Below are 57,671 nucleotides of genomic sequence, written 5' to 3'. Positions count from 1 at the left end.
TCGAGCCGATGCTGTTGCATCGGCTTTGTTCGATTATCATGTGCCTTCGTGAACTCGAGGGCCGCAAGGTATTAACATGCAAAACAACGAACTAAAAACGCCGTATTTCATGATCAACGAAGATAAGTTGATTGCGAACTTAGAGAAAGCCAAGCAACTGAAGGAGATTTCAGGTGTAAAACTGGTATTGGCACTGAAGTGTTTCTCGACATGGGGTGTGTTTGACATCATCAAGCCTTACCTGGATGGCACGACAAGCTCTGGCCCATACGAGGTGAAACTTGGCTACGAAACCTTTGGCGGTGAAACGCATGCTTACAGTGTGGGTTACAGCGAAGACGACGTGAGAGAAGTGGCTGACATCTGCGACAAGATGATCTTCAATTCGCAAAGCCAATTCGAAGCGTACCGTCATATTGTTGAAGGTAAAGCGTCACTAGGTTTACGTTTAAATCCGGGTGTGAGCTATGCAGGGCAAGACTTGGCAAACCCAGCGCGTCAATTCTCGCGTTTAGGTGTTCAAGCTGACCATATCAAGCCTGAAATCTTTGATGAGATTAATGGCGTGATGTTCCACATGAACTGTGAGAACAAAGATGTCGATGCCTTTATTGGATTGCTTGATTCAATCTCAGAACAGTTTGGCGTGCACCTAGATAAGCTAGATTGGGTGAGCATGGGCGGCGGTGTGTTCTTTACATGGCCGGGTTATGACATCGAGAAACTGGGGCTTGCGCTGAAAGCCTTCTCTGAAAAGCACGGTGTGCAGATGTACCTTGAGCCGGGTGAAGCGATCATCACGAAAACAACAGACTTGGTTGTGACAGTGGTGGATATTGTTGAGAACGTGAAGAAAACGGCTATTGTGGATTCAGCAACTGAAGCCCACCGTCTTGATACGCTTATTTACAATGAACCAGCATCGGTATTAGAAGCGTCTGAAAACGGCAGCCATGACTACGTGATTGGTTCGTGTTCATGCCTTGCGGGCGATCAGTTCTGCGAAACAAGCTTTGATGAGCCACTGCAGATTGGTCAAAAACTTCACTTGTTGGATAGCGCAGGTTACACCATGGTGAAGCTCAACTGGTTCAACGGACTGAAGATGCCATCAATCTATTGTGAGCGCAGCAATGGCGAAGTACAAAAGCTGAATGAGTTTGGCTATCAAGACTTTAAACGCTCATTGTCTCAATGGTCAATTAACTAACTAACTGACTGACAAGTCGAGCGTAATAAAAAGAGCAGCTAGTGAGCTGCTCTTTTTGATTACTTGTACCGTAGAAGCTAGTTAAATGTTTTCACTAATCGAACAAGAGGGTGTGGAATATCATCTGGGTCGGTAATGACTTCTAAAGCTTCTTCAAAATCAATAATTAAACCATCATAATTGCTGTTTATCTTATGAGCGTCAGGTGTGTTAGTCCAATATGGTTCATTGGTTGTGGTTGGGAAGTACGTCAGGTTTATTGCTGGTCTAGTACAGCTATAGTCAACGATTGAACTTAACTCTTTGATGTTAGGTAACCGAAAACCAGCCTGGCCTGCAATAGTGGTCAAATCTGCATCTTTGGTTGCGATGAGCGCATCCTGCCAATTCTGATATTTAATCGCGGTACCATCACATGTGTCATTGGATTGATTGTAGGTTTCACCTAGGTTGCATTTTGACCAAAGCAAATTAGTCGTTACGTCGAGTAATGTACCATCTTTACGATCAATAAATTGCCCGTCTTGGTGAGAGGGCGTTTGAGTTTGCACGCAGGTTTGTGCGATGGTATTTACACTTAGCAAAGAGGCAGTTACACCTAAGAATAGTTTTAGTCTCATTATTCAATACCCCCACTTACCGCCACAATACCTGTCGAACCTGCAATGTTTTTGTTACATAGCTCAAGTTCACCACTTTGAGAGTCGATACATCTAGCACTACCATCTTGCTTAACAGAACTTGAATGTGTGAAGAGTCGCTCTCCTAGGTTAGGAAAGAAATCAATGGCGCCAGCAGGAACGCTGCCGACATTGAAGTTAATAAATGAGCGGGCTTCAACAGGGGATGGTAATCGCCAATCTGTAATACCGCAAATTGAGCGACTGTTTAGGCTATCAATATAGCTAGCTGTATTACAGTAGTTGCTCCCTGAACCATCATTAATGTAAGCGCATTGAGAAGATATCGGGCCTGCGCTATACAAGAGATCATTGGGTGCGCCAGCGTAGCCACCATTTGTTGTATTGTCAGAGTCGTACCAAGTATATGTGTATGATGCGCTTCTCCAAGAGCTTGACTGGCTATCCCACGGGTAAGGGTTGGCGTCAGGGGCGTCTTTGTGGTTCTTGACCCAGGTATCTACCTCTGATTGACTGGGTAGTGCTATCGGAGCTTGTTTCGCTTCAATATATAATCCGGTATGTTCGTCTCTAACGCAGCGCCAATCAGTAGCGCTAGGTGTTAGACGGTTTCCGTGAGCATCTAACTTGGTGTAGCGGAAGCCATACTCTCCATCCGAATGTTCGTCTCCATTTGTTACATCTAAACCAAAATCTGCATCTTGATTTGGGTGTGACGCTGGAGGAGTAACGCTGTCGTAGTCTGTACCATCAAAATAAGTGACATACCCAGTATCATTGAAGTTTTTCTGCCCAGGAATATAAAATGCGAGAGTGTTTTTATTTGAATTGATAGTCGCGTTACCAACGGAAGCTATCGTGTAGATTACTGACTCACCACCTTCATCGAAGCTATCATCACGAGCAGTAAATGTGATATTCGTTGATAGAGTTTCTGCTGGCAGTTTAAGAGCTAAACCTGATATATCTACAATGAAGTCCTCGGGTGCGGCAATACCATTTTGAGTTAGGGTAAGGGTTACATCTTGAGATGTATAATGACTCAAAACTGCTTGTTGAACAATACTGTCGCCCTCTACAACGGTTCTTAAGTCGTTACTAAAACTAACCGTTGGCTGTGTATCGCTATCATCAATGGTTACTACTGTTCGCTCGTTTGACAGTGTGTAATTTGTATTGTTGTCAACACTAATAGAGTAATGAAGTGTTTTGTTACCCTCGTACAAATTATTGTTTACCAGATTTAGCGGCAGATCAGCGCTGGTTGCACCTGCCGAAATTTTGACGTTTTGACTGGAGATAGCATCGTAGTTTTTAAAGGTACCATCAGAGCGAGTTGTTACATCGCTTGTCGAGATTGTTAAGGTCAGATCTTCAGGTAAGGCTTCGGAAAGAGAAACAGTAATTGATTGTGTACTAGAGCCAGATGATGGCTCTGAAAATGAAATCGAGTTAGGTACGCTGATTTCAACTACTGATGGTGTAGAACCTGGGTCGGTTGTATTTTCATCATTATTTTCATGACCACTTTTGCATCCGCTAAACAGTGTCGCAAGAAGGACTACTGAGATGGCATTAAATTGCCAACTCGACCTTTTTCTTTCCATGTATAAACCTAAGTGACTAAATTATAAAAGATAATCTATGGTAACAAAAATATGAGAACAATGCTTGGTTTCATATGTCTTGCTTATGTATTTTTTAGGTTTTATACGTTTTTTTTGTAAGCCATGTAAGGAGGGAGGAAGTACCCTCCCAACGATAGGGTATCGTTAGGAGGTTAGTTCAACTAGCTCTCGACCATCACTCGAGTATCTTCACTGAGAGTTTCTAGTTCATTGATAACATCATCGATTTGAACTTCGATTGGTAGCTTAACCGCGATTTTAGAAGTGAATAGGCTTGAACTGACACCGCCACCACCGGCAATAAATACGCGCTGGCAATCCATGTCGAGAATATTGATACCTTGTCTATCGAGTACATGTGTCACTTCATTGACGATACCGGCGCGATCGTTAGAATCGAGTCTCAGATGGTGAATGGTATCTTGAACATTATGTGCATGGTCTGAATCAACGAACTGGACAATCAGGTCCGGGTTAGCGCTGAATGCCTCTTTAACAATCGATTCATTGATGGCTGGAAGTTGAACCTTAAGTACGCCTGCAACTTGGTCTTCAATAAAGTTCACTTTACTGATGAGCCATTTGCCGTCGTTCTCATGAGTCACTGCAGCGAGTTGTTTAATGGTCGCAGGCGACGCTTTTCCGATAAAGTTTACGATAAATGTACTGTTCATATCAGCCCCCAAAGTTTCAATTAATCATTGCTAATTAAATGTTTGATATTAAGCGATAAAGTTCGTTAATTTCAGTGTAGAAGTTTATATCGAACAATGTTTGACCTGTGTCAATTTTTGAAACTAAGCTGTGATGCAAAAAAAGAGAATGAAGAGTAGGGCACAAAAAAAGCGGCTTAAGAGCCGCTTTTTAGAAAAGTTTTGGTTATTACCGAAAGTAATCAGGTCGCTGTATTAGAAGGTTACTTTAAAGTTCATACCAACAAACTGAGAATCGTATGGCGCGCCAGCATCGTAAGCGAATCGAGCTGCGTCTTGATTATCCCACCAAGGGTTAGTATTCAGGTTAACTTCTGCGTCACCACCCCAAGCATCACTTACCCAATAGTGGATATGACCGACAGGGTTTAGGAAAAATAGAGACACGTCACCCATGGTTTGAGAACCCATCACTTCACCGCCTGAAGCAATGATGTCTTGCTCGGTTTCTAGCATTATTTCACCCACAACCGCACCGAAGAAAGGTGTGATGAAAAGGTCTTGCCATGAAGGTACTTCAGCAAATGCTTCTACGCCGTATTCCCAGAAGAAGGTGGACATCGTCCAAGAGTACATAAACGATTCAAACTCGTTGTAACCCGCGTGACGTGCAGCTGTGTAGTAAACACCACCAAAATACGGGTGCATCACATAGTTTAGGAAGTGTTCGTCACGGTCCCACACTGGGCCTTCAGAAACGTTATCTTTCCACTTTTGACCTAACTTACTTAAGTCGCGTTGGTCGTCGTCCCATTTAGTGATACTTTCTGGTAAGAAGGTCATTAAACCAACGGTTGCAACACTTAAGCCAAGAATCGTGTAAGTTTGACCCATTAGGTAATCCCAATCTTTCTCTTCGCTAACCAAAAGGTGCTTTGGTTGTTGGATTGAGAAATCGTACTCTTCGCTTGATTCGCTCAGTGCGTAATTGGTACTAGGCTTGTAGGTGTACAAGCTATCATTAACACAGTAATCTTGAGCACATTCATCCGAATAAGAAAGGTTGATTGGCTGGTCGAAGTCGTATTGGCTTGCAACCGAGTTAACTGACATTAGCATTGTAAATGCAGCAGTAACCTTTGCTAGTAACGGTGATTTGGCCACAAGGGTCTCCATGAGAAAGTTTAGAATTGATCAGGGTCACAATTATCCATTAAATGCCTGATTTAGGGAACTAATAATTTATCGCTTTTCCTAAGAAAACCTTAGATTTAACATTATTAATATTTGTTAAAAAGCCAAATAGCTCAAACTCAAACATAGACCAGTTTGTAGATAATGCAGCGTCTTTTTATGACTACAAGGGATAGAAACATGACGAAAATCGCAATGTTAAGTACAGGTGAAGAAGTTCTTCACGGAGACATTGTAGACACGAACGCGGCTTGGATGTCTGCTGAGTTTTACCAGCACGGTTTTGCTTTGGCTAAACGCTCCACAGTCGGTGACCAAATGAATGCCTTGGTTGAAGAGTTGCTGATGCTAAGCTTTAACTATGATGTGGTTATCGTTAATGGTGGCTTAGGCCCGACAACCGATGATATGAGTGCTGCGGCAGCTGCGACTGCGTCAGAACAGAAATTAGTCATGTTCCCTGAGTGGCTAGCGCGTATGGAAGAGATGTTTTCTGGACGCGGCATGCCGATGCCAGACAGCAACCTAAAACAAGCCTTATTGCCAGCAAGTTCAGAAATCGTCGATAACCCTGTCGGAACAGCATGTGGCTTCAAACTTAAGATTAACGATGCGACTTTCTATTTCACTCCGGGCGTACCGAGTGAGTTTAAGCGCATGGTGAGCTTTGAAATTATCCCTGATCTTGCTCGCACTTATCCTCAAGTAGTCGCTTCTGAATGCAGCAGGTTATTTACCTTTGGTTTGTCTGAATCCGGCATTTCTGATGTGTTAGACCAACTGAAACTACCGGAAGGTTATGAGCTGGGTTACCGCTCTTATCTGCCGTTCATTGAAGTGAAACTGTTTGGGCCTAAGTCGGATTTAGAAACTCGCGTTAAGCTACTGCAAATGGTGTACAAACTGTTAGAGAGCAATGTTGTCAGTGTTGATGAGCCGATGATCGACCATATCGGTCATATTATGGCGGAAAGAAAGAAGACCTTGTCGGTATCGGAAGTATCAACCAAAGGTGCGCTTTCGGCTTGGCTACAATCGAATGAACAGGTTGAAGATTGCTTCGGTCACTCTTGGGTCATGGCGGAGCCAAAAGAGAGTGAACTTGAAAAGAACGACCCACTAGCAGCAACGTTTGCTCTGGCTGGCGCGACAAGAGAAAAGTGCGGCACCGAGTTAGCCCTAGTCACGGGCAAGTTAGAGGGCAATACCTTTAGTGTTGCTTTATCGAGCGAAGCGGGTGAGTGGGGGCAAGTGCTGGAGTTTTATCGTCAATACAAGCGCGAAGATGCACGTACTATCATCAAAACGGTCGCTGCAGACATGCTAAGAAGGCATCTAGACAATAAACCTATGTTTGGTGACTACTCTTCAGTAAAACGCGTGAAGGATATGTTTATCCCTTCAGCGATCATCAAATAAGACGCTCTTGTCGTAAACCAAGATCTCTTAAATCAAGATTAGACAGAACCAATAAAAAGGCCCAACATCTAAATAGGTGTTGGGCCTTGAGTTTATCTAGCCTTCTAGATAACCAAATAAGGAGCCTGTGATTACAAACCGCTTGTCATATGTAGGCTGTAGAACAAGCCACGGCCGATTAGTTCTGACGCTAGGAATAGTACTAATGCTAGGCCTAGATTGACTGGGTTCACTTTTGCTTTATTAAGCATAGGTAGAATCCAAATCAGTAAGCTTGCCATTAGCAATGCAACTTGAAGGATCACATAGCTGCCTAAACCATCAACCAACTCTGAAGCTTTTGCGACTGAAGTTTGGGTGTCACCGATTAGATTTAGTTTACCGACTGTCACAAGCAAACTGATCGCAACGGCAATCACAGCCAGCATGGTGATGTTACGGTCAACCGTAAAGCGACTGTCGTTAGCAAATACAATCACGAACTGAGACAGCAGCAAGCCACCTACAACCATAGTCATGACGAAGCTCAGTGGTGTGTAGATGTTGTCCCATGTTGGTACTGTGTTGATCATGTATACGTTGATCATCGCGTACATGAAGATGACACCCAGCACCATAGCGCCAACCATCAGTGCTTTCTGGATAGCCATGCCACCTTTCTTAACCACAGACAGTAGCCACTGTAGACCGCCAACTGCGAAGAATGCCGCACCGAAGAACACTTCGTTAGACAACCAAGCTGAACCTAGTTGGTTAAAGGCATTAAACGCGCGCAGTGGGGAGCCAAGGTGCGTTGTCGAGAACATGAAGCCAAGGCCCATTAATGCCCATAGGATGAACATTGGAACCTTGTAGCTGTTCAGTTTCTCTTCGTCATGACCAAGTACCAGAGCACGTGCACCAATCAGTAAGTAACCACCAACCGCAGTTTGCGCTAGCACCGTAAAGAAGATTAAAGACCACTCATGAAAAATCATCTTACACCTCCTTAGGGTTTGCTAGGTGACCACTGGTATCGCCAGTTGGCTTCGCGTTTTTGTTCAGCTTGATCACGATGTTTGGCAGTGTTTCGGTTGAAGATGGCAGTGGCGCCACATCTGCACCAGAGCCGTACTTCTCACGAAGCGTATTGATTTCGCCAAACTCCAATGCACGAAGTGGACAAGACTCAACACAGATAGGTTGTTTGCCTTCAGAAACACGTTGGTAACAACCATCGCATTTGGTCATATGACCTTTCTTAGCATTGTATTGTGGTGCGCCGTAAGGGCATGCATTGCTACAGTGCTGACAACCGATACACACACTTTCATCAACCACAACCAAGCCGTCTTCATCACGTTTGTGCATTGCGCCCGAAGGACACACTTTCACACACGCAGGGTTAGTACAGTGGTTACAAGCGACAGACAGGTAGTAAGAAAAAACATCTTTCTGAACCCAGGTATCGCCATCTTGAGTGAAGCCACCACCTGCGTATTCGTACACGCGACGGTAGTTCGTTTTGATGTCTAGATCGTTATAATCTTTACAAGCAAGCTGACAGGTTTTACAACCCGTGCATTTACTTGAATCAATGTAAAAGCCGTATTGTTTCATTCCAACCTACCTTATGCTTTCTTTAGCGCTTTGATTTGAACTAGGTTTGTATGCTGAGGGTTACCCTTAGCAAGTGGGCTCGGGCGCTGAGTGGTCAGCACGTTGATAGAGCCTGCATGGTCAATCTTCTGACCATCGGGTGCGTACCATGCACCTTCGCCTAGCGCGACAACTCGAGGAAGAATCCTAGGTGTCACTTTCGCTGGAATGTGTACTTCGCCACGGTCGTTGAAAATACTGACCATGTCGCCGTTTTCAATACCGCGCTCTTTCGCATCGATTGGGTTGATCCACAACTCTTGCGGTGCTGCTGCTTTGATTTCTGCAACGTTGCCGTAAGTTGAGTGAGTACGAGCTTTGTAGTGGAAACCGGTTAGCTGAAGTGGGTACTTCTCTGCTAGTGGATCGTTATGACCTTCAAAAGAGTCCGCGTAAATCGGAAGTGGGTGAATCACTTCGTCTTCTTTCAGCTTCCAAGTCTTAGCAATCTCAGCCAGTTGCTCTGAGTAGATCTCGATCTTGCCACTTGGTGTGGTTAGTGGGTTCGCTTCAGGATCTTTACGGAAATCTTCGTAAGCGATGTAGTGGTGGTCGTAGCTACGCTTGTAGATACCCAGCTCTTTCATCTCTTCGAAGGTTGGCAGTGTTGGATCGTTCTTACGGGTTTCTGCGTAAAGGTGTTCAATCCATTGCTCTTGAGTTCGACCTTCAGTGAACTCTTTTTCAACGCCCATGCGTTTAGCAAGCTCAGTACACATCTCGTAGATCGATTTCGCTTCGAACTGAGGTTCAATCGCTTTCTGTGCGTAGATGAAGTAAGGCATGTTCGATGCTTTACCATCCATACACCAGTCGTCTTGCTCTGATGTGGTTAAGTCAGGCAGGATGATGTCGGCGTATTTCGCTGAAGACGTCATATGGTTATCAACCACAACAATCATTTCACATGCGCTTTCATCTTGAAGAATCGCGTGCGTTTTGTTGATGTCTGAGTGTTGGTTGATGATGCAGTTACCTGCGTAGTTCCAGATCATCTTGATTGGGTTCTTAAGGCGCTCAGCTCCGCGAACACCGTCAGTGATGTCTGTCATCTCGTGGTGACGGTGAATCGCGTCTGTCCACATGAACATTGAAATTGATGTTTCAACTGGGTTTGGCACCGTCGGGAAGCGAACAAACGGAATGTTGATGTCACTTTCACGTGCACCTGTTGAACCGCCAGACACACCGACAGAACCTGTGAGTAGCGACAGCATTGCGATTGCACGACAAGCTAGCTCACCGTTCGCAGTACGTTGTAGCCCCCAACCTTGGTGGATAGCACACGGTTTCGCTGTGCCCATTTCACGGCCAAGCTTAACGATTGTATCAACTGGAATGCCTGTGATCTTCGAAGCCCACTCTGGTGTCTTCTCTACGCCATCTTCGCCTAAACCTAGGATGTAAGATTTGTAGTCACTGTTTTTAGGCGCTGAGGCAGGAAGGGTCTTCTCATCGTAACCGACACAGTATTTGTCTAGGAACGGTTGGTCGACAAGGTCTTCAGTGATCATCACGTGTGCAAGACCCGCTACCAATGCAGCATCCGTAGAAGGACGAATTGGGATCCACTGATCTTCACGACCGCCGGCAGTATCGGTGTAGCGTGGATCGATGATGATCGTTCTAGCGTTTGATTTGTTTTTGCTTTCTACGTAGTGGTGGATCAGACCGCCGCCAGACATACGAGTCTCGGCAGGGTTGTTACCAAATTGGATGTTAAGCTTGGTGTTCTCTAAGTCAGAGAAAGAGTTGTTGTTTGCCCAACCACCGTAGGTGTAGCTCAAGCCTTTCGCGATTTGCGCTGTTGAGTAGTCACCGTAATGGTTTAGGTAACCACCACTTAGGTTCATTAGACGCGCAATCAGCGTTTGTGCTGGTGGCCAAGACTTAGTGACCGTACCACCAAGCGTACCTGTACCGTAGTTTAGGTAGATAGTGTCGTTACCGTAATCTTTGATAAGGCGTTGCATTGTGCCAGCGACTTCATCATAAGCCTCTTCCCAGCTAATACGCTTAAACTTACCTTCACCACGTTTGCCCACACGTTTCATTGGGTATTTCAGGCGATCTGGGTTGTAAACACGGCGACGCATAGAGCGACCACGTAGACACGCACGAACTTGGTGATGACCGTATTCGTCAGTACCCGTGTTGTCGGTTTCTACGTATTTGATTTCACCGTTTTGCACATGCATACGTAATGGGCAGCGAGAGCCACAGTTTACCGTACACGCACTCCATACGATTTTCTCATCCACATTCTCAGCAACTGCAGCCGCTACTGGTTTGGATTTGAAAGGTAAAGCGATACCGCCCGCAAGCGCGGCTGCACTACCTACCGCAGAAGAAGCTTTCATGAAGCCTCTTCGAGTAAGATTCATTACCCCAGATTCTTTCTTATTCGTCATTCTAAGATGCCTATTGTTATTGATGACTAGCACTTTATAGGTAGTTTTATTTTTGTCTTTTAATATATAAATGTTGATTGATTAACATCAAATAAGATCGAAATTTAGATTATTTAAATCGAATGTATAAAATAAATCAAAGAATGAAATGCATTAATTAATATAATTATCTTTAAACCTATAACGGTATAAATAATAATGATTATCGATACGCATAAATTATTGGGTTCGCTATTTTATCAAGCGACAAGTAAAGAACAGTTAATCACCATTGTCGAAGCTTTGGTTGAGAGCGAAGTGCTCTCTGAAGAATGCTTGCAGGCATTGAGAAGTGAAGACGAAGATGCACTTGCAGCAGAGTTCAGCCGCCTGTTTGAAGGCGTGGGAGACATGCCGGCGCCACCTTGGGGTTCAGTGTACCTAGATAAAGACCGCGTTGTGTTCGGCGCTTCTACTGTAGAGTATCGCCAGTTTTTAGAATTGAATCAGATTGAATTAGACACTGGGTTAAGAGAGCCGGAAGATCAATTTGGTTTAATGTTATTCGCTCATGCATATTTGTTAGAAAATAATAAAACCAATTCGGCTGGTGAATTACTTGAGGGTCACTTATTAACTTGGTCTTCTGTTTATTTAGAAAAACTAAATAAAGCATCAGAGCTATCTTTTTATAAAAAGCTATCGGTTGATGTAATAGATTGGTTTAAGTACTTAACATCTGAATATAATTTAAACGTTGCTACTAAAAAGTTATATATCGACTAATGTCTGAACAAATAAATTCAAATAGACGCGGTTTCTTAACTCGACTCTCTAAGCCGGTTAAAGCTGCGGTAAGTTATGAAGAGAAATCACAGCGCTTGCACGCTAGGCCGCCACGAGCTGTCGATGAGGTGCTGTTTGAGCGCCTCTGCGACGGTTGTGGCTTGTGTGAGCAAGCATGCCCAAATAGTGTCATTGAGATACAAGAGGGCAGTGCGCTGCTCAATTTGGATTACAACAGCTGCTCTATGTGCAACAAGTGCAGTGAAGTGTGTCCGACTGGTGCGCTTCACCCAACGGTCACGCCTTACATTGATTTAAAACCTAACTTTGCTGATAGCTGCAATAACTATATGCAAATGGATTGTCATGCCTGCCAATCTGCGTGTTCAGTGGGCGCAATACAGATTGAAGCCGGGGAGTTACCTACGGTTACTCAAGATAAGTGCAATGGCTGTGGAGAGTGTCGAAGCGCTTGTTACATCGGTTCGGTGACATTGAACCTGACTCAACAGTAAACATCTGGTTTGATGCTTGAGAACTAAAGACACGAATAGAAAAAGGGTCCGCATTCCAAGAGGAGGCGGACCCTTTTTAGTCTGTATTGCTTTGAAGTCTCTAATCTTCGCTTAACTCATTCTCTTCGGAACATAGCGTACTTAAGCCGATTGGATTAAGCGCGCTTTTGCTTGTTTCGATGAATCACGTTACTCAGCGATAGATCGGATTTCGCTTTGCAGATACAAGGCAAAATCTCGTTGCCTTGCGTGTAAGCCATAGCAAAACCAACGTACTCAACCTCACCAGAATCCAACGTACAGCGGCATGCGCCACAGTGACCGTCTCGGCAGTTGTATTCTGGTTCTAACCCAGCTTGTTCCATTGTTTCCAATAGCGTATTAGAAGGGTTAGATTCAATTGAAGTTAGCTTGTTGATTTTGATTGTTGGCATTACAGCTCAAATCCTTCAAAGTCGTCAGCTTTCACTTCGTTGTCGATCTGACCAACTAGGTAAGAACTGATTTCTGCTTCTTGCGGAGCAACTTGTACGTTATCAGAAGACAACCAAGCGTTGATCCATGGAATTGGGTTTGATGTTGCTTCTGGGTAAGCGGTACCTAGACCAACGGCCTGCATACGGATGTTGGTGATGTACTCAACGTATTGGCAAAGAATGTCTTTGTTCAGGCCAATCATAGAGCCGTCTTTGAATAGGTATTCTGCCCACTCTTTTTCTTGCTCAGCTGCTTGCTTGAATAGGTCGAAACACTCTTGCTTACACTCTTCAGCGATTTGCATGAATGCGAAGTCGTCTTGACCGTTACGTAGCAAGTTGATCATGTGCTGAGTACCAGTCAGGTGAAGCGCTTCATCACGAGCGATCAGCTTGATGATTTTTGCGTTACCTTCCATTAGCTCACGCTCAGCGAATGCAAATGAACATGCGAAACTCACGTAGAAACGGATTGCTTCTAGTGCGTTTACCGACATTAGACATAGGTAAAGTTTCTTCTTCAGGTCGTGAAGAGAAACCTTAACGTCTTCGCCGTTGATGTTGTGGTTGCCTTCGCCGTAACGATGGTAATCAGCGGTTAGCTTAATTAGGTCGTCGTAGTAGAACGCGATGTCTTTAGCACGCTTTAGGATCTCTTCGTTTTCAACGATGTCGTCAAATACTAGACCTGGATCGTTAACGATGTTACGAATGATGTGCGTGTAAGAACGAGAGTGAATCGTTTCAGAGAAAGACCAAGTCTCAATCCAAGTTTCAACTTCTGGTAGTGATACTAGCGGAAGTAGGGCAACGTTCGGGCTACGGCCTTGGATAGAATCCAGCAGTGTTTGGTACTTCAGGTTAGAGATGAAGATGTGCTTTTCATGCTCAGGAAGTTTGTTGTAGTCGATACGGTCGCTAGACACGTCTACTTCTTCTGGACGCCAGAAGAAAGAAAGTTGCTTCTCGATAAGCTTTTCGAAGATTTCGAATTTTTGTTGGTCGTAACGTGCAACGTTAACCGACTGACCTAGGAACATTGGTTCTTTTAGCTGGTCATTTTTTTTCTGAGAAAAAGTACTGTAAGCCATAAATGCCTCAAATCCTTTAAAGACTCGTTATAAAACGAACCCTGTTAATGCTTTAAACCCAGAGAAGATAACTTCTCTGGGGTCTTAATGTTTTACTGCGGTTTAGATCTTACAACCGCCGCCTTCACAATCTTCTTCCGGCACTGTTACTGCGTCGCCTTGGTCGTCTTTTGCACCATCACGAGTGTTATGGTAGTAAAGCGTCTTAACACCAAACTTGTATGCAGTTAGTAGGTCTTGAAGCAGCTTCTTCATTGGTACTTTACCGCTGTCGTAAACACTTGGATCATAGTTAGTGTTTGCAGAGATAGCTTGGTCAACGAATTTTTGCATGATACCCACTAGGTGTAGGTAACCGTCGTTAGAACCAATGTTCCAAAGTAGCTCGTAGTTCTCTTTAAGATTTAGGAAATCTGGAACCACTTGCTTCAGGATGCCGTCTTTCGATGCTTTCACTGATACGTAACCACGTGGTGGCTCGATACCGTTAGTCGCGTTCGAGATTTGAGACGAAGTCTCAGAAGGCATAAGCGCAGTTAGCGTAGAGTTACGCAGACCGTGCTCCATGATCTCTTCACGTAGCGCATCCCAATCGTAGTGCAGAGGCTCATCACATACTAAGTCGATATCTTTCTTGTAAGTATCGATTGGCAGTAGGCCTTTCGCGTAGTTAGTCTCGTGGAAAGATGGGCAACGACCTTGCTCTTTCGCTAGTTCAACAGACGCTTTTAGTAGGTGGTATTGAATCGCTTCAAAAGTACGGTGAGTCAGGCCATTTGCGCTGCCGTCAGAGTACTTCACACCATTCTTCGCTAGGTAGTATGCGTAGTTGATAACACCTACACCTAGAGTACGACGGTTCATTGTCGATTTGTATGCTGCTGGAAGCGGGTAGTCTTGGTAATCAAGAAGTGCGTCTAGAGCACGAACAACCAGTTCAGAAAGCTCTGCTAGGTCATCCAGTTCGTTGATTGCGCCAAGGTTAAATGCTGAAAGCGTACATAGTGCAATTTCGCCTTCGTCATCTTCTACGTTAGAAAGCGGCTTAGTTGGCAGCGCAATTTCTAGACATAGGTTTGACTGGCGAACAGGAGCAACTTCAGAGTCGAACGGGCTGTGTGTATTACAGTGGTCAACGTTCTGAATGTAGATGCGACCAGTAGAAGCACGCTCTTGCATTAGTAGAGAGAATAGCTCTACTGCTTTTACTGTTTCACGCTTGATTGACGGATCGTTTTCGTACTTAACGTACAGCTCTTCAAAGCGTTCTTGGTTTTCGAAGAACGCGTCGTATAGGCCAGGTACGTCAGAAGGTGAGAACAGGCTGATGTTGCCACCTTGAACTAGACGAGAGTACATAAGCTTGTTCAGCTGTACGCCGTAATCCATGTGACGAACACGGTTCTCTTCAACACCACGGTTGTTTTTCAGTACTAGTAGAGACTGAACTTCGCCGTGCCATAGTGGGTAGAATACCGTTGCCGCACCACCACGAACACCACCTTGAGAACAACATTTTACTGCTGTTTGGAAGTATTTGTAGAAAGGGATACAGCCAGTGTGGAACGCTTCACCATTACGGATTTCAGAACCAAGCGCACGGATACGACCTGCGTTGATACCAATACCAGCACGTTGAGATACGTAACGAACAATTGAGCTTGCTGTTGCGTTGATAGAATCAAGGCTGTCACCACACTCGATCAGTACACAAGAACTGAATTGACGAGTAGGAGTACGTACACCAGACATGATCGGTGTAGGTAGAGAAATCTTAAACGTAGACGATGCGTCGTAGAAACGTTTGATGTAGTCAAGACGAGTCGATTTCGGGTATTTAGCGAATAGACATGCAGCAACTAGAATGTAAAGGAACTGAGCACTCTCGTAGATTTCTTTCGTTACACGGTTTTGTACGAAGTATTTACCTTCAAGCTGTTTAACCGCTGCGTAAGAAAAATCTAAGTCACGCTTATGGTCGATGTACGAGTCAAGTTCGTCGAACTCAGCCTTCGTGTAGTCTTCCATTAGGTGGCTATCGTATTTACCCATATCAACCAGTTTTGCAACGTGGTCGTAAAGTGCAGGTGGCTCGTATTCGCCGTACGCTTTCTTACGTAGGTGGAATACTGACAGACGTGCAGCAAGATATTGGTAATCTGGAGTCTCTTCAGAGATTAGATCCGCTGCTGACTTGATGATTGTCTCATGGATATCAGTAGTGGTAATGCCATCGTAAAACTGAATGTGAGCTTTCAATTCTACTTGTGATACTGAAACATTGTGCAAGCCTTCTGCTGCCCATGTAATCACGCGATGGATTTTTTCTAAATCGATCGTTTCTTTGCGCCCGTTACGCTTAGTAACAGTAAGTTGTTGGTTCATTCTGCTTAATTTCCCTAACAAAACTGAACAAGGCCGTGTTTTTGTCTATTTCTGTGTAATTTTTGTAAATTACGTTTCGGCTTTGTGATCTTGGTCTACCCATATATTGTAGTTCAAACACAACATATAGGGGTCATTTGTTTGTTGGGTTACAAGATAGTGCTACAACTGACATTTTTCAAGGTAAAGAAATTGGGTTGCTTGTGGATAAGTGGTGGATTGAAAAAAAACTGTAAGTGACCACTAACTGATGAGGTTAGATGTCACTTGATTGTATAAAACTCGCCTTTTAAGGATGCTTTATTTTTGCACGCTGATAAAAAAAAATACCTTGATCTTTGGGCAAAATGAGCGATGGATTTTCGGCGATTAAATTTAAATCGAGGTGGTTAAAATGGAAGCTGGCGCACGAAATTTAGACTGAAAAAAGTCGCAAACTTATGTTAATTGCAACTCTTTTCATTAGTCTTTTTTTATAAAAGATTTTACGGTTGGCTTTTTGATATTGGTTAGGCGAAATTTTGCGTATGAACTATGTAGTTAACATCTACATTTTGCCCTAAACGGTAACTGTCTGTTAACGGATTATAGTGCAGTCCAGTGATGCCTAATTCTTGAAGTGGGGTGTTATCGATCATCTTGATTAGCTCAGCTGGGCGAATGAACTTGTCATGCTCATGTGTGCCTTCAGGAACAATTCTAAGCAGTTTTTCTGCGCCAACAATCGCGAACAGGTAAGATTTGAAATTACGGTTCAACGTAGAGAAGAACACATGTCCGCCTGGTTTCACCAATTTTGAACACGCGGTAATCACGGATTGTGGGTCTGGTACATGCTCAAGCATTTCCATACAAGTCACCACATCGTAAGTTTGCGGGTTTTGCTCTGCATGATCTTCAATCGTGCTTTGGATGTAATCTAGCTTGGTGCCGGTTTCTAGTGCATGAAGACGTGCCACTTCGAGCGGCTCTTTGCCCATGTCTAAGCCAGTGACTACCGCACCTTCAACAGCCATGCTCTCCGCTAAAATACCGCCGCCGCAGCCAACGTCGAGTACTTTCTTACCAAACAAGCCTTCGGTTTTTTCTAGCACGTAATTTAGGCGAAGTGGGTTGATTTGGTGTAGCGGCTTAAACTCGCCTTCGAGATCCCACCAGCGTGACGCCATGTCTTCGAATTTTTTAATTTCTGCTGGGTCTACGTTTTGTGATTTAGTCATAATCGGCATTTCCAAGTTAAATAATGCATCCATGAAATTGCAGGCATTATAACTTGCCTTTTCTCGCTGACCAGAAGATCTACAATTTTGCGAATTTATTGGATGTAAAGTGACCATGTTTCAGCGAGATATGATGCTGAGGTGCAATTTCTCATCAATTGATTGGCTACAAGGGTCACAAGATGGTAAAAGGATAGGGAAAGTGATGCCTCCGTAGGTAAATTTGTGTTATATTTTTCGGTCTTATACGTATTCAAATATACGATCTGACTATAGAGGGAAAATGGCTCTATGAGCGATCTAGCGAAAGAGATCACGCCCGTAAATATTGAAGATGAGCTTAGAGGTTCATACCTAGACTATGCGATGTCCGTCATCGTTGGTCGTGCCCTTCCAGATGTGCGTGATGGCCTAAAACCAGTACACCGCCGCGTTTTGTTCGCGATGAATGTACTAGGTAATGATTGGAACAAACCATATAAAAAGTCTGCTCGTGTAGTAGGTGATGTAATCGGTAAATACCACCCGCATGGTGATAGTGCTGTATACGACACAATTGTTCGTATGGCTCAACCGTTCTCACTGCGTTACATGCTAGTTGATGGCCAAGGTAACTTTGGTTCTATCGATGGCGACTCCGCGGCTGCAATGCGTTATACCGAAGTTCGTATGGCGAAAATTGCTCACGAGCTTTTGGCTGACCTTGATAAGGAAACTGTGGATTACGTACCGAACTACGATGGTACTGAACAAATCCCAGCAGTTCTTCCGACAAAAATTCCTAACCTATTGGTGAACGGTGCTTCTGGTATCGCAGTAGGTATGGCTACCAACATCCCACCTCATAACCTAGGTGAAGTTGTTGATGGCTGTTTAGCACTTATCAATAATGAAGAGATCACTATTGATGAGCTAATGGACTACATTCCTGGTCCTGACTTCCCGACAGCAGCACTTATCAGTGGTCGTAAAGGCATCGTAGATGCATACAAGACTGGCCGCGGTAAGGTTTACATGCGTTCAAAAGCGGATATCGAAGCTGACAAGAATGGTAAAGAAACCATTATCGTTACTGAGATCCCTTACCAAGTAAACAAAGCTCGTTTGATCGAGAAAATTGCTGAACTGGTTAAAGATAAGAAAGTAGAAGGCATCAGTGCTCTACGTGACGAATCTGATAAAGATGGTATGCGTATTGTTATTGAATGTAAGCGTGACGCTGTGGGTGAAGTTGTTCTGAACAACCTATACGCACAAACTCAGCTGCAAACGACTTTCGGTATCAACATGGTTGCTCTAAACAATGGCCAACCACAGTTGTTTAACCTAAAAGACATGCTTAAGTGCTTCGTTGACCACCGTCGCGAAGTGGTGACACGTCGTACTATCTTCGAACTGAAGAAAGCGCGCGACCGTGCACACATTCTTGAAGCTCTGTCTCTAGCATTGGCTAACATTGACGAAATCATTGAACTTATCCGTAACGCTCCAACACCAGCTGACGCAAAAGCAGGCTTAGTTGCTCGCGGCTGGGACCTTGGTAACGTAGCTTCAATGCTTGAGCGTGCAGGTACTGACGCAGCTCGTCCTGATTGGTTGGAAGACCAATACGGCATCCGCGATGGTCAATACTTCCTAACGGAAACACAAGCACAAGCAATTCTAGAACTTCGTCTTCACCGCCTAACTGGCCTTGAGCACGAGAAGATTCTAGACGAGTACAAAGCACTTCTAGAAGAAATCGCTGAGCTAATGCATATTCTTGCAAGCACTGAGCGTTTGATGGAAGTTATCCGTGAAGAACTTGAAGCGGTACGTGAAATCTATGGCGACGAGCGTCGTACAGAAATCACAGCGGCAGTTCATGACATCGACATGGAAGAGCTGATTGCTCAAGAAGACGTTGTAGTAACGCTTTCTAACGCAGGTTACGTTAAGTACCAAATCCTAAGCGACTACGAAGCTCAGCGTCGTGGTGGTAAAGGTAAGAGTGCAACTAAGATGAAAGATGAGGATTACATTGAGCGTCTGCTTGTTGCTAATACTCACGATAACATCCTATGTTTCTCTACTCGTGGTAAGACATACCGTCTGAAAGTTTACCAACTGCCATTAGCAAGTCGTACTGCTCGTGGTAAGCCTATCGTTAACATTCTTCCTCTAGAAGAAGGTGAGCGTATCACGGCTATCCTGCCTGTTTCTGAGTTCTCTAATGAGAAATTCATCTTCATGGCAACGGGTGACGGTACTGTTAAGAAGACATCACTGGATCAGTTCGCAAACGTACGTGCTAACGGCCTAATTGCAGTTAACCTACGTGACGATGATTCACTGATTGGCGTTGACATCACTAACGGTGATAGCGACATCATGCTGTTCTCTAAATCGGGCAAAGTTGTTCGCTTTAACGAGGACAAAGTACGTGCAATGGGCCGTACTGCCTCTGGTGTTCGTGGTATGAAGCTTCCAGAAGACGATCAAGTAGTATCGTTGATTGTTCCTTCTAACGAAGGCGATATCCTAACTGTGACTCAAAACGGTTACGGTAAGCGTACTGAACTAGCTGAATACCCAACGAAAGGCCGTGCAACGCAGGGTGTGGTTTCTATCAAAGTCTCTGAACGTAATGGCCCAGTTGTTGGCGCTGTTCAAGTTGAAGAAGGCGACGAAATGATGATGATCACCGACGCAGGTACGCTAGTACGTACTCGCGTTGCGGAAGTGAGCCAAGTTGGTCGTAACACTCAAGGTGTAACACTGATTCGTACTTCTGACGACGAGAATGTTGTAGGTCTACAACGTATCGACGAAGTAGAAGAAGCTGAGGTTGTTGAAGGCGAAGCTGAAGTAGCAAACGCTGAAGCAGCAGTCGTTTCTGAATCAAGTGAAGAGCAAGCATCAGACGCTTCTGATAGCGAGCAAGACACTGAGTAATCTTTCACTTCTATAAATAGAAGTTGAGACAAAAAGCCGAGCCATTGTGCTCGGTTTTTTATTACCTAGAATTTGGCTGTGACTTGTTTAAAAGCCAATAGCTAAACCTCGATCAATATTGTTTTAGTGAGAAAAAGGTACAGTAAAGCGTCAATGAAAGGAGAGTGGAATGGATATCTGGTTACTGATTGCTTTGCTGCTAATGAGCCTATTTCTAGTGGCAGTCGTGATCGCATCAAACAGAAAAACCAGTCATCTTAAAGGCAACCTCCTTATTTCATGTGTGGCGATATTAGCCAGCATTCTGGTTTGGTCTCAGATGAAACAAGAAGCCCCTCAACTTGCTTCAAGTGACGACAGCAGCTATACAGCAACAGATTTCCAAAATGAACTTCAGCAGAGCTTGGAGCAAGACCCTAATCAATCAGACCTTTGGTTTAAGCTTGGTGGTGTTTATATGCAGAAAGGGGAGTTTGATGCTGCATTTACCTGTTACGACTATGCGATTCGTTTAGACCCACAGGCGCCTTCAGGGCTTTATGCAGCTAAAGCGAGCGCCTTGTATTACCTAAGTTCACAGGCGATGAGTGATGATGTGAAAGTGCTCTTAAATCAATCCATGGAGCTTGATCCCAACGATCGTACGGCATTGATGTTGATAGCGACCGATCACTTCATCAGTATGCGCTATCAACAAGCGATCGATGCTTGGACTCAAATTCTCGATTCTAACCAGAAAGGCATTGATCGTGTCTCTATCATCCATTCGATTAACCAAGCTAAGCAAATGATCCGTTAAACGGGCACTATCTTTAATTTCTAGATTATTTGCTTTCTTGCATCTCAATTAAGCCGCCAGCGTTGTGGATCTGTGTAAACCCTTGAGCTTTCAAATGTTGGTAAGCTTGTCCTGAGCGGTTACCACTGCGGCAATACAAAACGATAGGTTGAGCTTTGTCTATTCTGGCAAAGTGCGTAGCGACTTCAGAAAGAGGGTAGTTAAGCGCATTGTCCAGATGACCTTGCTTGAACTCTCCTGGTGTCCTGACATCAACCACAAGCGCACCTTCCTCAATCATTTCCCACCCTGTTTCTGCTCGTTCTGAGGCGTGAAGTCCTGAACTTATTAATGCGATGCATAATGCCGAAAGCGAAAGTAAGTGCTTCATTCTTTGTTCCTTGAATTAGCTAAAGGGTAATGTGAAATTGGGACGGTTGAGTGCGCCCAAATCTAAAAAACCAGCCACACACTTTACAGTGTGACTGGTTTTCTCTTATTGGTCTATTTGAAGGAACTAGTATTCGTAGTTAGCTTCACGCTTTTCAGCTTGCTCTTCCCACTTAGGTACCACGGTGTCTAAGAAGTGTTGTTTCTCAGCATTCATCTTATCCATGTCCATTCCTAACGCTTTCTGAGCGGCTTCTTTGGTTGAGATATCTGGAATCTCGATTGGATCGGTAATGCCTTTCTTCGCAAGTAGACGAACAATCTTAGTTCGCGCGTCTGCTGCGCGGTCAACCGCCGTTCCAAGAACCTCTAGGGCTACTTCAGGTGCGTGCATGTGAACACCATGAGATGCGATAGCGTAGTCCCAGCGCCATTGAGCGTGACGGATATCTTGTAGGATGGGCTCCATCTCTTGTTCTGTTGCGCCTGCTTCCCATGCTGCGCCTGCTTCAAAGTGAGCGGCTACGATTTGTTTCTCAGCTGTCAGCTTCATGTTTAGTACTTGAGCTTTGCGGCTTGAAACGATGTTACGCATGGTCTCTTTAGATTGAGTATGGCAGTTAGCACAAGTGTCTTCGAAGCGGTCAAACGGGTTACCTACTTTATGGTCGGTGTAAACGGTACCGTCTTCTTTCGTCACTTTAGGCATGTGGCAGTCAACACAAGCAACGTTGTTCTTACCGTGAATACCTTCACGCCAAGTTTCGTAACCTGGGTGCTGAGCCTTTAACATAGGTGCTTTAGAGACTTTATGTGTCCAATCTTTAAAACCAATCTCATCGTAGTACTCTTCCATCTGTTCAACACGCGTCCCTTTATCCCAAGGGAACTTCACACCTTTTGTTGGACCTGTGAAGTAGTATTCCACGTGACACTGAGCACACACAGAGGCTTGCTGATCAAAGCGACCTTGCTCTTCGAAGTTCTTCCCAATCGCATCGAACGCACGTTCAACATAAGGACGAGTGATCTTTAGTGCAGGTTCGCCATTTTTAAAGCCTTCACTTTGAGTATCGTGACAGTCGGCGCAACCAATTGGATTGACTATCTCACTGCCAAGACGAGCCCATTTACCTTCAAAGTAGCCGTCTTCACCACGCTCTTCAATAACGCGTGCTACGTCTGGGCTTTTACAGCTCCAGCACGCCATTGGCATTGGGCCTGAGTTTTCGTCGGTTGGTCCACCAGTACGCAGGGTTTGTCTTACATCATCAACCGCATAAAAGTGGCCGCGGGCTTTGTTGTAGTCTTTCGCGAAACCGTAGCCCGCCCATAGAATAACCATGTTTGGATCTTCTTTTAGTGCGTCTTCAATGGCTTCGCTCTCTGACGTTTGTCTCCATGAATGGTATTGATCTGGGTGGTTTTGCTCGAACTGGTCGTTACGAGGATCACCAATTTCTTTTTGTTCAGACGCAGCAAAGCTGGTCGCGCTTACTAGTGATGCGCTAACCATTAATAATGCTGTGACGGAATTACGTATCCAATGCTTTTTCACAGTGATATCTCCAATATACTGATTTTTATACCAAGCGTTGTGAGTTTGCTATTCAAATTAAGAACTGGAGAATTGCTGTTTATATTAATTCATAAATAAACACATTTTGTTACGTGTCGGATGTTTGCTTGTTTTAGATCAATTAATGACAGTGACTTCAATCACGTTGAAGTTTATATAACCCTAAAGGGGTATATGGACATCAAGTTAGACTGGCCTTATTGAGAATTATTATCATATATAACAAATAATTACCCGACATGCCCTCACTATAAATAGGGTGATTGTGTTCACATATTACCCTTTGTATATTTCGCTTTACCTAATTAGGGGTATATTCTAAATATAGAAAGCGTTGTGGCTTATCCAAAATAAGAATTGATATCATTTAAGCGGTAATAATATCGTTTAAGGGTACTTTTGTTTAACCGGAATATTATTTAGTTGAGAGTTAAATAATGCCGGTATAAGGAAAGGATAAAATGGGCAATATTAAATTGGCCATAGTCATAATGCTTAAATCCCTTCTAGCATTCTGCCTCTATGGTTATTCCATTCATGCTGTTGCAGAGCCTGCTGTTACGCCAGTAGGAGAGTCAACAAGACATGAAGTCGAATTAATACGTGACAAAGATTACAAGTGTGTCCAATGCCATAAAGATTCTAAAGAAACGGTATTTGGTTCACATGGTGAGAGTGCGCACGCTTTGCTTGGCCGTGAAGTGAATTGCACAGATTGTCATAGTTCTATTGGCCCCGATCACCGTGATGGTGCACCTGAGGTGGTGAAGTATCGCGCGGCTCAATCACAACCCGGAACCGAAAAGGTTTTCCTCGATCCTAGCTTAATCCTAGACGCCAACAGCCAATGTATAGATTGTCATAAGCCTGATGATCTGCGCGAAGCGAGTTGGACTCATGACGTACACGCACAAAACTTAACGTGTTCAAACTGTCACGATGTGCATGCGAGTGAAGCGAAGGTGCTTGGCTTAGATAAAAAGCAAACCATCAAGCTGTGTGTGGATTGCCATTCAGACTTCAACCAGAAGAAAGAAGGGGAGTAATCTATGAGCTGCTCAAGAAGAAACTTTTTAGCTGGCGCGGGTGCCGTTATTTTCACAACTGGTGTTGCAGGTACTGCAGCGGTTACAAGCCGCAAAACGCTGGCTAACGTTCAGGAAGATGGCACCAAGCGTTACGGAATGGTTCATGACGAAACTGCTTGTATTGGCTGTACTGCTTGTACTGAGGCGTGTCGTGAAGTAAACAAAGTGCCTGAAGGCGTATCGCGCTTAGAAATCGTAAAGAGTGAACCTCAAGGTGAATATCCAAATGTTGATTACCGTTTCACTCGTAACTCTTGTCAACATTGTGATAATGCACCTTGTGTGATGGTTTGCCCAACAGGCGCCGCCTATAAAGATGAGAAGACAGGAATTGTCGATGTACATAAAGAGAAGTGTGTCGGCTGTGGTTATTGCCTGCTAGCTTGTCCATATCAAGTGCGCTTCTTCCATCCTGAGAATAAGTCGGCCGACAAATGTAACTTCTGCCGCGATACCAATCTTGCACAAGGTAAATTACCTGCTTGTGTTGAATCTTGCCCTACCAATGCGCTGATATTTGGCGACTTGAATGACCCTAAGAGCGAGATAAACCAGGTACTTAAATCTGAAGTGGTTTACAGAGATAAGGCTTATCTAGGTACTCAGCCAAAACTCTATAAAGTGCCACACCAAAAAGGGGAGATTTGATTATGAGTGCATGGGATACAGCGTTTCAATCAGGTACCGTGGTTTGGGACTGGATCATTGCTATCTATCTGTTTTTGGCGGGTATGTCAGCGGGTGCAGTGATGATCTCGATCTATCTCAAGAGAAAGGTTATTGATGGGGATCCAGCGAATAATGGTGTATTAAAGGCAACGGCTTTTCTAGCACCATTCGGGATCATCTCAGGTTTATTGATCTTGGTTTTCCACCTGACGAAACCACTATCATTTTGGAAGATCATGATCTTCTATAATCCGACGTCAGTGATGTCGATGGGTGTGATCTTATTCCAAGTGTATATGGTGATCCTATTTGTTTGGATCGGCATTATATTCCGAAATCAGATTGCCGTATTCTTGAGTGATCAAGAATGGTTAAAAGGGCGACTCGATTTTGTCAGTAACTGGATTGGCAAATTAGAATCTTTTGAGAATGTTTTTGAAATATTCTTGGCTGTGCTTGCGCTATTACTTGCGGCTTACACTGGCTTCTTACTCTCTGCGCTAAATACCTTCCCAATGCTGAATAACCCAGTGTTGCCGATATTGTTCTTATTCTCGAGTTTATCCTCGGGAGCGGCGGCATGTATTTTATTTGGTGTGTTGGTCTTTAAGGAGTCTCCGCATAGTGCGAGTATTTCTTGGATCCACGGCTTCGAACGTCCTGTTGTTATGTTTGAACTGTTTGTCCTTGTTACTTTCTTCACTGGGTTGATATTTGCTGGTGGTCAAAGTGAGCAGGCAGTATGGAACGCCATTGGCGGTGGTTTCTGGGCAAGTTGGTTCTGGTATGGCGTAATTGGTGTGGGTATGGTTTTACCCTTGTTGCTTAACGCCGTGACACCAGCATCGGTTCGCCATAGTACTGTGTATATTTTCTCTGTTACTTCATTGAGCCTGATGGGCGTATTAATGCTAAGAACCTTTGTCCTTTATGCAGGGCAATTAACGTTAGCTTAATTTCGCTCAAGATTATAAGTGAGTGGATGTTGGATACTAAACATCTGCTCACTAAATTTCTTTTCGCTGAGTAACAATAGTTAGTTGAGTAATAATAGCTAGTTGAGTTACATCAGCTAGTTGAGCAATCAATGCCAATAATGGTTTAACTTGGTTCTGCTTAGGTAGATCCTGATTGAGGTGATATGGTCGGTTCTTTGGGGCTGTTTAGTTTAATTTTAGTCGCTGTTCTCAGCAGCATTATTGCTGTGCATTCGATGTATCAAATGCTAACTAAACAAGCACAAAATGTGGCTTTAATTCGCAGTTTCTCCCTCTCTAGCGCTTTGTTTTCCATTGGCGCTATCGTTTTACTTGGCTATGCCTTTGTCGGTGACGACTTTTCCATCCTCTATGTTGCAGAACACTCCAATACTCAACTGCCCACCTTCTTCAAAATGGCAGCTGTGTGGGCTGGACATGAAGGCTCATTGCTATTTTGGGTCTTAACCATTAGCTGTTGGTCGGGTGTGATTGCCCTACAAAAGCAATATTCTTCTGAGTATCAGAGCCGCGTATTGTGGGTGATGAATGTGTTACTCGCGATATTTGCATGGTTTACCTTATTTGCTTCGAACCCATTTGAATTGAATTCGACCTTGCCACTTGAAGGGCGTGACCTTAACCCAATGCTGCAAGACGTTGGTTTGATATTCCATCCGCCTCTGTTGTATTTGGGTTATGTTGGTTTCTCTGTGGTCTTGGCATTTGCTGTGGCCGCTTTGCTAGTGGATCCGATTGAGTTCGATTGGGTCGCTCATTGTCGCAGTTGGTGTTTGGTCGCTTGGATCTTTTTAACCGCGGGGATCATTCTTGGTTCTTGGTGGGCATACTACGAGTTAGGGTGGGGTGGTTGGTGGTTCTGGGACCCGGTAGAAAATGCCAGCCTATTACCTTGGCTAACATCAACCGCTCTATTGCACAGTTTGGGTGTTGCTAAAGGCAAGCAACAGTTGCTGAAGTGGTCACTTAGCCTTGCTTTCATTACGTTTTGTTTAAGTATCCTCGGTACCTTTATTGTTCGATCTGGCGTCCTCACTTCCGTTCATGCTTTTGCTGTTGACCCAACCAAAGGTATCGCGCTGTTGCTGATACTGGTTTTGGTGTTAGTGAGTTCGTTTTCTCTTCTTATTGTTCGTGGTGAATCTTTCGAGTCGAATCCAATCACTAGCTTTGCGAGTAAAAGTTTTTTGAGTTTAGTGGCGGTACTTATATTTGTACTGGCTACGGCGGTGGTGGTGTTTGGTACCTTCTACCCAATGGTTTTTGAATTACTTGGCCTTGGAAATATCTCTGTGGGCGCACCTTACTTTAATCTTCTTATTGCGCCATTGGCTCTGCTTGCGATGGGAGTGATAGGGTTAGCGCCATTGCTCAGTATCAAACCTCAAGCGTCGAAAGGTGTGATTGGAATTATTGCCTTATTGTCTCTCTGTATTGGCTTTGTAACTTATGCTTCGCAAGTTGAAGCGATTCAAGTGATGGTTCTACTGACATGGGCACTTGCGTTTTGGGTAGCTCTGACTCATGTTTACGGCTTGGCGGTAACGCGCAACTCTAAGTTTCAACGCAAAGTATGGGTGATGACGTTGGCGCATGTGGGTGTCGCAGTATTAGCGATAGGCGCCGCGATGAACAGTTACCATTCATTTGAGCGAAGTTACAAATTGAGCCCAGGTGAAGAGGTTGAGTTTATGGACTGGACGCTCTCTCATCGCGATACAGAGCTCTATGTCGCTTCGAATTTTACGGCAGAAAGAGCCTTGCTCAACCTCCATGCCGACGAACAAGCATTTTCTATCGCACCAGAGAGAAGACATTACCAAGTCAGAGTAATGAACATGAGTGAGCCAGCAATGAAGTGGTTCTGGCATGGCGACGTGTATATCACCATGGGTGAAAAAGTGGATTCAACCGCTTATGCATTCCGTGTTCAATACAAAGCGTATGCGCGCTGGATTTGGTTCGGTGGTTTGATATCCATACTGGGGGCACTGCTTTCGTTAACTCATCGTAAAAAGAAAACCGTTAAGGCGTCACAGTATGCATACCAGCGTTCGTAACAAACTTATTACGCTTATTGTATTGGCACTGGTGTTGGTGTTGGTATTTTTGTTTGCTCTTGATAACAAACAGCAAACCACCACCGTATCGATACAACAAAGAGCGTTTCCTGAATTTACTTCTATGGCTTTAACGGATAGAGAAGGCATCAGCAGTAAACAAAAACTGACGTTAAAAGACATTACTGAGCACCCTTACCAGTTAGTGAATGTATGGGCTTCATGGTGTGGTATCTGCAAATCGGAACATACCTATTTGTTAGCACTTCGCGATAAAGGGATTCCTATTGTTGGGCTTAACTATAGAGATAACCCCGCGGCTGCAATGAATGTGTTATCAAGCGATGGCAACCCCTATACAAAAGTGATTAGCGATCCTCATGGTAAGTTGGCTTTAGAATTAGGTGTAATAGGGACCCCAGAGACATATTTGGTTGATGCCAAAGGAAATATTGTGAAGAAGTTAATGGGCGCTATTAATGAATCTGCATGGCAAGATGAGCTCGCCTTATATTTTGATGGTGTGGATGGATGATGAGATCTTTAGCCCAAATAATATTATTTGCCTCTATGATTATCGTGACGAGTTTGCCTGCGGTGGCGGAAGACTTGTTTACACCCAGCGATAAGAGCACCAGCATTCAAGTAGAACTTTTTGAATTTGAAAGTCCTGACCAACAACAGCGTGCCATTGCTTTAGCAAAGACACTGCGCTGCCCTCAATGTCAAAACCAAAACCTGATTGAATCAAACTCTCCAATTGCAAAGGACTTACGTCTAGTTGTATTTAATATGGTGAAAGCAGGGAAGAGTAATCATGAAATTACTCAATATATGACGGAGAGGTTTGGAGAATTTGTGCTTTATAAACCGTCATTGAGCACGGCAAACTTATTACTTTGGTTGATACCGAGCCTATTATTTCTGTTATTTATATATTTATCAGTAAAAAGTGTTAGAAAGCGCTCATAAAAATTGTGTATTACTGTTTACCAATTGACCTGTATTTTGTAACATTAACGGATTATAAAGGCTAAGCACTGTATATAAGGATGTGTCTGTGGATAACGTTATCTCAAATTTAAAAAAAGAGTTCCATACCCATGTTCGTTCCGACAAATGGGCAGAAAGATACAGTGCGAAGTCGAGCATCTCTACGCTGACGCAAGAAGAGCTAGCTGAATTGGAGAACGCTTGGGTACAACTTGTGATTTGGAAACAGACCCAAGTAAGTTGAGTGTTCGGTAAAAATAGCAGGTTCCGCTGCAACTGATTCATTTATAACCCCATGTTGGTCAAACCAATGTGGGGTTTTTTGTTACCTGAAGATTAATTGTTATATTATAACAATTTGTGCTCTATCGACCTTGAAAAAAATTGTTAAGAGCCTCATAGTGTCTATCATTAGATAGTTAGCTACAAAATATTGCCTAGACATATAATGTAGTGTTGTTAAATACATCGAATTTTCAAGTGAGTATAGCTATGGCGGAAGTGCGTGCCAGAATAGATTTCAAAGTAGGAGTAACAAGCAGTATTGATGCTGAATTGCTCTCTTTTCATGGATTGAAAACAGATAAAGAGCATGTTGCTGTGATATTCAAATCAGCAGATAAGACGCAAGATGTACCTCTTGTTCGTATGCACTCTGAGTGCCTTACTGGTGATGTTTTCCACTCTTCTCGTTGTGATTGCGGTGAGCAGCTAGATGAAACCATCAGAATTATGGGTGAAACTGGCGGCGTGATTCTTTATTTACGTCAAGAAGGTCGTGGTATTGGCTTATATAACAAGATCGATGCGTACCGCCTTCAAAGCGAAGGCATGAACACCTATGAAGCCAACAACCACCTAGGTTTTGGCGATGACCTACGCGATTTTACTGAAGCTGCTGAAATGCTACGCGCTTTAGGTACCACAAAAATCCGCTTAGTCACCAACAACCCTAAGAAGATCAATGAGCTAAAATCCTTTGGTATTGAGATTGAAGAAGTGGTGAATACCTCTGCTCATATCAAATCAGGTAATGAAAGCTACCTAAAAGCGAAAGTTTCACACGGCAAGCATAACTTGGATATCTAATCCGCAGCTTGTTGCGCTTAACACAGAAACGTTTAAAGACCTCACATATGTGAGGTTTTTTTGTATTTATCTTGCAATAAAATTGTAAGTTTGTATTATTCCAATCCGTAGTGCAAATGATAATGGTTTGCACTATTACTACGAATAATAATTTAAAGCTCAACAAGGATGCTTCATGACTATCAAATCTTTAGTGACAAAAGCCGTAACTTCGTCACTCATTTTTGCCTCTGCTTCTTCTTTCGCTGCAGTAACTCAAGATCAAGTAGTAGAACATTACGCAGATATTGCACACGCGGTATTTGCTGATTCAGTAATCACAGCAAAAGCGTTGAACTCTTCTATCGATACCTTCTTAGCTTCTCCTTCTGCTGGCAACTTCGAAAAAGTAAAACTAGCTTGGCTTGAATCTCGCGTACCATACCAGCAGTCTGAAGTATTCCGCTTCGGTAACGTGGTTGTTGATGATTGGGAAGGTCAACTAAACGCATGGCCACTAGATGAAGGTCTGATCGATTACGTTTCTTCTGATTACCAATACGAACTAGGTAACGAAGGCGCAAGCGCTAACATCGTTGCAAACAAAACGTTCCAAATTGGTCAGACGACAGTAGATGCGACGAACATTACTCCTGAGTTAATCGCAGAGCTAAACGAGATCGGTGGTTCTGAAGCAAACGTAGCATCGGGTTACCACGCGATTGAATTCCTACTTTGGGGTCAAGATCTGAATGGCACAAACTCAGGTGCAGGTGAGCGTGCTTACACTGACTTCGTTGTTGGTGCTGAGTGTACAAATGGCAACTGTGACCGTCGTGGCGCATACCTAAAAGCATCAGCTGAGCTACTAATTCAAGACCTAGAGTGGATGGAAAAGCAATGGGCTGAAGGCGAGAAAGGTAACTACCGTCAAGAGCTTCTTTCTGAATCAAGTGAAAACGGCCTACGTAAAATGCTATTCGGCATGGGTTCACTGTCTCTTGGTGAGCTTGCTGGTGAGCGTATGAAGGTAGCATTAGAAGCGAACTCTACCGAAGATGAGCACGATTGCTTCTCTGATAACACGCATAACTCTCATTACTACAACGAGCAAGGTATCTACAACGTTTACACGGGTCTATACAAGCGTGAAGACGGTACTCTACTTTCAGGTCCAAGCCTGTTTGACCTAGTTGAGCAAAAAGATGAGCAAGCTGCGAAAGAGATTCAAAAGCAGTTTGACCTAGCACGTGCACAAGTAGGCCAACTGGTAATGTCTGCTGAGAAAAACAACCAGCACTTTGACCAGCTAATTGCTGCTGACAACGCTGCAGGTAACGCACTAGTAAATAAAACAATTGTTGCTCTAGTATCTCAAACAGCTGCAATTGAGCGTGCTGCTGGTGTGATTGGCATTGATAGCCTAAACCCAGACACGGCTGATCACGAGTTCTAAGAACCTGAGTCAAACACCAATGTAAGGGCTCTGATTGAGCCCTTAATTGTTTGCTAAGAAAAAAGCCACTTCCTTATAAAAACTAAAATCAAAAATTCAGCAAGGCACTGTATGAAGTCGTATCTATCAGCCTCACTCTTAACTGCACTGTTTTTCTTATCTCCATTACACGCCCATGAAACCTACTCCGGTGGTAAAACGACCGTAAAGAAAGAGGGAGCAAATGCTTTTTCTCTTCCTGCTGCTAATTTACCAATGAGCAAGCGCTTAGATTTCAGCGTTGGTAATAGCTTCTTTAGAAACCCATGGGTACCCGCGCCATCATCAACTGACGCTCGTGATGGTTTAGGTCCGTTGTTTAACACGAACGGTTGTCAAAACTGTCACATCAAAGATGGGCGAGGCCACGCGCCAGAAAAAGGCGATGAGAACGCAGTATCTATGCTAGTTCGCTTAAGCATTCCGGCCGAAACACCAGAGCAAAGACAAGCCTTTATCCGAGATGGCGGCATACCAGAGCCAACTTACGGTGGTCAGCTACAAGACTTTGCGCTTCAAGGGGTAAAACCAGAGGGTAAAGTAAACATTAGCTACACGGATGTACCTGTTACCTTCAAAGACGGCACGGTCGTTACTCTGCGTAAACCGATTTTAAAAATTACTGAGCTTGCGTTCGGTGAGATGCATCCTAAAACTGAATTCTCAGCTCGTGTTGCGCCACCAATGATCGGCCTAGGTTTGCTCGAGAGCATTCCACAAGAAACGATTCTTGGCTTCGCGAAGCAGCAAGCTGCGGACAACCAAGGTGTAACAGGCAAAGCCAATTACGTTCTTGACGTTCAAACTAACGAGATGGCGTTGGGTCGATTTGGTTGGAAAGCAGGGCAACCAAACCTAATGCAGCAAAACGCAGCGGCATTTAATGGTGATTTAGGTTTAACAAGTAGTTTGTTCCCGAATGAAAACTGCACATCAGCACAGTCAACCTGTGTTGATTTCCCTAATGGTGGTGAGCCGGAAGTCAGCAATAATATTCTCGACTTTGTTGAGTTCTACTCTCAGCACTTAGCGGTTCCAATTCGTCGAAATGTTGATGATCCTGCTGTTGTTCAAGGCAAGAAACTGTTCAAAGAGGTTGGGTGCCAAAGCTGTCACCAAGCTGAGATTCGTACAGCCAAGCGCGACGGTTTACCTGCACTCTCTAACCAGTTAATCAGCCCTTATACCGATATGCTGCTGCATGATATGGGTGAAGGCCTAGCGGATAATCGTCCAGAGTATCTAGCGAATGGACGTGAGTGGCGAACCACACCATTGTGGGGTTTAGGTTATACAAAAGAAGTGAATGGCCACACCTTCTTGCTGCATGATGGTCGAGCAAGAAACGTGATGGAAGCTGTGCTATGGCACGGTGGTGAAGCTGAGATGGCGAAACAGAAAGTGTTGTCACTAAGTCGTAGCGAACGTGAAGCACTGCTGGCGTTCTTAGATTCACTTTAAGCTAACTTGAACTCATTTGGGCCAGAGGCTTGATGAGCGAAACAAGTAGCAAATAAATGACTGACTGCCGCTGAACTTGTAGAAATACGAGCTCAGCGGTCGTTTTCATATTTGATGAACTCATATAATTAAAAGAAAAATTAGGAAGTAAGGTAACAGCATGGCTCAAAAATTATTGTTAATGCCTTTGTCGGTTTTAGCCATGGCAGGCTGTCAATCATCAGGGGAGCAAGTTGCTTCGTCTGAGGTTAACGGTGTGTCTTATCAAGCCGACACGACAAGTCATATTAGTCGTAGTGTGTATCAACAGGAGTTTGATTCAGCAGTACTATTCGCTAAGCAATCGAGCGAATTAGAAGCCTTGATGCAAGGTTACTGTGAAACAAATAACGTTGAGTTAGATGCAGTTAAAAATCAGTGGCAGATCACCATGAACAGTTGGATGGCGCTGCAAGGGCAAGAACGTGGTCCAACGGCGGCACTAGAAGAGAGCTGGAATGTTCAGTTCTGGCCAGACAAGAAGAACACGACGGGTCTTAAGATGCGTCAATTGACTCAACAGACCAAAGCCTGGACACAAGACGAAATCGCGCAACAAAGCGTGACAGTTCAAGGTTTAGGCGCGTTGGAATGGTCACTTTATGACGAGCAATCGCCACTGATTAAAGATAAAGCATCGGGCTGTTTGTCTTCACAAGCAATCGCACAAAACTTGGCAATGAAATCAGCTTCAATTGCTGAAGCTTGGCAAGTTAACCCATGGCTAGCCTTGGACGAGATGCGTTGGGAGTCGGAATACATCGCACTACTGACCAACCAACTTGATTACAGCATGAAAAAGCTGAGCCGCCCAATGGCAAAAATTGGTCACCCGCGCCCTTATTTCTCAGAATCATGGCGTGCACAAACCTCGATGACTCAACTAAAAGCCAATGTAGCGGCACTTCAGAATCTGTACCTTGCTGATGGCAATGGCCTAGACGGATTATTGAGAGAGAAGGGCTTAAACGACCTTGCAGATCGTGTTGCTGGCCAGTTCACATTGACGCTAGATACTTGGCCTACTGATTCAAGCTTGTTTGAGTTATTGCAGAGTAAAGAGGGTTACCGCGAGGTGCTGACTCAGTACAACAAACTTGAGCGTTTGAAGTACCTGATTCATGAAGAAGTGGCGATAGAACTTGGCGTGGTAATAGGATTTAATGCTACCGATGGTGACTGATACTACACGAAGAACCTTACTGAAAGCAGCACTGGGTTGTGCTGCTGTGCCAGTGCTGCCGTTCGGATGTGCTAGCCGTTCAGGTGAAAACGCATCGAGCAAGCCTCAGTTGATTGGCTGTGCACTTAATGGTCGAGGTCAGTATTCCGCGGTTGTTGCAGATGAGTATGGCATGCCACTGAACCAGCTACCTATCCCTGAGCGCGGTCATGGTGTCGCCATTTGTCCAACGTCATCCCATGCGGTGGTGTTTGCCCGTCGCCCTGGTGACTACTTTATGGTGTTTGACTACAAACGTGGTGAGCAGATAAAAATGGTAGTGAAGGGTAACAACCGTCACTTCTATGGTCACGGCGTTTACTCGTTAGACGGTACTCTACTGTATGCGACCGAAGGGAAAACGGACACAAGCCAGGGCGTGATTGGCGTCTATGATGTTGCGCAAGGATACCGTAAGGTCGAAGAATTCACCGGTTTTGGTATTGGCCCTCACGAAGTGATTATCATGCCTGATGGTAATCTTGCTATCGGCGTTGGCGGTGTACACACTGATGGTCGAACACCGAAAAACTTGGATTCCATGCAGCCTAGTTTGAGCTATGTTTCATCGCAAGGTGAGCTGCTTGAACAGGTTGAATTGCTGGATAAGAAGTTAAGCATTCGACACTTAGCGCATGATGGGGCAGAGACAGTACTTTGTGGCCAGCAATATCGCGGCGAACCTGATGAATATCCTTCACTTTTAGCGATGCATACGAAAGGCGGTGAGTTCGAATCCTTGAACGCAGAGCCAGAGCAATGGGCGCGATTTAATCACTACATTGCAAGTATTGCCGCATCCGATGATTGGATTATCGCCACCTCGCCACGAGGCAATTGCTACGGTATTTGGTCTAAACAAACCAAAGAGTTAGTGGAATTATCGGCATTATCTGATGCTTCTGGTGCTGTGCTACTTGATGGTGAATTTAGGTTGAGTTCTGGGGCGGGCAGTGTGGTTAGCCAACGCAAGCCTTATGAGAAATCAAGCCAGCAATCATCCGTCCAGTGGGATAATCACTGGTCGTCAATTTGATGCATATACTGTCTTAAAAATTAACATGCTTACTCCAATTTCTTTGCCATACTTATGGGATTAGTGGTGATGGAGTAAGGCATGTTAGCGAGATACTTCTGTGGTTTATTAGTACTAGTTTCCGTGAGTACATGGAGCTATACGAGTTCTGAAGAGCGTCGGTTTATTCCGGCAGATTCAGAGCTCTCTTTCATGCTGATATACCCTGAACTTACCCAGAGCATTTACCAAGATACCTCATTTCCATTCTTGTGGGACTCTCCCGAGCTGGTCAAGGCGTTTGAATTCCAGTTATCGCTGATTGAACAAGCGAAGATGGCCCCGCTTTTTGAGCGACAGCTTAAACAGATTCGCCAATACCAATCTCGACAGCAGTGGCAAGAGTTGGACATACTACTGACTGACACCTTCATCTATTATCTGAGCTACGTTGAGAATGCGCCAATCATAGGTAAGGAGTGGTATTTCTCCGGTCAGCTGCATTCTAAATTACCCGCGCCTTCACCTCATATTGTTATGAGACTTAAAAGCAGCGTCGCCAATGATTACTTGTTGGAGATGGTGCTGTCTTACGCGCCACCGGTTGGCGATTTTGACCAATTCAAAGCAACCTATTCTGTTTTAAACACGGCATCAGAGCTTGGTGTTGAACGTTACGGACAAAAAGGTTTGAAACGCTTGGGGGATCAACTTTCAGACAAAGCGACGCTGGTTGAGCGCATTGCATTGGTTGGCGTAGACACTTCAATGATCGCTATCGATTCCCCTCGATTTGATCGAGACTTACAAATCGCGACCAAAGCTTTTCAAAGTATGCATGGGATTACCGCGGATGGGATTATCGGACCAGACACGATTAAGTGGATCAACATGGGCTTTGATGATCGACTCACTGCTCTAGCATTGAACGCCGAGCGTGCACGTTTATGGCCAAGAAATAGAGACTCACTGATAGTGGTGAATGTACCTAGTTTTGATATGAAGTATTGGGAAGGAGGAGAAGAGGTTTTTGAATCTAAAGTCGTGGTCGGGAGAAAATCGAGAAAAACACCACTCTTAGAGATAAAACTTGATTCGGTGATCTTAAACCCGACTTGGAACGTGCCATGGAAAATCATGGTTAAAGATATCTTGCCTAAAGTAAAAGCCGACGAAAGTTATCTTGAAACACACAATTTTCAAGTGATTGATGGATGGCGTTCGATGGAAACTGTCGATACTACCGAGATTGATTGGCAGACGATCAACTTCAACTCTTTTCCTTATCGAATGCGCCAGCAAGCAGGCTCTAGTAACGCATTGGGTTTGTATAAGTTCAATACGCCCAACAAGCGAGCTATCTATCTCCATGACACCCCAAGTAAAAGCTTGTTTAACGATGACTTCCGCGCCTATAGCTCTGGTTGTATTCGTGTTGAGCATGCCGAGGAACTCGCGGAGTTGTTATTTGCGACTAAGGTAAAGAAAGTGCCGAATCAGAGTGATGACCTAGCACCTAATACTAAAGTTCGACTCAAGAAAAGAATCCCTGTACATATCATTTATCAAACCGTGTTATTTGAGGAAGAGGGGATTCAATATCGTGGCGACATCTATCAATACGATAAACAGGGTGGTTAATGGCAGATATGCATAGAATGGTGATCTTGACCAAAAAATGACAACTCGCCTTCTATTGATAAAATTATAATGAGTATCAATAACTAACCGTGCAAAGGTTACAAATACTAACGTTTTGCGCGGTTTTTGTACGTTGACGCAGCAAATTCCATTATGTATCGTGCGTTTTTTGTTCGATCTAATTGGTTTTCTTGCTGTATGTCTCAAAGTTTATTTTCACGCCGTCAGTTTCTGACTTACGCTGGTGGTACTGCTGTTGTTGCCTCACTTACTCCTTCTATTGCTTTTGCTTCATACCCTGATCAACCAAGAACGATTAGCATGAACAACCTTCATACTGGTGAAAGATTAGAGACCTGTTATTTCGATGGGACTAACTATATTGGTGATGAAATGGCTCGCCTTAGTAAGTTATGTCGAGACTTCCGCCGCAATGAAATCCACCCAATGGATAAGAACCTCTTTGATCAGATCACTCAGATCCAAAATATCTTGGGTATTCAAAAAGAAGTTCAGATCATCTCTGGTTACCGTTCACCGGCGACAAACGAAGCATTACGATCTAAGTCGAGTGGGGTTGCGAAAAAGAGCTACCACATGCTTGGAAAAGCGATCGATTTTCGTATCGATGGTGTTGATTTAAAGGAGCTGAGAGACGTAGCTAAAAGTCTGCAAGCAGGTGGTGTTGGTTATTACGCTCGTAGTAACTTCATCCACATTGATACTGGTCCAGTACGAAGCTGGTAGCTCTAGGCTCTGTGGTGAACTGAAGCGGTAGGCACTTGTCAAAGTAGACATCCAATGTCATAGTTTGCCCAAATTTTAGTTTGCCCTTTAAGGTTTGTATATGTCTCTTAAGTATCAAGTTGTACCTGTTACCTCTTTCGCTCAAAACTGCTCGATTGTGTGGTGTGATGAAACCATGGAAGGCATCGTTGTTGATCCAGGTGGCGACATCCAACAGCTAGCTGCAATCATCGAAGAGCTAGGTGTGAAGGTAGTGAACTTGGTGCTGACTCATGGTCACTTAGATCATGTTGGTGGTACGGTGCCACTTTCAGAGATGTTGAACGTGGAAATTGTTGGCCCACATAAGGCAGACAACTTCTGGCTACAAGGCCTTGAGAATCAAAGCCAAATGTTTGGTTTCCCTCTGTGTAAAGCGTTTGAACCAAATACTTGGTTAGAAGAGGGTGATAAAGTGAGGTTTGGTAACCAAGTTATCGATGTGATTCATACTCCGGGCCACACACCAGGCCACGTGGTACTGTTTAGCGAGCAAGCTCGTTTAGCGTTTGTTGGTGATGTGTTGTTTAACGGTGCAATTGGTCGTACTGACTTCCCGCAAGGCGATTTCAACACGCTTATCACATCAATCAAGACCAAGCTTTGGCCACTAGGCAGCGATGTAACTTTCGTTCCGGGTCACGGACCTGAATCGACATTCGGTCGTGAGCGCGCTTCAAACCCGTTCGTAGCAGATGAGATGCCTCTGTACTAAGTCAGTTATTGAATACCAAAACGATTGAAAATGAAGCTTAGCTTTTCTTCTGAAAGCTAAGCTTTTTTTATTGTTCATCGCGGGTTAGCGTGAACATTCACTTCTATAGCTTTGAATGTTAATTAGAAATACGTTCGGCAGCGGCTAGGTAGCGCCTAGCAAGGCCCACAAACTCTTCCCCACTAATATTTAGGTCATTGGTTGATATAAAAATATCGTAGCCGTGAAAACCTCTTTGATATTTCATTCTGTTAGCGAGCATCGCCTGTAGTCCAGAGTAATCTTTGATGACGGCTTTCTCGTCATTTGACGTTTTAGAGGATTCAGATGCAGCTTGTGTTTGGCTGTTACTAAAATAGCTCTCTTCAGTGTTTTCTGATTCTTTAAATTTACTTAGCTCTACACAGCCAGCTTCAGTACAGCGAGTGTGATAATGCGAAGAGTCGAGAACCATGTCTTCAAACTTCGATTCTTTCCCTGCTTGTTTGGCACCTAAATACAAAAGTGCACGCTGGCTGAGCAGTAGTTCGCAGGTGATTTTAGGGCAGATGGAATCCAAGTAGGGTGAATAATCTTTGACCTTAATACCGATCCAAGGGAGAGGTTGATGCCAGCCATCTTGTTCATAGGTACACAGGCCTATTTTTTGGATATTACTCCATTTTAAAACCCACCCGCCCTTATAAAAATGCTGCTGAAAATGTGTTGGTGTGAGTGTGAACATCACTCTGCTACGCAGCATTAAATAATAACCAGTGGCGAGTAAAGTAATAATGCAAAATGCGCCTACGATCAGTAACTTTGGGGTGTTGCTATAGAGTGCAATGATGAAGCAAATAAAGCCTAAAATAACAGCTAGAATACGGTATGAGCGAGTAAACGAAGGCAAAGAGAAATTTGTTAAATGACGAGTGTCCATAGGCAACACCAAGTTTTCATATTTTTGTCTGGATGGATAACCAGTGTATATGACCCTGAATTGATAAGTCGATGTTTAAATAATAGACGCTAGTAGACAATATCGGTATTTTTCGTCGACTTTCGACGCTTCACTCTACAAATAGCTCCTGTTTTTTGGTATAAATCGCGCTTCAAATTTTCACCACTGCGAAAAGAGCAGTGAACTGGAGAAATATTCAATGAGACTTGCTCATAAGCGTAAGGTGCAGGCTAAACTGCAGAAACGCACTAAAGCGGCTGTAGTTAAAGCAGTGGCAACGCCGAAAAAAGCGAAGCCTGTCGCAGAGAAAGTTGTAGCAGAAAAAACTGTAGCAGCAAAACCAGCGGTAGAGAAAACAGTAGCAGCAACTAAAGAAGTTGCAGTAGCACTGACTCCTAAGCAACAACAAGTTCTAGACATCGTTGTTAGCAATGCTGAAGGCATTAACCCTAAAGGTATCGGCCTAGCAGCTGGTCAAGAAGACGCGAAAGCAGCTTCATGGGCAACAGGCGCATTGAAAAAACTTCTTGAAGAAAACCTAGTAGCGAAAGAGCAGCTAGCAGGTAACAAGGTTATCTACAAAGCTATCTAATCCCACGGGATGATATTCGCTTCGTTAAGTTTTTAAGCCTCGATTATCGAGGCTTTTTTGTATCTGAAAGGTGCTGAATAACTCCTTTACTTTTCCCATTCTAAATATCCTCTTAACTTATTCACGATAACTTCCAATTTTGTTTCTTATCAGCGAGCACTAAAGTAGGGCGGATCAACCGATAAATGCGGATGACTCTCCCTAAAATGCAGCAACGACTAGAGCTTCATCACGAAATGGGAATCAATTGTTAATACGGGTTCATTGTAACTACTTAGGTATTTATCAATACGGATTTTCGGGGTGAATTCTTCAAGTCCTTTAAAATCGTTATCATTCTTTTATCTCCTACGTAGTTCTACTTAATCCTTTGGTCTAATACGTACCTTTACACAAGCTCAGGGTGCGTGCTCTCCCTGATATCTTGTTGCTTCATCGCGGTGCACTCTTAGGTTGAATCATAAAAAATGCTCAAAGAAAGAGTGTTAACCCAACAAAGGACGTGAACATGAGTCTCATTTCTAACTCCCTTACACGAGTTTTTAAAAACGTAGCGGTAACTGCTGCGGCTTGTTTAGCTTTGGTCGCAACCGGTGCAACAGCTGCGGATAAGGTTTATCGTTTGAAACTTGCTGAAACATGGGGACCTAATTTCCCTGTTTTCGGTGATGCAACGAAAAACATGGCAGCGATGGCTGAAAAGATGTCGAATGGTCGACTGCAAATCAGAATCGATTCAGCGAACAAACACAAAGCCCCTCTAGGCGTTTTTGACATGGTTAAGTCTGGTCAATACGACATGGGTCACTCTGGCTCTTACTACTGGAAAGGTAAAGTTCCAAACACTCTTTACTTCACTTCTATGCCTTTCGGTATGACGCCTGCAGAACAATACGCATGGTTCTATCACGGTGGTGGTATGGAGTTGATGGAGCAGGTTTATTCTCCACACAACTTGATGTCATTCCCAGGTGGTAACACCGATATCCAGATGGGTGGTTGGTTTCAGAAAGAGATCAACAGCGTTGAAGATCTACAAGGTCTGAAAATGCGAATCCCAGGCTTTGCAGGCGAGATTCTTGCTGAGCTAGGTGCTAAACCGACCAACATTGCCCCAGGTGAGCTTTACACGTCTCTAGAGCGTCGCACGATTGATGCGCTAGAGTGGGTAGGTCCATCACTGGATTTACGTATGGGTTTCCACAAAATCGCGCCTTACTACTACACAGGTTGGCACGAGCCGGGTTCAGAGCTTCAGTTCCTAGTGAACAAGCGTACATGGAACAAGCTTCCCGAAGATCTACAAGAAATCCTGCGTGTTGCAATGCGTACAGCGGCTTATGACATGTACACACAAGCAACGCACGAAAGTGGTAAGAACTGGGTTTCAATGAAGACTGAGTACCCAGATGTACAAGTAAAAGATTTCCCGCCAGAGGTTATGTCTGCACTGAAAGAAGCGAACGATCGCCTACTTGCTGAGCACGCTGAGAAAGATGCATTGGCAAAAGAGATTCAAGCTTCACAAGCAGCTTACCTAGAGCAAGTACGTTCATGGACAGATATTTCACATAGAGCTTATCTAAATAGCCAAGCGAAATAATCGACGGTTGTTGAACTGAAGTTAAATGAACCCAAAGCTTTTCTTATTGAGTATTTAAGAGTGAATAAGCTGAGGGTTCATTTTAAACATAATAATTAAATGCCCAAGAACCCTTTCTACATCGAACAGCTTGTTACCCCGCTGCACGATGTCTTTTCAAATTCCATGGAGTCGGGAATGCGAAGTCTAATTTATATTGAACGCCTGTTTAATCGTATTGGTGACGCACTGGGATGGCTTTCCAGTATGTTGTTTATTTTACTTATCGCCAACGTCGTCTATGACGTTGTCATGAGATATGCGTTCAACGATGTCTCAATCGCCTTTCAAGAGATGGAATGGCACCTTTTCTCTGCCGTATTCCTATTAGGTGTCCCTTATGCCATTAAAGCAGGTGGCCACGTTCGAGTAGACGTATTCTACGAGCAACTGAGCTTTAAAGCGCAAGCCATCATTGACCTGCTAGGCACGCTGATCTTTCTACTTCCGTTTTGCCTGCTGGTGGCTTGGTTTGGTATCGATGTAGCCAAAGAGAGCTATGAACTGGGTGAGACCTCAGGCGATCCCGGTGGCTTGCCATATCGATGGATCATCAAAGCCATGATCCCGCTGTCATTCTTCTTGATGGCACTGAGTGGCGTAGGTTTGATCCTGCACTCACTCAACAAGATTTTTAATCCGCACCTTATCCATGCAAATCATAAGTAGAGGCTAAACATGATTGGAATAGTAATGTTTTTTGTAGCCTTGTTTGCACTGTTACTTGGCTTCCCAGTTGCGTTTACTTTTGGTGGTATCGCGTTAATCTTTGGTGTTTGGGCTGAAGGCATCGAAATGTTTGCTTTTATGCCATATCGAATTCAATCGATCATGGAAAATACGGTGTTAATGGCCGTTCCATTATTCGTTTTCATGGGGCTTGTTCTGCAAAAGACCAAGCTGGCTGAACAGCTACTTGAGTCTATGGGTCGCTTATTTGGTGGTGTGCGTGGTGGTATCGCGATTTCTACTGTATTAGTAGGTTCGTTACTTGCTGCTTCAACAGGTGTGGTTGGTGCTTCTGTTGTTGCGATGGGGCTGATCTCATTGCCAGTAATGCTTAAGTACAATTACGACAAAGGCCTAGCGTGCGGCACCATTTGTGCTTCTGGTACCTTAGGTCAAATCATCCCACCATCTATTGTTTTGATTCTACTCGGTGATGTACTTGGTGTACCGGTTGGTGACTTGTTTCAAGCGGCTATCTGGCCGGGTGTGATGCTGGTGGGGGCGTACATTGTTTACATTTTAATATACGCAAAACTGCACCCTGAAGCCGCTCAACCAATTGAGCGTGACGATTCAATCAGCCGTAAACAAGAAGTGATTGATGCGCTTAAAGCGATTCTTCCGCCGCTCGCGTTAATCATAGTGGTACTGGGTTCTATCTTTGCGGGCGTGGCGACGCCAACAGAGTCTGCCGCATTAGGTGGCGCGGGTGCGATGATACTTGCACTACTGTACGGGCAGTTTAGCTGGTCGATGGTGTATGACGCTTCTAAAGAAACCGTAAAAGTAACGGCAATGGTGTTTGCAATCTTGCTGGGTGCGACCGCTTTCTCGATGGCGTTTACTTATACTGGCGGTGACTATCTGGTTGAAGAGTGGATGCTACAGCTTCCTGGTGAGAAGTGGGGCTTCCTGATTATTACTATGTTGGTGATTTTGATTCTGGGTTTCTTCATCGATTTCGTAGAGATCTGTTTCATCATCGTGCCAATCTTAGCGCCGGTTGCTGAGTTAATGGGCATCAACATGACGTGGTTCGCTATCTTGATTGCAATGAACCTACAAACCTCCTTCTTGACGCCACCGTTTGGTTTTAGCTTGTTCTACCTAAAAGGTGTGGCACCAAAAGGCGTAACGACCAAAGACATCTACCGAGGTGTGATGCCTTTCATTGTGATTCAGATACTCGTACTTGGGTCACTTCTCGCGTTCCCCGCGTTTTATGGAATGTGAGTGACGCCAAGAATGTGAACGATATGTTTCAACGGCTATCTATAAATTGCTAAAATAAAACGGCTTATTGATGTTCAATAAGCCGTTTTTAGTGAGGAAAAGGAATGCCTCTAAAAGCCAAGCTGATTCTGCTGACGCTACTCCCGTTGCTGCTGGTTACGGCGAGCATTAGTTGGATCTCGTTACACCAGACTAAAACTTTGGGTGATAAAGAGGTCGAGATCTTCAGAGACAGCCTGATCAAGTCCCGTGAAAATGCACTCAAGGACACTGTCGATCTTGCTTTCGACGCCATTGAACACATCTACAACGATCCCGATATTCAAGAAGCCCAAGCTAAAACGGAAGTTCGAGCCATATTGTCTAAACTTAGATATGGCGCAGATGGCTATTTTTTCGCTTATGATCGCCACGGAACCAATCTCGTGCATCCAATACAGCCGGAATTGATCGGCCAGAATTTACTGCAACTTCAAGATGAAGATGGTGATTTCCTGATTGAAGCCTTGTTACGAGAAGCACAAACCGGAGGAGGCTTTCATCAGTACTTGTGGCAAAAGCCTTCGACAGGGGAAGTGGTATCCAAGCTGAGTTATGCCGCTTGGTTGGAACGCTGGGACTGGATGATTGGCACGGGTTTGTACATTGAAGATGTACATCAAGAAGTCGCTTCAATGCAGGCTGCGATCAACAAGAATATTGAAACCACTTTTTTCTCTATCGTGGTGATTTTGAGCGTGACGGTAGCAGTGATCATCGTGCTGACTTTAGCCATCAATATGCACGAACATCGCATTGCGGATAACAACTTGAAAGAGCTGGCTCACAAGACTGTGATGTTTCAAGAGGATGAGAAAAAGCACCTCGCGCGCGAGCTGCATGATGGTATTAACCAATTATTAGTGTCGAGTCGTTGCCATTTGGAGCTGCTTGGTAATAAGTTACAGAGTGAAGAGCTTAAGGCTCACCTCAATAAATCGCAGCACTCACTGATGCGCGCCATTGAGGAAGTGAGGCATATCTCGCACCAGCTGCGTCCAAGTTCATTAGATGATATTGGTCTAGAAGCCGCTTTGTCATCACTGCTTTTAGACTTTAAAGCGCACTCGGGCATTGAGGTTGAAACCCTGTTCGCCACTCAACCGGGGAAGTTAAAGTCAGAGGCGGCGACCACCTTGTATCGAGTGGTTCAGGAGTCGTTAACCAACATAGAGAAACATGCACAAGCGACCAAAGTAACGGTTATCGCGCAGCAAATTGGCAATGTGTTACAACTGCTTATTCAGGATAACGGTGTCGGTTTTAATACTTACAAAGCGATGGAAAAACGAGGGATTGGTCTGCGAAATATGCGAGAGCGGGTGGAGTTTATCGGTGGCGATTTTGAACTGATGAGCGAGATTGGCTTCGGAACGGAAATTACAGTGTTACTGACACTAGAGGGATTAATGAATGAGTGAAGTTATTCGAGTTGTGATTGCTGACGATCACCAAGTGGTACTGGATGGCTTTATGGCGAGATTGGAACTCGAGCCTGATATTAGCGTGATAGGTACCGCAAGCAATGGCTTAGAGGCAGTCGAGATTGTCAAAGACTTACGCCCGGATGTGGTGTTGATGGATATCAGTATGCCGATTATGAATGGGATTGATGCCACACACCTGATCAAAGAAGAAGACCCGGACGCTAAGGTACTGATGCTGACCATGCATAACAACCGTGAATATATTATGAAGGTGATGCAGTCGGGTGCAGTGGGCTATATGTTGAAGGAGATTTCCGCTGAAAAAATGGTTCAAGCAATCAAAACGGTCAATCAAGGTTCGACGTATTTCTGCGAAAAAGTGACTCAAAACTTGTTCACCCAGCCAATTAATCCGACGCCATCGGTGAAGAATCCACTGAGTCGACGTGAGGAAGCTGTACTGAAATTAGTGGCGAAAGGCGAGAGCAGTAAAGAGGTGGCGAAGGCGCTGAATATTAGCTATCGAACTGTCGAAACCCATCGACAAAACATTAAGCATAAGCTCGACATTCACTCTACTGCAGAGCTTGCCAAGTACGCTGTCAATTGTGGGCTTGTGGATTGATCTTACGCTAAATTACAGTAAATGTGTAATTTAATTACTAAATGTGTAATTAAGGCCTCCATTATGGAGGTTTTTTTAGTATTTTTGCGACAGATTGATATTCTTCCTTTCGAAATTTAAGTGCCGAATGCAATGTTGCAAACCGAGCACTGCAAAGTTAGAGAGGAAACATGGAGTCTGTTAAGGATAGGTATAGTATTGATAATACTGATTATACCGTAGGACAAGATAACGTTCAGAAATGGGGTTTTGATGTACATAACCCTGTATTTGGTATTAGTGCTGGGTCGATCATCATCTTCCTGTTGGCACTTTTGGTGGCAGAGCCAGAGACCGCCAAATCTGCTCTTGATGGTATAAAATGGAAAGTCATCGGTAACTTCGATGGGTTCTTTATGTGGGCAGCCAACATCTTTGTTATTTTCTGTTTTGCCCTCATTGTCTCCCCGTATGGCAAGATACGTATTGGTGGCAATGATGCCAAAGCAGAGCACTCTAACCTTTCTTGGATGTCGATGTTATTCGCTGCAGGAATGGGTATTGGTTTGATGTTCTGGGGTGTTGCAGAGCCAGTCGCTTACTTCACTGGATGGTATGAAACGCCGCTTGGTGTCGAAGCATACTCACCTGAAGCGGCCAAGCTTGCACTGGGTGCAACCATCTATAACTGGGGCTTACACGGCTGGGCTATCTACGCTGTTGTTGCTCTTGCACTCGCTTTCTTTACTTTCAATAAAGGTTTACCTCTTTCAATCCGCTCGATTTTCTACCCGATTCTAGGGGATAGAACTTGGGGTTGGTTTGGTCACATTGTTGATATCGTGGCGGTACTAGCAACGCTGTTTGGTTTAGCAACCTCATTAGGTTTAGGCGCGCAGCAAGCGACAAGTGGCATCAACCATGTGTTTGGTACTGATGGCGGTATTGGCATGCAGTTGGTTGTAATTGCTGTGGTCACTTTTCTGGCAACGATGTCGGTTGTGCGTGGCATCAACGGCGGCGTAAAGGTGCTAAGTAATGTGAATATGTTGGTCGCTTTAGGCTTGCTGATTTTCGTGACGATTGCTGGTGGCATTGCTGGTATTAAAGCTATCCCAACGGCGCTGATGGGTTACGTCGAAAACTTTATTCCTCTAAGTAATCCCCATGGTCGTGGTGATGAAACTTGGATGCAAGGTTGGACGGTATTCTACTGGGCGTGGTGGATGTCTTGGTCACCATTTGTAGGCATGTTTATCGCTCGTATTTCTAAAGGTCGTACGATTCGTGAATTCATCGTCGCGGTACTGTTCATCCCAACGACAGTGATCATTATCTGGATGGCGATTTTTGGCGGCATCGCGATAGACCAAGTTGCGAACAAAGTCGGTGAGATAGGCATGAATGGTCTACAAGATATTACGCTTTCGCTGTTCCATACTTACGATGCACTGCCAATGAGCTCTGTTTTATCTGTGGTGTCGATTGGCTTGATTATGGTGTTCTTTATCACCTCTTCAGACTCGGGTTCACTAGTGATTGATAGTATTACCTCTGGTGGTAAAGTGGATTCACCTGTTCCTCAACGTGTTTTTTGGGCGGTAATTGGTGGTGCGATTGCTGCGGTTCTATTGTGGGTTGGTGGCACAGAATCTATCCAAGCATTGCAAGCCGGTACCGTTTCTATGGCACTTCCATTTGCGTTCATATTATTGCTTATGTGCCTAAGCTTATTACTCGGTTTACGGACAGAAAATCAATTGGTGAAACACCGAAATGCTTTGAGTTGAAAGTAATATTGAATTAAAGGCCGACATGTTCGGCTTTTTTTTCGACATTAATTTGAGTATTTACGCGAATATTGGATGAAAACCAAACGAACCGCTTCAGGTTTACTGAAAACAATAAGTTAACCTGCTAAACTTCAGACATCCAAGTATTTGAATTAATGTGACAACGGCTTGTGCTACTTGGATTGTAGGTTCGAGTTTGTGATTAGGTCACAGGTAAGTAAGGGATATTAGTAGTATTCCGTAGAGAGGGATAATGACTAAAGGTATAGATAAATACAGTATCGACAGTACCGATTACACTGTTGGTCAGGATAACGTCCAAAAATGGGGTTTCGACGTACATAACCCAGTATTTGGCATTAGTGCAGGTTTGATTGCTCTGTTTTTGATTGGTGTTCTGGTTACTGATACTGCATCAGCGAAGGCCGCACTGGATGGCGTTAAAGGGCAAATCATCAATTCATTCGATTGGCTGTTCATCTGGTCAGGCAATATTTTTGTAATCTTCTGCTTAGGCTTGATCGTTTCTCCGTTTGGTAAAATCCGCCTTGGTGGTGTTGATGCAACGGCAGATTACTCGTTCATGTCTTGGTTATCCATGTTGTTCGCAGCAGGTATGGGTATCGGATTGATGTTCTGGAGTGTGGCAGAGCCAGCGGCTTACTACACTGGTTGGTTTGAGACGCCACTTGGCGTAGAGCCGAACACACCAGAGGCGGCAAAACTGGCGCTGGGCGCAACTATGTATCACTGGGGTCTGCACCCTTGGGCTATTTATGGCGTGGTTGCTCTTTCGTTAGCATTCTTCTCTTACAACAAGGGACTTCCGCTTTCGATTCGTTCTATCTTCTACCCAATTTTAGGTGATAGAGCATGGGGCTGGGCTGGTCACGTTGTTGATATTCTAGCGGTACTTGCGACTCTATTTGGTCTGGCGACCTCGCTAGGTTTAGGCGCACAGCAAGCAGCAAGTGGTATTCAACACGTATTTGGCCTTGAAGCTGGTTTGGGCTTACAAGTTATCGTTATTACGGCTGTAACTTTGCTGGCCGTAGTCTCAGTACTTCGTGGTATAGATGGCGGTGTAAAAGTTATCAGTAACATAAACATGCTGGTAGCGTTCTTACTGCTTATCTTAGTGGCACTAATCGGTTATGCCGTGACACTAGGTTCTATCCCAACAACCCTAATGGCGTACATCGAGAACATCATTCCACTGAGTAACCCTCACGGTCGTGAAGACCAAGCATGGTTGCACGGTTGGACGGTATTCTACTGGGCTTGGTGGATTTCATGGTCACCATTCGTAGGTATGTTCATCGCACGTGTATCTAAAGGTCGTACGGTTCGTGAGTTCATCACAGCGGTTCTGATTGTTCCAACTACTGTAACTATCATTTGGATGTCAGTATTTGGCGGTATGGCGATTGATCAAATCGTGAATAACATCGGCACACTTGGTAGTGAAGGTTTAACCGACGTATCACTAGCGATGTTCCAAATGTTCGATGCGCTACCGTTTGGTACGTTGCTGTCGATCATTGCAGTAGTATTGGTTCTAGTATTCTTTATTACATCGTCTGACTCAGGCTCTCTGGTTATCGACAGCATTACCGCTGGTGGTAAAGTAGACACGCCGGTACCTCAACGTGTTTTCTGGGCGTTCCTTGAAGGTGCGATTGCAGTGGCACTATTGTGGGTTGGTGGTACTGAAGCAGTACAAGCTCTTCAAGCTGGTGCTATCTCGACGGCGCTGCCTTTCACCATCATTCTGTTATTGATGTGTGTGAGCTTGCTAATGGGTATGCGTACAGAAAAACGCTAGCTCATAAAGCGTGAATCGACCGTGTTATAAATACAGTCGAACGATAAATAATACGAAGGCAGGTGAGGAGACTCACCTGCCTTTTTTCTATCTATTCTCATGTCTATTTCTATCTATTTTCATGGCAGTTTCTATACATACTTCATCGTATCGAAGCTGAAATATTTTGTAATAACCATATCGTTAATAGCGCCTTGAATTTGGCGATATGCCAACTAATTGGCATAAGCTAAGGCTATGGTTTACATAAAAATATATTCCAATATTAAATTGTGAAATCGCTCGAATTTAATACTGATATTGGGTAGTATGCGCGGGATTTCCCACCACTCGTGAAACTTTGACATGAAACTAACACTAAAACAGAAGTTAATAGGTGCGAGCCTATCTGCTGTTGTCGTTATGGCTACAGCACTGACTTGGTTATCAGCAAACCAGTTATTTGAACAGACTCGTAATGGCGTATACCTACGAGCTGAAAGCGTATCAGAAGCAGCATCTGAAGGTATTAAAAACTGGATTGATATTCGTACGGATATCGCTTCAGCATTCAACGACTTTTCACGAGAGGATGATGTTGTTCCTTTCCTTAAGCAAGCTCGTGTAGCGGGTGGCTTTGACGATATCTTTTTAGGTACTCCAGAAGGTGGCATGTACCGCTCACACCCTGAACGTAACCGTGCCGGTTACGATCCTCGTCAACGTCCTTGGTACCAAGAAGCAAACGCTGCAGGTAAGCAGATCATTACTACGGCTTACCAAGATGCAATCACCAAAGCACTTCTAGTAACGATTGCAGAGCCAGTTCGCCACAATGGTCAACTTGTTGGTGTGGTAGGTGCTGACGTACTTATCGACCAATTGGTTAATGACGTTATCAGCCTAGATGTGGGTGACAACGCTCACGCAATGCTAATCGATGCGTCTGACGGCACATTCCTAGCGCACCCAGATTCAGCACTAAGCCTGAAGCCAGTAAGCCAGCTTTCTAATGACATCTCTATGCCTATCATCGAGAATGCAGTGCGTACTGGTAGCATCGAGATCATTAAAGAACGTGGCGCTGAGAAGCTGCTTTACTTCACGAAAGTACCAAACACTAACTGGATCTTCGCGGTTCAGATGGACCGAGCGACTGAAGAAGCAAACCACTCAACACTACTTACTCAGCTTATTATGACGGCTGTAGTGATCACGCTTATCGTGATCGTACTGGTTTCTTGGTTGGTGAGCTTCCTATTCCGCGACCTAAACCGTGTATCTGCAGCACTAGAAGAGATTGCTTCAGGTGAAGGTGACCTTACTCAGCGTCTTGAGCCTAAGAGCGATGACGAAATTGGCCAGCTGGCGCAAAACTTCAACCGTTTCGTGGGCAACATGCACACAATGGTGATCAAGTTAAGTGAAGTGTCTGCTGCATTGGGTAACCAAGCACGCCAAACTGCATCACAAGCGGAAGAGCGTAGCGCTCGCATCCAGATGCAACAAGACGAAATCAACATGGTTGCAACGGCTGTTAACGAAATGGCAGCGGCAACACAAGAGATCGCGGGTAACGCAGACCACACGGCACAGAACTCATCTGAAGCGGTTGGTGCGTGTGAGCACGGTACTGGTCAAGTAACACAGACTCAAAGCTCAATCCAAAATCTTGCTCAAGAAGTTCAGATTGCGACGAACGTAATCCTAGAACTTGAAGAGCACGGTAATAGCATCAACGCTATCTTGTCTAACATTCAAGGCATCGCTGAACAGACAAACCTACTTGCACTTAACGCAGCGATTGAAGCAGCTCGTGCAGGTGAGCAAGGTCGTGGCTTTGCGGTTGTTGCTGATGAAGTTCGTGTTCTGAGCCAACGTACACACGGTTCAACACAAGAGATTCAACAGACTATCGAATTGCTACAAGGTACAACAGGCAAAGCGGTTAGCATCATGAATGACAGCCGTACTTTGGCTGAAACCAGTGTTGATGACGCAAACTCAGCGGCTGCAAGCCTAACGCAAATTCATGCTGCTGTTGAACGTATCAGCGACATGGCGACACAGATTGCTTCTGCGGCAGAAGAACAAGCTTCTGTAACGTCTGAGATTACTCGTAACACTGAGGGAATCCGTGACGTGTCTAACGAGCTAGCAGACGAAGCACACCAAGCGGCAGAGCAAGCAGCTCAGCTGTCTGAACTGTCTCACGAGCTAGAGAGCGAAATCAGTCGCTTCAAGCTGTAAGCACTAAAGCGTAAATTTAAAGCCGAATGTGATTATCACATTCGGCTTTTTTACGCCTCTTAGTTGGAGGCTTAGGCACCGAGAACTAGTTGTTCGGGTAACCTGGGAACTTCGCTTTTAGATTGACGCGAGTAGGGAAGTATTTCTCCATAAACTTCACCATCGCAGGGTCGTTCTTTTGAAGCTCTGTGAATGTCGCGGAACTTAGCTCTTGAGCGCTGTAGCCTTTGTAGTTTACGTCGTAGTAAGCGTACAGAGAGTACGCTAGGTATTCTTGATCGTATGACTCAGCGTCTAGGTCAGCTTCAACAATCGTCGAGTCTTTTCCATTTGGAAAGTAAGAGCCCGCAAGAATCGCTTTTTCATTCAGCTCATCGAGTTCTTTTTGCATCACACCCCACTTTGATGAAGGTGATTGCACCGCTAAATTCATCACACCGTAGTCGTGTACAAAGTGAATGATCTCTTCAAACGCAGCGTCTCGTTGATTTGCTAAGCCCGGCTTGTTTTCGCCTGCTGTAGTATCTGTCGTTTCAGTGGCGAATAGATCTTGGAAGCGGTAGTTTTCATCTAAGTAATCGCCCGCACCTCTGTTAGCCCAATCATCATCGTAAAAGAACGCCATCGCAGCTTTGCTGTCGTAGATCGCCTTGGTCACTTCAGCTGGGAAGTTATCAAGGTAGTACTGCATGATCTTCTTAACGTGCGCAACTTTGGCCGTGCCGTCATTCTGTGTTTTGTCTTCGATCAGTAACGGGATCTTGTACCCATGAGCTTCTACGCAACTGCGTTGCTTGATGCCATTGTTAAGTAAGTCGCCTGTTGTGTTTGAAATAACAGAACAATCACTCGTTGGTACACGAGCGAACGTCTCTGAAGCACTTTGAGCAAAGCTTGGAACAAATTGGATAGCGTTACTTAGGGTGTTACCCACGCGAACGTAAAGGTTCATCGGTCTCATCTGGTCGATATTAAACTTGTCGCCAGTGCTATCGATGATGAATTGCTTGTTGATGGTTACGGTGTCGGCTTTTTTCCAAAGAATGATGTTCTTGATGTTGTTTTCGACTTTCGCAACAGCAAGTTTTTCTGGTGTTGTGGTTGAGTTGAAGTTCTCGTAGTAAATATTAAAGTTTTCAACATTATACGTTTTACCAGACGAGCTTGTTGCCGTTACTGTGAACGTAATGTCTGCGTCATTTTGAGTCTTATAGTTGCGCTCTGGGATACCATGAACTTGAGCAAAACTGCCGCTTGATTTTAGATTATTACCGTACTGGGTAATATCAACGTTCACGTTTTTGTCTGCGCCATTTTTAATCGACTTTACGCTGAATTGCAGCGAGAAATTGTTGCCCAAGCTAACCACTGAGCTGGCACTAGATGCGTCAATGACGTTTTTTGAAGCACTGTTATTGTTACCGCCACCGCTTCCGCCGCCACATGCAGTAAGCATTGTTGTAACAACAAGAGTAGGAATAATGAGTTTATTTATCATAGAGAACCAAATTATCTGCAAGCAATAAAGCTCGCATGTTACAAGAAATGGCATTTTCTCTTGGTAAGCTTTTGTAAGTTATGTATTGATAGGGCTTACAAATGACCTTTAAGTTATGTATTTGAGCTATTGATTTGCGGGAAGTAAGAAGGGTAATCAAAGTGGGCAAGCCTAACTTGCCCACTGGTTTACTTTGCTTAGAAGTATTTTTTCGCTACCTCAACAGCTTTGTCTAAATCTGGAATCATCGTCAGCTCTGGAACTCGCTGAATATGAACGATTTTGTTGTCTTTATCGACAACGAATGTGCTACGAGCCAGTAAACCAAGTTCGTTGATTTGTGTGCCTGATTCAAAACCAAAAACGTGGTCTTTGGCATCTGAAAGCAAAGTTAGGTTGTCTGTAATACCTTTCTCATTCTTGAATCGATCCAGTGCGAAAGTCGTGTCTGCACTTAGGCCGATGAATTCAATGTTATCTGTCAGTTCAGGGTTTGCTTTTACAAAGTTAGAAAGATCCTGAGCTTGTTGGTTACATACTGGTGTGTCAATCGAAGCCAGTACACTAAAGATACGCACTTTGTCTGTTTTTGCTGTGGTATCGTACGGCTGGTTTTTGTTTGTCATCAATGTCACTGAAGGCAGGTAATCACCAACAGTCAAGCTATTACCGACAAGGTTGAACGTTGTCTCGTAGTATAAAGTCAGCGTATTGTCTTTTCCTGTTGGAGCCGTTTCACTGGTTGTTAAGTAGTCCGCAGCACCTGCCGTTGTGGTTAAAATCAGTGCCGCTAGCGTGATTAACGTTTTTTTCATGTTGAGTCTCTTGAATTATATTAGTTAAGCTCAGTTTCAAGCGGGGCAAACTCTAGCTAAACAACATGGGGTTTGTTCAAACCAACAGATAATGAAAATCACATCGTTCAACTTTATTATAAAATATCAACGACTAATAGAATAAGACCCTATTTAAAATGAGAGTTTACATAAACTGAGTATCTTAGAAATCTGTATTATTCTAACTTCAGAACTGTCATTTTTTATTTTGTATGAATGCAAGTAGTTGTGGGCTTTATTCTTATAAACTATCGAAAAATCGGTCTCAAAAACACCTTCGCTATTTTTAGTTACTGTTATATCAATATGCCTAGCTCTACAATCCTTATATGAGCTTACTTGGATTATTCCCTCCATATTTTCAAGGTCTAACATTCCCGTATGATCAACAAGGTTATATGAGATGTTTTCTGTGGACACTAAACGCTGACTCATATTTTTGTTGATATTATTTGTGTTATAGCAACCTCTAATTAGTGACAAGGAAGTAACGGCCAGCATTAACATGAATAGCTTTTTAAGATAAACCAGAGTTTCGTGAGGTTTATTCGGCAGCTCTTGGTTATCGATCACTTCGGTAGGTACTGAGATTTCGCTCGTTACTCCATCAGTTGTGGCAGCGACTACTGTGTCATCGTCCTGGGTTTCAGAAGCTAGACTGGTTTCAGTAGGTGAATTGCTGTCAGTAGGTAGATGGGGTTCTGATGGCTCTTCATTGGCTATTTTCTCAAGCAGATAGCCAGCTTTACTCACAGTGGTGAGCTTTGTATTTTTAATGCCAATCGTTTTGAGCGACTTTCTTAACGTACTGATCGTATTGGTTAGAGATTGATCAGAGACAATAGCACCATTCCAACATTCACTAAAAAGCTCATCTTTACTCACACATCGCCCATTGTGGTTATGCAAATAGAGTAAAACACGGAATGGTTTTGGCCTTAATTTGATTAAGGTTTTATTTTCGATATTCATTATCGAACGATCGCTCAGGTTTATATGTAACTCATCATTAATTACAAGTGAATTATCATTAATCATTCTACTTCTCTCAAATTAATTATTTTTATTGTTATTACGCCTAGACCAACTTGTCGTCGATTCTATTTTTTTTCATCGCTTTGGCTATCAAAAATCAAGTTCGTTTGAAAAATGTGTGGAATGTATATTTGGTGTGTTTTTAGTGAGTTTTGAATGATGTGGTTTAGATTGAGCGCAAGTACGATAGACGCATAATTCACGGATAGAACATCAACAGATATAGGGATTATTAATAACGTTGTTTGTTTTTGGAGTGAAGATGAAAGTCGTATCAAAAGAAAGTGTTACACGCGTTTTAGGCAGCATTGAAGAATATAAACAGGTAGCTTGTGTTGAATCCAAAGGCTTAGATGTCATCAGCTTACTGGTTCGCTTATGTCACCTTCAGAGCAAGAAGATCTCAGAAGACGATCGACAAGTCTTAGTGGACCACATCAAGGATTTGATATCAGAAGAGCTAGCCTTTGCCCAAAAAATGGAACTGGAAGAAGCTGAAGCGATATTAATGGACTCCGTTAGCCCGCTATGCAATCCAGCACAGTCCAAGTGAGGCTAACTGATGCTTGAGTGGAACTCTGAACACCGTCGATACGAGATGTCGGTTCTTGGATTTAAAGTGCACAGTGTCTTTCAGTCGATTAATGACGCAGACCAAAATGTGTTTGGCTATGAGGCGATATGCCGAGTAGAGATGCAAGGTGCAAAGGTAAACGTTAAACGCTTCTATAAAATTCTTGAGGACTTCGGTGAGAAGTCTGAGTTTAGATTTAAGTTTTTCTTGAACATTATGCACTTGAGAAACTTTCGGAACTCGAGCATCTACGGTCGTGATCTAAAGCTGTTTCTCAATGTTACCCCATGCTTTTTTAAGTACTTTTCATACGGGAACGACTTAAACAGCTTATATCTTCCGTTAATCAAGGAGGAGCGGGTAGACTTGAGTCAAATCGTCGTCGAAATTGTCGAGGACTATTGCCCTTTAGCTGACATAGAGAGTTTACATCGAGGTACTGAGTACCTCAGAAACATAGGTATTTCCTTCGCACTGGATGACTTTGGCTCTGGTTGGGCGGGTTATAGCCGCATGGCAGTCGTGAAGCCTGACTACCTCAAAGTGAGCCGTGATATGTTGATTGAGTTTGCTATGAGTGGTTCTCAAGACGACAACCTTTTGGAAGAACTGAACACCATTACGACGATACAAGGTATTAAGGTGATTTTTGAGGGGATTGAGAACGTGGATAACTTACGTTCTGCTGCCCAGTATGGGGCTGATTATTATCAGGGTTACCACATAGATTTCCCTAAATCTTATCCTGTAAACATGCTAGACCAAGGTGTTGCTACGCCAGATGAAAAATTCAGGCTAAACACTTATCTCAATAAGAAAACCAGAATAACGAGTAAAAGCGCTTAACTCACCAAGTGACTGAACCCGCGCTCCAAATAATCAATTTGTCGATTTCCCTTATCTGAACTACTACTCTTCGGTTCACTAACCTCTCGTGTGGGAGGTTAGCTTTTTGGCTAGTGACATCGATATGAGTGAGTTGAATTTGAATTACTTTGGATTGAACGGTTTAGACGCTGGGGAGGGCTATCAGTATTCTAATGAGGATTACAGTTCGTTTTCTGAATTTCTTTCTGGATTACTTTTTGAATTACTTTCTTGGATTAACTGAATCAATCCGCTTTTACTGTAAGTGCAATAGGCATGAAGAAATCTCTCAACCTCTTCAATTTCAACTTGATTCACTCTGCACGATACATACCCTTCCTTCTGATCAACACCAAGCTTAATGTTGTAAAGCTGCTGTTCTCTATCCACAAAAAGACAAGTCCCTTCACTGGTACAAATACTAACGTTGGCATTTTCGTTTGAGTTAATCGAAGACCATAAATCATCAAATGACGCTTTGATCGCATCATAGTCTTTACGTTCCGCTACTTCGTCTCTTGTAAGAGACATCATGCAAATCTCGCTCATAGTTTTCCTCTCTATTTATGCCTTATCGTTAATACCTTATCGTCAATAGAAATTCTCCCAGCATTGCGAGGATGCTGGGAGAATCAATATCATTCAGTTTAGATAGCGATTTACGCAGCCTTAGCGTCGCTCTTTAGCTGTTCTAGACAGCGTATGAAAGCACGTAGGTTTCGATACACGTCTGTCTGATCATAAAATACGCCAACATTCTCTAATTCTATCGGGCCTGATACTGCGTTATCTAGCATTAGGTTATCAATTAAACCAAAGTTTTCTAGCGTCATGCCGATGCCATCCACATAGGTTTGCTCATCGACTTGCTTAGCGTTTGGCAGTTGGTCTAGGTTTCGTTTTAAGAAAAGATCCGAGTTATTGCTGTAGGCAAGTACTGTTTTACCTAGCGCTTTACCAAAGCCCATTTCATAGGCTGTACCCACATCGCAGCTCGCGCCTCTGAAAGGTGTCATATTGGCGATGACGATATCACAGCTCTCAATAAGCTCTTCATTAGCACGGCCAATTTTTAAGCCATTTTGCTGAGGGCTAGGTTCATTCAACTCTAGAATATTGTCGAGTGGGAAAATACCCTCGAAGCCATAAGCTTCACAAATCTTCTTCTTTTGATCACCGATAGAGACAGCGTCACTTAGAAATACTTCTGGTCCTGCTAGATAAATACGTTTCAACGGTTAACTCCTGATTAGCAACAGTGCTTGTGTTTGTGCTGATATTTTTATCTATTGGATTGTTTAAGTAATAACCGAAAGTACACGGTTTGCTAACGTGTGGTTTTGGTGTGTTTTTAGCTTTATGGTTTAAAAAACGACTCGTTAGTGCTGTTTTGCTTAAGCTCATGATTTGAATATCACTTTGAGGCTGCTTTGTGTTCGTTTAAGGCGAGAATATGGCTGAGAGTCTAAAGGGGAAGGTGACCTGCTTGAGATGCAGAAAAATCGATAGGTAATAAAAAAGCCCGAGTATGAACTGACCCCCAATAGTTGGACACCAATTATTGGGGGTCTTTTTATGTCCAAATATAGCCGAGAGCTAAAATGTATCATTGCTAAGCAATATTTAGATGG

General features: G+C 43.9%; 51 protein-coding genes. 32 read left to right on the top strand and 19 right to left on the bottom strand.

All coding sequences use genetic code 11. The features are described from left to right. The first annotated feature begins 76 nt into the window (after positions 1-76). The gene (gene nspC / locus F0228_RS14450) at positions 77-1,210 is read left to right on the top strand and encodes a carboxynorspermidine decarboxylase (RefSeq protein WP_061032801.1); all 1,134 of its coding nucleotides are present in this window, start codon (positions 77-79) and stop codon (positions 1,208-1,210) included. Positions 1,211-1,287: 77 nt separating this feature from the next. Here nspC and F0228_RS14445 read toward each other — a convergent pair whose 3' ends face one another. The 4 genes from F0228_RS14445 to F0228_RS14430 all read right to left on the bottom strand — a co-directional run bounded on the left by F0228_RS14445 (position 1,288) and on the right by F0228_RS14430 (position 5,296). Beyond that, positions 1,288-1,830, bottom strand: a complete 543-nt coding sequence (locus F0228_RS14445) for a DUF1566 domain-containing protein (protein WP_061032800.1) — start codon at positions 1,828-1,830, stop codon at positions 1,288-1,290. Continuing rightward, positions 1,830-3,458: a DUF1566 domain-containing protein gene (locus F0228_RS14440; protein ID WP_061032799.1), complete on the bottom strand. Its 1,629-nt coding sequence runs from the start codon at positions 3,456-3,458 to the stop codon at positions 1,830-1,832. Before F0228_RS14440 ends, F0228_RS14445 begins: the two co-directional genes overlap by 1 nt. A gap of 182 nt (positions 3,459-3,640) precedes the next feature. Beyond that, positions 3,641-4,153 carry an ACT domain-containing protein gene (locus F0228_RS14435; RefSeq protein ID WP_061032798.1) on the bottom strand — a complete coding sequence of 171 codons (513 nt, stop codon included), beginning with the start codon at positions 4,151-4,153 and terminating at the stop codon, positions 3,641-3,643. Between the two features lie 234 nt (positions 4,154-4,387). Then, positions 4,388-5,296: a DUF3943 domain-containing protein gene (locus tag F0228_RS14430; RefSeq protein ID WP_032498632.1), complete on the bottom strand. Its 909-nt coding sequence runs from the start codon at positions 5,294-5,296 to the stop codon at positions 4,388-4,390. Between the two features lie 210 nt (positions 5,297-5,506). Between F0228_RS14430 and F0228_RS14425 the strand changes: the two genes are divergently transcribed. Then, a complete protein-coding gene (locus F0228_RS14425) occupies positions 5,507-6,745 on the top strand; it encodes a CinA family nicotinamide mononucleotide deamidase-related protein (RefSeq protein ID WP_102426152.1) in 1,239 nt (412 codons plus the stop codon). Between the two features lie 131 nt (positions 6,746-6,876). On the opposite strand, the gene F0228_RS14420 is transcribed toward F0228_RS14425, so the two are convergent. Genes F0228_RS14420 through F0228_RS14410 form a run of 3 tightly spaced genes read right to left on the bottom strand, consistent with a single transcriptional unit; the run spans position 6,877 to position 10,794 of the window. Further along, entirely contained in the window at positions 6,877-7,722 is an 846-nt protein-coding gene (locus F0228_RS14420; protein ID WP_171762381.1) for a DmsC/YnfH family molybdoenzyme membrane anchor subunit, read from the bottom strand. A 1-nt stretch (position 7,723) separates the two neighbouring features. Continuing rightward, positions 7,724-8,344, bottom strand: a complete 621-nt coding sequence (locus F0228_RS14415; protein ID WP_061032795.1) for a DMSO/selenate family reductase complex B subunit — start codon at positions 8,342-8,344, stop codon at positions 7,724-7,726. Between the two features lie 11 nt (positions 8,345-8,355). Further along, entirely contained in the window at positions 8,356-10,794 is a 2,439-nt protein-coding gene (locus F0228_RS14410; RefSeq protein ID WP_061032794.1) for a DmsA/YnfE/YnfF family dimethyl sulfoxide reductase, read from the bottom strand. A 198-nt stretch (positions 10,795-10,992) separates the two neighbouring features. On the opposite strand from F0228_RS14410, the gene F0228_RS14405 reads away from it, so the two are divergent. Further along, positions 10,993-11,559, top strand: coding sequence for a molecular chaperone (locus tag F0228_RS14405; RefSeq protein WP_061032793.1), 567 nt, complete (start codon positions 10,993-10,995; stop codon positions 11,557-11,559). Continuing rightward, complete coding sequence (napF, locus tag F0228_RS14400; protein WP_171731633.1) at positions 11,559-12,074, top strand: ferredoxin-type protein NapF; 516 nt, start codon at positions 11,559-11,561, stop codon at positions 12,072-12,074. The genes F0228_RS14405 and napF overlap by 1 nt, the downstream gene beginning before the upstream one ends. A 155-nt stretch (positions 12,075-12,229) precedes the next feature. On the opposite strand, the gene yfaE is transcribed toward napF, so the two are convergent. The 4 genes from yfaE to ubiG form a co-directional block, all read right to left on the bottom strand. After that, positions 12,230-12,508, bottom strand: coding sequence for a class I ribonucleotide reductase maintenance protein YfaE (yfaE, locus tag F0228_RS14395; RefSeq protein ID WP_008222053.1), 279 nt, complete (start codon positions 12,506-12,508; stop codon positions 12,230-12,232). Further along, positions 12,508-13,641, bottom strand: a complete 1,134-nt coding sequence (gene nrdB / locus F0228_RS14390) for a class Ia ribonucleoside-diphosphate reductase subunit beta (protein ID WP_061032791.1) — start codon at positions 13,639-13,641, stop codon at positions 12,508-12,510. Before nrdB ends, yfaE begins: the two co-directional genes overlap by 1 nt. Before the next feature lie 102 nt (positions 13,642-13,743). Continuing rightward, entirely contained in the window at positions 13,744-16,026 is a 2,283-nt protein-coding gene (gene nrdA, locus F0228_RS14385; RefSeq protein ID WP_008222047.1) for a class 1a ribonucleoside-diphosphate reductase subunit alpha, read from the bottom strand. A 509-nt stretch (positions 16,027-16,535) separates the two neighbouring features. Further along, positions 16,536-17,279 carry a bifunctional 2-polyprenyl-6-hydroxyphenol methylase/3-demethylubiquinol 3-O-methyltransferase UbiG gene (gene ubiG, locus F0228_RS14380; RefSeq protein WP_171731632.1) on the bottom strand — a complete coding sequence of 248 codons (744 nt, stop codon included), beginning with the start codon at positions 17,277-17,279 and terminating at the stop codon, positions 16,536-16,538. 258 nt (positions 17,280-17,537) lie between these two features. Between ubiG and gyrA the strand changes: the two genes are divergently transcribed. After that, a complete protein-coding gene (gene gyrA, locus F0228_RS14375; RefSeq protein WP_061032790.1) occupies positions 17,538-20,180 on the top strand; it encodes a DNA topoisomerase (ATP-hydrolyzing) subunit A in 2,643 nt (880 codons plus the stop codon). A gap of 169 nt (positions 20,181-20,349) precedes the next feature. Next, positions 20,350-20,979, top strand: a complete 630-nt coding sequence (locus tag F0228_RS14370) for a tetratricopeptide repeat protein (protein ID WP_061032789.1) — start codon at positions 20,350-20,352, stop codon at positions 20,977-20,979. A 25-nt stretch (positions 20,980-21,004) separates the two neighbouring features. On the opposite strand, the gene F0228_RS14365 is transcribed toward F0228_RS14370, so the two are convergent. Together F0228_RS14365 and nrfA are read right to left on the bottom strand one after the other, a co-directional pair. After that, a complete protein-coding gene (locus F0228_RS14365) occupies positions 21,005-21,349 on the bottom strand; it encodes a rhodanese-like domain-containing protein (RefSeq protein WP_171762380.1) in 345 nt (114 codons plus the stop codon). A 126-nt stretch (positions 21,350-21,475) separates the two neighbouring features. Beyond that, positions 21,476-22,906, bottom strand: a complete 1,431-nt coding sequence (gene nrfA / locus F0228_RS14360) for an ammonia-forming nitrite reductase cytochrome c552 subunit (protein ID WP_171762379.1) — start codon at positions 22,904-22,906, stop codon at positions 21,476-21,478. A gap of 482 nt (positions 22,907-23,388) precedes the next feature. On the opposite strand from nrfA, the gene nrfB reads away from it, so the two are divergent. The 15 genes from nrfB to F0228_RS14285 all read left to right on the top strand — a co-directional run bounded on the left by nrfB (position 23,389) and on the right by F0228_RS14285 (position 38,177). Next, positions 23,389-23,973 carry a cytochrome c nitrite reductase pentaheme subunit gene (nrfB, locus tag F0228_RS14355; protein ID WP_008222036.1) on the top strand — a complete coding sequence of 195 codons (585 nt, stop codon included), beginning with the start codon at positions 23,389-23,391 and terminating at the stop codon, positions 23,971-23,973. A 3-nt stretch (positions 23,974-23,976) separates the two neighbouring features. Then, a complete protein-coding gene (nrfC, locus tag F0228_RS14350; RefSeq protein WP_061032786.1) occupies positions 23,977-24,663 on the top strand; it encodes a cytochrome c nitrite reductase Fe-S protein in 687 nt (228 codons plus the stop codon). 2 nt (positions 24,664-24,665) lie between these two features. Then, positions 24,666-25,640: a cytochrome c nitrite reductase subunit NrfD gene (nrfD, locus tag F0228_RS14345; protein WP_061032785.1), complete on the top strand. Its 975-nt coding sequence runs from the start codon at positions 24,666-24,668 to the stop codon at positions 25,638-25,640. A 185-nt stretch (positions 25,641-25,825) separates the two neighbouring features. Further along, on the top strand, positions 25,826-27,742 hold the full coding sequence (locus F0228_RS14340; RefSeq protein WP_171731628.1) for a heme lyase CcmF/NrfE family subunit: 1,917 nt from the start codon (positions 25,826-25,828) through the stop codon (positions 27,740-27,742). Continuing rightward, on the top strand, positions 27,723-28,277 hold the full coding sequence (locus F0228_RS14335) for a DsbE family thiol:disulfide interchange protein (RefSeq protein ID WP_171762378.1): 555 nt from the start codon (positions 27,723-27,725) through the stop codon (positions 28,275-28,277). The genes F0228_RS14340 and F0228_RS14335 overlap by 20 nt, the downstream gene beginning before the upstream one ends. After that, on the top strand, positions 28,274-28,714 hold the full coding sequence (locus F0228_RS14330; protein ID WP_061032782.1) for a cytochrome c-type biogenesis protein CcmH: 441 nt from the start codon (positions 28,274-28,276) through the stop codon (positions 28,712-28,714). The genes F0228_RS14335 and F0228_RS14330 overlap by 4 nt, the downstream gene beginning before the upstream one ends. An 88-nt stretch (positions 28,715-28,802) precedes the next feature. Continuing rightward, on the top strand, positions 28,803-28,979 hold the full coding sequence (locus F0228_RS14325) for a hypothetical protein (protein ID WP_008222025.1): 177 nt from the start codon (positions 28,803-28,805) through the stop codon (positions 28,977-28,979). Positions 28,980-29,188: 209 nt separating this feature from the next. Then, the gene (gene ribA, locus F0228_RS14320) at positions 29,189-29,824 is read left to right on the top strand and encodes a GTP cyclohydrolase II (RefSeq protein WP_345775983.1); all 636 of its coding nucleotides are present in this window, start codon (positions 29,189-29,191) and stop codon (positions 29,822-29,824) included. Positions 29,825-29,999: 175 nt separating this feature from the next. Then, positions 30,000-31,259 (top strand): imelysin family protein, encoded by a 1,260-nt coding sequence (locus F0228_RS14315; RefSeq protein ID WP_171762377.1) that lies wholly within the window; start codon positions 30,000-30,002, stop codon positions 31,257-31,259. Between the two features lie 111 nt (positions 31,260-31,370). Beyond that, complete coding sequence (locus tag F0228_RS14310) at positions 31,371-32,759, top strand: di-heme oxidoredictase family protein (RefSeq protein ID WP_171762376.1); 1,389 nt, start codon at positions 31,371-31,373, stop codon at positions 32,757-32,759. Positions 32,760-32,919: 160 nt separating this feature from the next. Next, positions 32,920-33,981 carry an imelysin family protein gene (locus tag F0228_RS14305; RefSeq protein ID WP_171762375.1) on the top strand — a complete coding sequence of 354 codons (1,062 nt, stop codon included), beginning with the start codon at positions 32,920-32,922 and terminating at the stop codon, positions 33,979-33,981. Further along, the gene (locus F0228_RS14300) at positions 33,971-35,056 is read left to right on the top strand and encodes a DUF1513 domain-containing protein (RefSeq protein WP_105057329.1); all 1,086 of its coding nucleotides are present in this window, start codon (positions 33,971-33,973) and stop codon (positions 35,054-35,056) included. Before F0228_RS14305 ends, F0228_RS14300 begins: the two co-directional genes overlap by 11 nt. A gap of 81 nt (positions 35,057-35,137) precedes the next feature. Then, entirely contained in the window at positions 35,138-36,676 is a 1,539-nt protein-coding gene (locus tag F0228_RS14295; RefSeq protein ID WP_171762374.1) for a L,D-transpeptidase family protein, read from the top strand. Between the two features lie 198 nt (positions 36,677-36,874). Beyond that, on the top strand, positions 36,875-37,423 hold the full coding sequence (locus tag F0228_RS14290) for a YcbK family protein (RefSeq protein WP_008222012.1): 549 nt from the start codon (positions 36,875-36,877) through the stop codon (positions 37,421-37,423). Positions 37,424-37,523: 100 nt separating this feature from the next. Then, positions 37,524-38,177: an MBL fold metallo-hydrolase gene (locus F0228_RS14285; protein WP_105057328.1), complete on the top strand. Its 654-nt coding sequence runs from the start codon at positions 37,524-37,526 to the stop codon at positions 38,175-38,177. A gap of 118 nt (positions 38,178-38,295) precedes the next feature. Here the strand turns inward: F0228_RS14285 and F0228_RS14280 are convergent, their stop codons facing one another. Beyond that, on the bottom strand, positions 38,296-39,096 hold the full coding sequence (locus tag F0228_RS14280) for a DUF2982 domain-containing protein (RefSeq protein WP_171762373.1): 801 nt from the start codon (positions 39,094-39,096) through the stop codon (positions 38,296-38,298). Between the two features lie 220 nt (positions 39,097-39,316). Here F0228_RS14280 and F0228_RS14275 point away from each other — a divergent pair, with 220 nt between their 5' ends. The 9 genes from F0228_RS14275 to F0228_RS14235 all read left to right on the top strand — a co-directional run bounded on the left by F0228_RS14275 (position 39,317) and on the right by F0228_RS14235 (position 51,230). Further along, complete coding sequence (locus tag F0228_RS14275; RefSeq protein WP_004740184.1) at positions 39,317-39,709, top strand: hypothetical protein; 393 nt, start codon at positions 39,317-39,319, stop codon at positions 39,707-39,709. 508 nt (positions 39,710-40,217) lie between these two features. After that, complete coding sequence (locus F0228_RS14270) at positions 40,218-41,312, top strand: TRAP transporter substrate-binding protein (RefSeq protein WP_050052955.1); 1,095 nt, start codon at positions 40,218-40,220, stop codon at positions 41,310-41,312. A gap of 177 nt (positions 41,313-41,489) precedes the next feature. Further along, positions 41,490-42,020, top strand: a complete 531-nt coding sequence (locus F0228_RS14265; protein ID WP_008224282.1) for a TRAP transporter small permease subunit — start codon at positions 41,490-41,492, stop codon at positions 42,018-42,020. Between the two features lie 9 nt (positions 42,021-42,029). Next, a complete protein-coding gene (locus F0228_RS14260; RefSeq protein ID WP_008224281.1) occupies positions 42,030-43,313 on the top strand; it encodes a TRAP transporter large permease subunit in 1,284 nt (427 codons plus the stop codon). Positions 43,314-43,417: 104 nt separating this feature from the next. Then, on the top strand, positions 43,418-44,773 hold the full coding sequence (locus tag F0228_RS14255) for a cache domain-containing protein (RefSeq protein ID WP_061032773.1): 1,356 nt from the start codon (positions 43,418-43,420) through the stop codon (positions 44,771-44,773). Further along, positions 44,766-45,404 carry a response regulator transcription factor gene (locus F0228_RS14250; RefSeq protein WP_061032772.1) on the top strand — a complete coding sequence of 213 codons (639 nt, stop codon included), beginning with the start codon at positions 44,766-44,768 and terminating at the stop codon, positions 45,402-45,404. The genes F0228_RS14255 and F0228_RS14250 overlap by 8 nt, the downstream gene beginning before the upstream one ends. Positions 45,405-45,574: 170 nt before the next feature. After that, a complete protein-coding gene (locus tag F0228_RS14245; RefSeq protein ID WP_171731620.1) occupies positions 45,575-47,173 on the top strand; it encodes a BCCT family transporter in 1,599 nt (532 codons plus the stop codon). Between the two features lie 256 nt (positions 47,174-47,429). After that, on the top strand, positions 47,430-49,001 hold the full coding sequence (locus F0228_RS14240) for a BCCT family transporter (RefSeq protein WP_008224276.1): 1,572 nt from the start codon (positions 47,430-47,432) through the stop codon (positions 48,999-49,001). Positions 49,002-49,346: 345 nt separating this feature from the next. Then, positions 49,347-51,230, top strand: coding sequence for a methyl-accepting chemotaxis protein (locus F0228_RS14235; RefSeq protein ID WP_008224272.1), 1,884 nt, complete (start codon positions 49,347-49,349; stop codon positions 51,228-51,230). A gap of 85 nt (positions 51,231-51,315) precedes the next feature. Here F0228_RS14235 and F0228_RS14230 read toward each other — a convergent pair whose 3' ends face one another. From F0228_RS14230 to F0228_RS14220, 3 genes are all read right to left on the bottom strand, one after another. Further along, entirely contained in the window at positions 51,316-52,728 is a 1,413-nt protein-coding gene (locus F0228_RS14230) for a hypothetical protein (RefSeq protein ID WP_171762372.1), read from the bottom strand. 197 nt (positions 52,729-52,925) lie between these two features. Continuing rightward, positions 52,926-53,543 carry a peroxiredoxin gene (locus F0228_RS14225; RefSeq protein ID WP_171762371.1) on the bottom strand — a complete coding sequence of 206 codons (618 nt, stop codon included), beginning with the start codon at positions 53,541-53,543 and terminating at the stop codon, positions 52,926-52,928. A gap of 153 nt (positions 53,544-53,696) precedes the next feature. After that, entirely contained in the window at positions 53,697-54,602 is a 906-nt protein-coding gene (locus tag F0228_RS14220; protein WP_116871893.1) for a winged helix-turn-helix domain-containing protein, read from the bottom strand. 259 nt (positions 54,603-54,861) lie between these two features. On the opposite strand from F0228_RS14220, the gene F0228_RS14215 reads away from it, so the two are divergent. Together F0228_RS14215 and F0228_RS14210 are read left to right on the top strand one after the other, a co-directional pair. Further along, entirely contained in the window at positions 54,862-55,152 is a 291-nt protein-coding gene (locus tag F0228_RS14215; protein WP_116871894.1) for a hypothetical protein, read from the top strand. Positions 55,153-55,161: 9 nt separating this feature from the next. After that, positions 55,162-56,019 (top strand): EAL domain-containing protein, encoded by an 858-nt coding sequence (locus F0228_RS14210; protein ID WP_061032766.1) that lies wholly within the window; start codon positions 55,162-55,164, stop codon positions 56,017-56,019. Positions 56,020-56,220: 201 nt separating this feature from the next. Here F0228_RS14210 and F0228_RS14205 read toward each other — a convergent pair whose 3' ends face one another. Together F0228_RS14205 and F0228_RS14200 are read right to left on the bottom strand one after the other, a co-directional pair. Beyond that, positions 56,221-56,574, bottom strand: coding sequence for a hypothetical protein (locus F0228_RS14205; protein ID WP_239961572.1), 354 nt, complete (start codon positions 56,572-56,574; stop codon positions 56,221-56,223). 125 nt (positions 56,575-56,699) lie between these two features. Beyond that, positions 56,700-57,275, bottom strand: a complete 576-nt coding sequence (locus F0228_RS14200; RefSeq protein WP_105057319.1) for a nucleoside 2-deoxyribosyltransferase — start codon at positions 57,273-57,275, stop codon at positions 56,700-56,702. Positions 57,276-57,671: the final 396 nt, after the last annotated feature.

Origin of the sequence: Vibrio sp. 99K-1, from assembly GCF_013114585.1 — a bacterium.
GTDB lineage: Bacteria > Pseudomonadota > Gammaproteobacteria > Enterobacterales > Vibrionaceae > Vibrio > Vibrio chagasii_B.
Note: the sequence above shows the minus strand (reverse complement) of the source record. Positions and strands in the feature narration are given on the sequence as shown.

Coding starts and splice junctions, on each gene's coding strand:
- F0228_RS14280 (WP_171762373.1), bottom strand. CDS start 39,096: ATGGACACTCGTCATTTAACAAATTTCTCTTTGCCTTCGTTTACTCGC.
- nrfD (WP_061032785.1), top strand. CDS start 24,666: ATGAGTGCATGGGATACAGCGTTTCAATCAGGTACCGTGGTTTGGGAC.
- nrfB (WP_008222036.1), top strand. CDS start 23,389: ATGGGCAATATTAAATTGGCCATAGTCATAATGCTTAAATCCCTTCTA.
- F0228_RS14330 (WP_061032782.1), top strand. CDS start 28,274: ATGATGAGATCTTTAGCCCAAATAATATTATTTGCCTCTATGATTATC.
- F0228_RS14215 (WP_116871894.1), top strand. CDS start 54,862: ATGAAAGTCGTATCAAAAGAAAGTGTTACACGCGTTTTAGGCAGCATT.
- F0228_RS14365 (WP_171762380.1), bottom strand. CDS start 21,349: ATGAAGCACTTACTTTCGCTTTCGGCATTATGCATCGCATTAATAAGT.
- nrdA (WP_008222047.1), bottom strand. CDS start 16,026: ATGAACCAACAACTTACTGTTACTAAGCGTAACGGGCGCAAAGAAACG.
- F0228_RS14315 (WP_171762377.1), top strand. CDS start 30,000: ATGACTATCAAATCTTTAGTGACAAAAGCCGTAACTTCGTCACTCATT.
- F0228_RS14260 (WP_008224281.1), top strand. CDS start 42,030: ATGATTGGAATAGTAATGTTTTTTGTAGCCTTGTTTGCACTGTTACTT.
- yfaE (WP_008222053.1), bottom strand. CDS start 12,508: ATGCCAACAATCAAAATCAACAAGCTAACTTCAATTGAATCTAACCCT.
- F0228_RS14205 (WP_239961572.1), bottom strand. CDS start 56,574: ATGATGTCTCTTACAAGAGACGAAGTAGCGGAACGTAAAGACTATGAT.
- F0228_RS14270 (WP_050052955.1), top strand. CDS start 40,218: ATGAGTCTCATTTCTAACTCCCTTACACGAGTTTTTAAAAACGTAGCG.
- F0228_RS14405 (WP_061032793.1), top strand. CDS start 10,993: ATGATTATCGATACGCATAAATTATTGGGTTCGCTATTTTATCAAGCG.
- F0228_RS14230 (WP_171762372.1), bottom strand. CDS start 52,728: ATGATAAATAAACTCATTATTCCTACTCTTGTTGTTACAACAATGCTT.
- F0228_RS14335 (WP_171762378.1), top strand. CDS start 27,723: ATGCATACCAGCGTTCGTAACAAACTTATTACGCTTATTGTATTGGCA.
- F0228_RS14420 (WP_171762381.1), bottom strand. CDS start 7,722: ATGATTTTTCATGAGTGGTCTTTAATCTTCTTTACGGTGCTAGCGCAA.
- nrfC (WP_061032786.1), top strand. CDS start 23,977: ATGAGCTGCTCAAGAAGAAACTTTTTAGCTGGCGCGGGTGCCGTTATT.
- F0228_RS14370 (WP_061032789.1), top strand. CDS start 20,350: ATGGATATCTGGTTACTGATTGCTTTGCTGCTAATGAGCCTATTTCTA.
- F0228_RS14290 (WP_008222012.1), top strand. CDS start 36,875: ATGTCTCAAAGTTTATTTTCACGCCGTCAGTTTCTGACTTACGCTGGT.
- nspC (WP_061032801.1), top strand. CDS start 77: ATGCAAAACAACGAACTAAAAACGCCGTATTTCATGATCAACGAAGAT.
- F0228_RS14240 (WP_008224276.1), top strand. CDS start 47,430: ATGACTAAAGGTATAGATAAATACAGTATCGACAGTACCGATTACACT.
- F0228_RS14235 (WP_008224272.1), top strand. CDS start 49,347: ATGAAACTAACACTAAAACAGAAGTTAATAGGTGCGAGCCTATCTGCT.
- F0228_RS14445 (WP_061032800.1), bottom strand. CDS start 1,830: ATGAGACTAAAACTATTCTTAGGTGTAACTGCCTCTTTGCTAAGTGTA.
- F0228_RS14250 (WP_061032772.1), top strand. CDS start 44,766: ATGAGTGAAGTTATTCGAGTTGTGATTGCTGACGATCACCAAGTGGTA.
- F0228_RS14275 (WP_004740184.1), top strand. CDS start 39,317: ATGAGACTTGCTCATAAGCGTAAGGTGCAGGCTAAACTGCAGAAACGC.
- F0228_RS14310 (WP_171762376.1), top strand. CDS start 31,371: ATGAAGTCGTATCTATCAGCCTCACTCTTAACTGCACTGTTTTTCTTA.
- F0228_RS14435 (WP_061032798.1), bottom strand. CDS start 4,153: ATGAACAGTACATTTATCGTAAACTTTATCGGAAAAGCGTCGCCTGCG.
- F0228_RS14245 (WP_171731620.1), top strand. CDS start 45,575: ATGGAGTCTGTTAAGGATAGGTATAGTATTGATAATACTGATTATACC.
- napF (WP_171731633.1), top strand. CDS start 11,559: ATGTCTGAACAAATAAATTCAAATAGACGCGGTTTCTTAACTCGACTC.
- F0228_RS14220 (WP_116871893.1), bottom strand. CDS start 54,602: ATGATTAATGATAATTCACTTGTAATTAATGATGAGTTACATATAAAC.
- gyrA (WP_061032790.1), top strand. CDS start 17,538: ATGAGCGATCTAGCGAAAGAGATCACGCCCGTAAATATTGAAGATGAG.
- ubiG (WP_171731632.1), bottom strand. CDS start 17,279: ATGGATGCATTATTTAACTTGGAAATGCCGATTATGACTAAATCACAA.
- F0228_RS14415 (WP_061032795.1), bottom strand. CDS start 8,344: ATGAAACAATACGGCTTTTACATTGATTCAAGTAAATGCACGGGTTGT.
- F0228_RS14295 (WP_171762374.1), top strand. CDS start 35,138: ATGTTAGCGAGATACTTCTGTGGTTTATTAGTACTAGTTTCCGTGAGT.
- F0228_RS14305 (WP_171762375.1), top strand. CDS start 32,920: ATGGCTCAAAAATTATTGTTAATGCCTTTGTCGGTTTTAGCCATGGCA.
- F0228_RS14340 (WP_171731628.1), top strand. CDS start 25,826: ATGGTCGGTTCTTTGGGGCTGTTTAGTTTAATTTTAGTCGCTGTTCTC.
- F0228_RS14300 (WP_105057329.1), top strand. CDS start 33,971: ATGGTGACTGATACTACACGAAGAACCTTACTGAAAGCAGCACTGGGT.
- nrdB (WP_061032791.1), bottom strand. CDS start 13,641: ATGGCTTACAGTACTTTTTCTCAGAAAAAAAATGACCAGCTAAAAGAA.
- F0228_RS14440 (WP_061032799.1), bottom strand. CDS start 3,458: ATGGAAAGAAAAAGGTCGAGTTGGCAATTTAATGCCATCTCAGTAGTC.
- F0228_RS14285 (WP_105057328.1), top strand. CDS start 37,524: ATGTCTCTTAAGTATCAAGTTGTACCTGTTACCTCTTTCGCTCAAAAC.
- F0228_RS14265 (WP_008224282.1), top strand. CDS start 41,490: ATGCGAAGTCTAATTTATATTGAACGCCTGTTTAATCGTATTGGTGAC.
- F0228_RS14225 (WP_171762371.1), bottom strand. CDS start 53,543: ATGAAAAAAACGTTAATCACGCTAGCGGCACTGATTTTAACCACAACG.
- F0228_RS14410 (WP_061032794.1), bottom strand. CDS start 10,794: ATGACGAATAAGAAAGAATCTGGGGTAATGAATCTTACTCGAAGAGGC.
- F0228_RS14255 (WP_061032773.1), top strand. CDS start 43,418: ATGCCTCTAAAAGCCAAGCTGATTCTGCTGACGCTACTCCCGTTGCTG.
- F0228_RS14425 (WP_102426152.1), top strand. CDS start 5,507: ATGACGAAAATCGCAATGTTAAGTACAGGTGAAGAAGTTCTTCACGGA.
- F0228_RS14210 (WP_061032766.1), top strand. CDS start 55,162: ATGCTTGAGTGGAACTCTGAACACCGTCGATACGAGATGTCGGTTCTT.